At 68.1% G+C, this 42,190-nt stretch carries 45 protein-coding genes; 16 read left to right on the top strand and 29 right to left on the bottom strand.

Annotated elements, in window-relative coordinates; genetic code table 11:
- From AC3WL8_RS35400 to AC3WL8_RS35390, 3 genes are all read right to left on the bottom strand, one after another.
- The coding region (locus AC3WL8_RS35400) for an acyl-CoA dehydrogenase family protein (RefSeq protein ID WP_492379847.1) at positions 1-167 on the bottom strand (167 nt) is incomplete at its 3' end.
- Positions 168-231: 64 nt separating this feature from the next.
- Positions 232-708 carry a PaaI family thioesterase gene (locus AC3WL8_RS35395; protein ID WP_013955251.1) on the bottom strand — a complete coding sequence of 159 codons (477 nt, stop codon included), beginning with the start codon at positions 706-708 and terminating at the stop codon, positions 232-234.
- A 128-nt stretch (positions 709-836) separates the two neighbouring features.
- Positions 837-1,301 (bottom strand): MerR family transcriptional regulator, encoded by a 465-nt coding sequence (locus AC3WL8_RS35390; protein WP_013955250.1) that lies wholly within the window; start codon positions 1,299-1,301, stop codon positions 837-839.
- A gap of 208 nt (positions 1,302-1,509) precedes the next feature.
- On the opposite strand from AC3WL8_RS35390, the gene AC3WL8_RS35385 reads away from it, so the two are divergent.
- Positions 1,510-2,586 carry an MBL fold metallo-hydrolase gene (locus AC3WL8_RS35385; protein WP_153956606.1) on the top strand — a complete coding sequence of 359 codons (1,077 nt, stop codon included), beginning with the start codon at positions 1,510-1,512 and terminating at the stop codon, positions 2,584-2,586.
- 16 nt (positions 2,587-2,602) lie between these two features.
- Here AC3WL8_RS35385 and AC3WL8_RS35380 read toward each other — a convergent pair whose 3' ends face one another.
- The 5 genes from AC3WL8_RS35380 to argS form a co-directional block, all read right to left on the bottom strand.
- Positions 2,603-3,436: a helical backbone metal receptor gene (locus AC3WL8_RS35380; RefSeq protein WP_211980547.1), complete on the bottom strand. Its 834-nt coding sequence runs from the start codon at positions 3,434-3,436 to the stop codon at positions 2,603-2,605.
- 2 nt (positions 3,437-3,438) lie between these two features.
- The gene (locus AC3WL8_RS35375) at positions 3,439-4,245 is read right to left on the bottom strand and encodes an SDR family oxidoreductase (protein WP_211980546.1); all 807 of its coding nucleotides are present in this window, start codon (positions 4,243-4,245) and stop codon (positions 3,439-3,441) included.
- Between the two features lie 107 nt (positions 4,246-4,352).
- Complete coding sequence (locus AC3WL8_RS35370) at positions 4,353-4,988, bottom strand: thiol:disulfide interchange protein DsbA/DsbL (RefSeq protein ID WP_013955246.1); 636 nt, start codon at positions 4,986-4,988, stop codon at positions 4,353-4,355.
- A gap of 166 nt (positions 4,989-5,154) precedes the next feature.
- Positions 5,155-5,880, bottom strand: coding sequence for an SPOR domain-containing protein (locus AC3WL8_RS35365; protein WP_013955245.1), 726 nt, complete (start codon positions 5,878-5,880; stop codon positions 5,155-5,157).
- Positions 5,881-5,997: 117 nt separating this feature from the next.
- The gene (gene argS, locus AC3WL8_RS35360; RefSeq protein ID WP_153956608.1) at positions 5,998-7,794 is read right to left on the bottom strand and encodes an arginine--tRNA ligase; all 1,797 of its coding nucleotides are present in this window, start codon (positions 7,792-7,794) and stop codon (positions 5,998-6,000) included.
- A 254-nt stretch (positions 7,795-8,048) separates the two neighbouring features.
- On the opposite strand from argS, the gene AC3WL8_RS35355 reads away from it, so the two are divergent.
- Complete coding sequence (locus AC3WL8_RS35355; protein WP_013955243.1) at positions 8,049-8,369, top strand: DUF1840 domain-containing protein; 321 nt, start codon at positions 8,049-8,051, stop codon at positions 8,367-8,369.
- A gap of 174 nt (positions 8,370-8,543) precedes the next feature.
- Here the strand turns inward: AC3WL8_RS35355 and AC3WL8_RS35350 are convergent, their stop codons facing one another.
- Positions 8,544-8,972 (bottom strand): DUF883 family protein, encoded by a 429-nt coding sequence (locus tag AC3WL8_RS35350; RefSeq protein ID WP_013955242.1) that lies wholly within the window; start codon positions 8,970-8,972, stop codon positions 8,544-8,546.
- A 52-nt stretch (positions 8,973-9,024) separates the two neighbouring features.
- Positions 9,025-9,192 carry a DUF1328 domain-containing protein gene (locus AC3WL8_RS35345; RefSeq protein ID WP_010812883.1) on the bottom strand — a complete coding sequence of 56 codons (168 nt, stop codon included), beginning with the start codon at positions 9,190-9,192 and terminating at the stop codon, positions 9,025-9,027.
- Positions 9,193-9,476: 284 nt separating this feature from the next.
- On the opposite strand from AC3WL8_RS35345, the gene AC3WL8_RS35340 reads away from it, so the two are divergent.
- A complete protein-coding gene (locus AC3WL8_RS35340) occupies positions 9,477-10,880 on the top strand; it encodes a sensor histidine kinase (RefSeq protein ID WP_211980544.1) in 1,404 nt (467 codons plus the stop codon).
- A gap of 45 nt (positions 10,881-10,925) precedes the next feature.
- Here the strand turns inward: AC3WL8_RS35340 and AC3WL8_RS35335 are convergent, their stop codons facing one another.
- From AC3WL8_RS35335 to AC3WL8_RS35315, 5 genes are all read right to left on the bottom strand, one after another.
- On the bottom strand, positions 10,926-11,333 hold the full coding sequence (locus tag AC3WL8_RS35335) for a response regulator (RefSeq protein ID WP_211980543.1): 408 nt from the start codon (positions 11,331-11,333) through the stop codon (positions 10,926-10,928).
- A 45-nt stretch (positions 11,334-11,378) separates the two neighbouring features.
- On the bottom strand, positions 11,379-12,011 hold the full coding sequence (locus tag AC3WL8_RS35330; protein ID WP_013955238.1) for a response regulator: 633 nt from the start codon (positions 12,009-12,011) through the stop codon (positions 11,379-11,381).
- A gap of 307 nt (positions 12,012-12,318) precedes the next feature.
- Positions 12,319-12,780 carry a hypothetical protein gene (locus tag AC3WL8_RS35325; RefSeq protein WP_211980542.1) on the bottom strand — a complete coding sequence of 154 codons (462 nt, stop codon included), beginning with the start codon at positions 12,778-12,780 and terminating at the stop codon, positions 12,319-12,321.
- Positions 12,781-13,043: 263 nt separating this feature from the next.
- Complete coding sequence (gene metH / locus AC3WL8_RS35320; protein WP_211980541.1) at positions 13,044-15,791, bottom strand: methionine synthase; 2,748 nt, start codon at positions 15,789-15,791, stop codon at positions 13,044-13,046.
- A gap of 17 nt (positions 15,792-15,808) precedes the next feature.
- Positions 15,809-16,870: a homocysteine S-methyltransferase family protein gene (locus tag AC3WL8_RS35315; protein WP_211980540.1), complete on the bottom strand. Its 1,062-nt coding sequence runs from the start codon at positions 16,868-16,870 to the stop codon at positions 15,809-15,811.
- Positions 16,871-17,099: 229 nt separating this feature from the next.
- On the opposite strand from AC3WL8_RS35315, the gene AC3WL8_RS35310 reads away from it, so the two are divergent.
- Positions 17,100-17,492: a rhodanese-like domain-containing protein gene (locus AC3WL8_RS35310; protein ID WP_010812890.1), complete on the top strand. Its 393-nt coding sequence runs from the start codon at positions 17,100-17,102 to the stop codon at positions 17,490-17,492.
- 72 nt (positions 17,493-17,564) lie between these two features.
- On the opposite strand, the gene AC3WL8_RS35305 is transcribed toward AC3WL8_RS35310, so the two are convergent.
- The 4 genes from AC3WL8_RS35305 to AC3WL8_RS35290 all read right to left on the bottom strand — a co-directional run bounded on the left by AC3WL8_RS35305 (position 17,565) and on the right by AC3WL8_RS35290 (position 20,829).
- On the bottom strand, positions 17,565-17,822 hold the full coding sequence (locus AC3WL8_RS35305; protein ID WP_010812891.1) for a BTH_I0359 family protein: 258 nt from the start codon (positions 17,820-17,822) through the stop codon (positions 17,565-17,567).
- Positions 17,823-18,047: 225 nt separating this feature from the next.
- Positions 18,048-18,890, bottom strand: a complete 843-nt coding sequence (locus AC3WL8_RS35300) for an alpha/beta fold hydrolase (protein WP_211980539.1) — start codon at positions 18,888-18,890, stop codon at positions 18,048-18,050.
- Positions 18,891-18,941: 51 nt separating this feature from the next.
- A complete protein-coding gene (locus tag AC3WL8_RS35295) occupies positions 18,942-19,937 on the bottom strand; it encodes a DUF3108 domain-containing protein (RefSeq protein WP_249221231.1) in 996 nt (331 codons plus the stop codon).
- Positions 19,938-19,995: 58 nt separating this feature from the next.
- Complete coding sequence (locus tag AC3WL8_RS35290) at positions 19,996-20,829, bottom strand: IclR family transcriptional regulator (RefSeq protein WP_013955232.1); 834 nt, start codon at positions 20,827-20,829, stop codon at positions 19,996-19,998.
- 180 nt (positions 20,830-21,009) lie between these two features.
- On the opposite strand from AC3WL8_RS35290, the gene AC3WL8_RS35285 reads away from it, so the two are divergent.
- From AC3WL8_RS35285 to rfaE2, 7 genes are all read left to right on the top strand, one after another.
- The gene (locus AC3WL8_RS35285; RefSeq protein ID WP_492379846.1) at positions 21,010-22,008 is read left to right on the top strand and encodes a Bug family tripartite tricarboxylate transporter substrate binding protein; all 999 of its coding nucleotides are present in this window, start codon (positions 21,010-21,012) and stop codon (positions 22,006-22,008) included.
- An 82-nt stretch (positions 22,009-22,090) separates the two neighbouring features.
- Entirely contained in the window at positions 22,091-23,071 is a 981-nt protein-coding gene (locus tag AC3WL8_RS35280) for a fumarylacetoacetate hydrolase family protein (RefSeq protein ID WP_153956615.1), read from the top strand.
- A 122-nt stretch (positions 23,072-23,193) separates the two neighbouring features.
- Positions 23,194-24,027 (top strand): enoyl-CoA hydratase/isomerase family protein, encoded by an 834-nt coding sequence (locus tag AC3WL8_RS35275; protein WP_013955229.1) that lies wholly within the window; start codon positions 23,194-23,196, stop codon positions 24,025-24,027.
- Positions 24,028-24,101: 74 nt separating this feature from the next.
- The gene (gene phaM, locus AC3WL8_RS35270; protein ID WP_211980537.1) at positions 24,102-24,899 is read left to right on the top strand and encodes a polyhydroxybutyrate granule multifunctional regulator PhaM; all 798 of its coding nucleotides are present in this window, start codon (positions 24,102-24,104) and stop codon (positions 24,897-24,899) included.
- A 37-nt stretch (positions 24,900-24,936) separates the two neighbouring features.
- Positions 24,937-26,202 carry a patatin-like phospholipase family protein gene (locus AC3WL8_RS35265; protein WP_211980536.1) on the top strand — a complete coding sequence of 422 codons (1,266 nt, stop codon included), beginning with the start codon at positions 24,937-24,939 and terminating at the stop codon, positions 26,200-26,202.
- 200 nt (positions 26,203-26,402) lie between these two features.
- On the top strand, positions 26,403-27,266 hold the full coding sequence (locus AC3WL8_RS35260; protein ID WP_013955226.1) for a ferritin family protein: 864 nt from the start codon (positions 26,403-26,405) through the stop codon (positions 27,264-27,266).
- Positions 27,267-27,843: 577 nt separating this feature from the next.
- Positions 27,844-28,338: a D-glycero-beta-D-manno-heptose 1-phosphate adenylyltransferase gene (gene rfaE2, locus AC3WL8_RS35255; RefSeq protein ID WP_211980535.1), complete on the top strand. Its 495-nt coding sequence runs from the start codon at positions 27,844-27,846 to the stop codon at positions 28,336-28,338.
- Between the two features lie 15 nt (positions 28,339-28,353).
- Here the strand turns inward: rfaE2 and AC3WL8_RS35250 are convergent, their stop codons facing one another.
- Genes AC3WL8_RS35250 through AC3WL8_RS35240 form a run of 3 tightly spaced genes read right to left on the bottom strand, consistent with a single transcriptional unit; the run spans position 28,354 to position 30,830 of the window.
- The gene (locus tag AC3WL8_RS35250) at positions 28,354-29,067 is read right to left on the bottom strand and encodes an SPOR domain-containing protein (protein ID WP_211980534.1); all 714 of its coding nucleotides are present in this window, start codon (positions 29,065-29,067) and stop codon (positions 28,354-28,356) included.
- 42 nt (positions 29,068-29,109) lie between these two features.
- Positions 29,110-29,952 (bottom strand): type III pantothenate kinase, encoded by an 843-nt coding sequence (locus tag AC3WL8_RS35245; protein WP_211980533.1) that lies wholly within the window; start codon positions 29,950-29,952, stop codon positions 29,110-29,112.
- A complete protein-coding gene (locus tag AC3WL8_RS35240) occupies positions 29,949-30,830 on the bottom strand; it encodes a biotin--[acetyl-CoA-carboxylase] ligase (RefSeq protein ID WP_211980532.1) in 882 nt (293 codons plus the stop codon). The genes AC3WL8_RS35245 and AC3WL8_RS35240 overlap by 4 nt, the downstream gene beginning before the upstream one ends.
- Positions 30,831-31,002: 172 nt before the next feature.
- Here AC3WL8_RS35240 and AC3WL8_RS35235 point away from each other — a divergent pair, with 172 nt between their 5' ends.
- The 5 genes from AC3WL8_RS35235 to AC3WL8_RS35215 are packed head-to-tail and all read left to right on the top strand — an operon-like array spanning position 31,003 to position 35,916.
- Complete coding sequence (locus tag AC3WL8_RS35235; RefSeq protein WP_211980531.1) at positions 31,003-32,139, top strand: MlaE family ABC transporter permease; 1,137 nt, start codon at positions 31,003-31,005, stop codon at positions 32,137-32,139.
- Positions 32,136-33,008, top strand: a complete 873-nt coding sequence (locus AC3WL8_RS35230; protein WP_013955220.1) for an ABC transporter ATP-binding protein — start codon at positions 32,136-32,138, stop codon at positions 33,006-33,008. Before AC3WL8_RS35235 ends, AC3WL8_RS35230 begins: the two co-directional genes overlap by 4 nt.
- Entirely contained in the window at positions 33,005-33,946 is a 942-nt protein-coding gene (locus AC3WL8_RS35225) for an MlaD family protein (RefSeq protein ID WP_013955219.1), read from the top strand. Before AC3WL8_RS35230 ends, AC3WL8_RS35225 begins: the two co-directional genes overlap by 4 nt.
- 52 nt (positions 33,947-33,998) lie before the next feature.
- Entirely contained in the window at positions 33,999-34,646 is a 648-nt protein-coding gene (locus tag AC3WL8_RS35220; protein ID WP_492379845.1) for an ABC-type transport auxiliary lipoprotein family protein, read from the top strand.
- A 19-nt stretch (positions 34,647-34,665) separates the two neighbouring features.
- The gene (locus tag AC3WL8_RS35215; RefSeq protein WP_211980529.1) at positions 34,666-35,916 is read left to right on the top strand and encodes a VanZ family protein; all 1,251 of its coding nucleotides are present in this window, start codon (positions 34,666-34,668) and stop codon (positions 35,914-35,916) included.
- 11 nt (positions 35,917-35,927) lie between these two features.
- Here AC3WL8_RS35215 and pcp read toward each other — a convergent pair whose 3' ends face one another.
- The 7 genes from pcp to ltrA form a co-directional block, all read right to left on the bottom strand.
- Entirely contained in the window at positions 35,928-36,578 is a 651-nt protein-coding gene (gene pcp / locus AC3WL8_RS35210; protein WP_013955216.1) for a pyroglutamyl-peptidase I, read from the bottom strand.
- 15 nt (positions 36,579-36,593) lie between these two features.
- On the bottom strand, positions 36,594-37,544 hold the full coding sequence (locus AC3WL8_RS35205; protein ID WP_013955215.1) for a DUF979 domain-containing protein: 951 nt from the start codon (positions 37,542-37,544) through the stop codon (positions 36,594-36,596).
- Positions 37,545-37,554: 10 nt separating this feature from the next.
- Positions 37,555-38,283: a DUF969 domain-containing protein gene (locus AC3WL8_RS35200; protein WP_013955214.1), complete on the bottom strand. Its 729-nt coding sequence runs from the start codon at positions 38,281-38,283 to the stop codon at positions 37,555-37,557.
- Positions 38,284-38,383: 100 nt separating this feature from the next.
- Positions 38,384-39,124 (bottom strand): 5-oxoprolinase subunit PxpA, encoded by a 741-nt coding sequence (gene pxpA / locus AC3WL8_RS35195; protein WP_013955213.1) that lies wholly within the window; start codon positions 39,122-39,124, stop codon positions 38,384-38,386.
- A gap of 55 nt (positions 39,125-39,179) precedes the next feature.
- Positions 39,180-40,199, bottom strand: a complete 1,020-nt coding sequence (locus tag AC3WL8_RS35190; RefSeq protein ID WP_013955212.1) for a 5-oxoprolinase subunit C family protein — start codon at positions 40,197-40,199, stop codon at positions 39,180-39,182.
- Positions 40,196-40,843 carry a 5-oxoprolinase subunit PxpB gene (pxpB, locus tag AC3WL8_RS35185; RefSeq protein WP_114133774.1) on the bottom strand — a complete coding sequence of 216 codons (648 nt, stop codon included), beginning with the start codon at positions 40,841-40,843 and terminating at the stop codon, positions 40,196-40,198. Before pxpB ends, AC3WL8_RS35190 begins: the two co-directional genes overlap by 4 nt.
- A gap of 250 nt (positions 40,844-41,093) precedes the next feature.
- On the bottom strand, positions 41,094-42,143 hold the full coding sequence (gene ltrA, locus AC3WL8_RS35180) for a group II intron reverse transcriptase/maturase (protein WP_492379844.1): 1,050 nt from the start codon (positions 42,141-42,143) through the stop codon (positions 41,094-41,096).
- Positions 42,144-42,190: the final 47 nt, after the last annotated feature.

Below are 42,190 nucleotides of genomic sequence, written 5' to 3'. Positions count from 1 at the left end.
ACGCCCAGGTCGCCCATCTTCTTCCAGGCGTCCATCGGGAACTGGTCGGTGCGGTCGATCTCGGCGGCGCGCGGGGCTAGTTCGGCCTGGGCCCAGTCGCGCACGGAGTTGCGCAGCATCTCGATGTCTTCGCCCAGATCGAATTTCAGGCCTGGCAGTTCGGTCATGATGGTCTCCTGTTTGGAATCGGTATGTGTGTCGGGTTCCGGATGGATGGCCGGATCCGCCAGTTCAGACGTGGCCCAGTGTCTTGACCACGCACAGCGTCATCAGCATGGTGGCCACCTGCTTGCGGCGGCCGTCCTGCTCGACATAGACATCGCCCTGCGCCACGATCAGCGTGCGCCCGGGCTTGAGGACCCGCCCCACCGCCACCAGGCGTTCGCCCTGGGCGGGAGACAGCAGGTTGATCTTGTATTCGGCGGTCAGGCCCGCCTCATCTTCGCCCACCATCGTCAGCGCGGCATAGCCGCAGGCGCTGTCTGCCAGCGCACCCACCGCGCCGCCGTGGAAGAAGCCGTGCTGCTGGGTCACGCCGTCGGACCACGGCATCGCCAGCTCGACCTCGCCGCGGTCCACCCGCCGCAGGCTCGCGCCAAAGGTGGTCATCAGCCCCTGGCGGGAAAAACTGGTGGCAATGGCGTCGGCGCGCGCGGCGGACAGCGATCCTGGTTCAGCGGGTACGGCACTGGCGTTGGATGACGTCATGGCGGAGTTCCGGTGTGAAAACGTTGGGTCGCCGGGCAGCCACAGGCTGCGCGCGCTGTCCGGGTATTCTATTGACGTTTACGTAAACGTCAATCCCATCCGGCACGGATGCCGGTGGAAGTGGCGCTTCAGGCGGCGGTGGTCCGGGCCGGCGCATCGCCGCCTTCCGTGGCCGGCTGCGGCTTGCCGGTCTGCGCGGCCAGCAAGGCCCTGCACTGCCGCTCATGCTGGTCGATCTCGGCCAATTGAGCCTGCAAGTCTTCCATCTGCTGCTCCAGCGTGCGCCGGTGCGCCGCGAGCGAGTGCAGGAAGCGCTCCAGCTGCGGGGTGGTGTCGCGCGGCGACTCGTAGAGATCAAGGATCTCGCGGATCTCATTGAGAGTAAGCCCCAACCTCTTGCCGCGCAGCGTCAGCTTCAGCCGGGTCCGTTCACGGCCGTTGTAGACCCGCTTGCGCCCGCCCGGCCCTTCGCGCTCCGGCGACAGCAGGCCCTGGTCCTCGTAGAAACGGATGGCCCGGGGCGTGATGTCAAATTCACGCGCAAGGTCGGTGATGGTGAAGGTGGCGGAAGCCGCCGCTGGCGTCGCTGACATAGCCTGCCCAAAGAAAGTGAACGGTCGTTCGTTGTGAAGTCAAGTTTTCGCTTAAGATGGAAACGAGCCGTATGATTGACGTTTACGTTAGCGTCAACCAGGACGGCTGGCAACCGGTGCTTTCACGCCCCAGGTCTTTCGGGCCGGGCGTGGCGGCAGAACGAGAAAGCCCGCGCCCTGGCGCCAGGCTTCGACCACGAGACTCCTCATGAACGCACTCGAACACCAGCTCCAATACCCGTTCGGCGACACCATGCCCGAGCCCGGCTCCAAGCAGGAAGTCGCCCCCGGCGTCTACTGGCTGCGCATGCCGCTGCCGTTCGCGCTCGACCATATCAACCTGTGGCTGCTGCGCGACCGCCTGGACGGCCGCGACGGCTGGACCATCATCGACTGCGGCATCACCAACGACATCATCAAGGGCCACTGGGAAACCATCTTCGCCAATGAGCTGGAAGGCCTGCCGGTGGTGCGCGTGCTGGTGACGCACAGCCACCCCGACCACGTCGGCCTGGCGCACTGGCTGTGCAAGCGCTTCGGCGTACGGCTGTGGATGAGCCTGGGCGACTACATGAGCGCGCGCGTGATGGGCAGCGGCACCGGTGCCGGCTCCAGCGCGGGCGGCGACGCCGCCGCCGCGCACTTCGCGCTGCACGGCCTGACCGATGCCGACAGCCAGGAAAAGCTGCGCGCGCGCAAGACCTACTACCCGTCGCTGGTGCCGGACCTGCCGGCGCAGTACCGCCGCATGATGGAAGGCGACACGGTACGGATCGGCACCGATGCGGCGACCTCGGCCTGGCGCGTGATCACCGGCTTCGGCCATTCGCCCGAGCACGTGGCGCTGTACAACGCCGCCACCAATGTGCTGATCTCCGGCGACATGGTGCTGCCGCGCATCTCGACCAATGTCAGCGTGTTCGACATGGAGCCCGAAGGCAATTCGCTGCAGCTTTACCTGGACTCGCTCGGCAAGTATGAGCCACTGCCGCAGGACGTGCTGATCCTGCCCTCGCACGGCCGCCCCTTCCGCAACCTGCATACCCGCATCATGCAGCTGCGCGAGCACCATGCCGACCGCCTCGCCGAAACGCTCGAAGCCTGCGGCGGGAAGGCCTGCAGCGCGCACGACATCGTCAGCGTGATCTTCAAGCGCCAGTTCGACATCCACCAGATGACCTTCGCCATGGGCGAGTCGCTGGCCCACCTGCACTGCCTGTGGCACCGTGGCGAACTGGTGCGGGAGACCGGCGACGACGGCGTGATCCGCTTCCGCGCGGCCTGACTGGCTTAGCAGGGCCTTAGTTGGCGGCCGCCAGCGCCGCCAGGTAGCGCACCCCGTCGATGGCGCGGCTGCCATACCAGGACAGCATCTCGCCGTCGACCAGCAGCACCGGCTTGCCAAGCTGGCGCTCGAGCGCGTCGGCGTGGTCTTCGGTAAAGCGGTAGGGCTCGGTCGACAGCAGCACGAGGTCGAGCTCGCGCACCAGCGCGTCGCTCCAGCGGAAGGTGGGATAGCGCTCGCCGGGCGCGTTGGGGCGGCTGCAGTCGCCGCCCACGCAGGCTTGCAATGCAGCGCCGCCGTCCGGCCAGGTCTGCCAGTTGGCCAGCGCCAGCAAGCGGCTGATATAGGTGTCGCGCGACACCGTCATCCACGGGTCCTGCCAGATCGTATACAGCACGCGGCGCGCCGGCCACGGGCGCACGCAGATCGCGTCCAGCTGCACCTGCAGCGCCGTGCACAGCGCCTCGGCTTCGGCGTGGCAGCCGAAGATGCCGCCCAGCAGCTGGTACAGGCCCAGATTGTCTTCCGGCGCGCACGGATGGGTGACGATCACATTGGGCACGAACGCGCGGATCTCGTCCACGGTCTCGCGCCGGTTCTCATCGATATTGACCACCACGTGCGTGGGCGCCAGCTCGCGCAGCCGCGCCACGTTCACGTCCTTGGTGCCGCCCACCTTGGGCACCGCGCGCACGGCCGGTTCCGGGTGGATGCAGAAGCCGGTGCGCGCCACCATCTGCCGGGCCAGCCCGAGCGCGAACAGCAACTCCGTCACCGACGGCACCAGCGACGCGATCCGCACCACCCCGCTGGCGGCGGCATGCTGCTGGCCGATGGCGTCGCGCCACATGGTCAGGGCTCCTGCGGCGGGTCGGCGCGCCGCGGCTTGCGCGGCGCGCCCGCGGCCAGCGCATCGTAGAGCCAGCGCGGCATCACGTGCAGCAGCGCCGCCACCACGCCCATCGGCCACGGAATCACGCGGAAACGCCGGCCGGCTGCGATCACGCGGACGGCCTTGCGCGCGAACACGTCGGCATCGGTCAGGAACGGCATGCGGTACGGGTTGTGCGCGGTCATCGGCGTGCGGATATAGCCAGGCGCGATCGTGACCACGCGGATGCCGTGCGCGCGCTGCTCCAGCCGCAGGCTTTCCAGCAGCTTGATCACCGCCGACTTGGACGCGCTGTAGGCGCCCGCGCCCGGTAGCCCGCGCACGCCGGCGACGCTGGCAATGCCCACCAGCGTGCCGCGGCGCCCGAAGTGGCCAGGCTCGCGCGCCTGCATCGCGCGCAGGAAGGGCTGGAATGTGGTCAGCACGCCGAACCAGTTGGTATCCATCACCTGGCGGAAGGCGTCGAGGTCCTCGCGCTCGCTGGCGACGGTGCCGACCGAGACCCCGGCATTGGCGATCACCACGTCCGGGCAGCCGAAATGCCCAAGGAAGTCCTGCGCGGCGCGCGCCATGGCGTCGGCATCGCGCACATCGGCGCCGTAGACGCGCACCGCGCCCGGGTTGGGCAGCGTGGCGACAAACTCGCGCAGCGCGTCCTCGCGGCGCGCCACCAGCCCGAGGATGGCGCCCTGCGACGCGTATTCGCGCGCGAGAGCCTGGCCCAGGCCGCTGGAGGCGCCGGTCAGGAAGACTTTGAGAGGACGCATGAAGGCAGGGTTGCGGTCTGAAATAAAAAACGGCTGGTACAGGATACCAGCCGTTTGGCTTGCTACAGGTGTTGGATAACCCTCGGCTTGCGAAGGCCGCCAGCAGATTACATCTTCTTCGCCTTCACCTGGTCCACCAGGTAATCCATGGTCTGGATCGCGCCCTGCTTGTTGCCGGCAATCGACGGCGAGGTCACGAACTTGCCCTGCACCACCACGGTCGGCACGCCGTCGATCTTGTAGGCGTCGGCGATCTTGTTGGCGCGCTGCGAGTTGGTGGTCACCGTGAACGAGTTGTAGGCGTCCAGGAAGGCCTTGCGGTCCACACCGTTCTTGGCCATGAAGTCGGCGATCTCGTTGGGGTCCGTCATGCGCTTGCGGTCCACGTGGATGGCGTTGAAGACCTTGGTGTGCATGGCGTCGAGCTTGCCGATGGCTTCCAGCGCATAGAAGATCTTGGTGTGCGGCAGCAGGTCGTCACGGAACGCGACCGGCACGCGCTTGAAGACCACGTTGCTGCCCTGCTTCTTGACCCAGGCTTCCAGATCCGGCTCGAAATCGTAGCAGTGCGGGCAGCCGTACCAGAAGAACTCGGTCACCTCGATCTTGCCCGCGGCGACCGGCTGGGCCGCCTTCAGGACCTGGTATTCCTTGCCCTCGGCGGGCGCCGCCCGGGACGGGGCGGACATCAGCAGGCCGCCCACGGCGGCGAACATGGCGAACAGTGCGGCGAGTTTTTTCATCTTGGTGCGGCCTTGCGGTTTGGACGATGAGCGTATGACAGCGGCGGCGGCGTCCGGTTCAGCGGAACGCCGGCCACTTCTAGTGACAACGTGTTGCGGCGGTTACCGGCGATGACAGCCAGTGCCGCCGGCACGACCGGAATAACGCCTGACCCTGCGGTCCGGCTTACTGCTTGGTGAAGCGGATCACCGAGGCCTCGAAGCCGGACGACTGCAGCCGGTCGCGTGCCTTGTTCATGTCTTCGATGCGGTTGAACGGCCCCAGGCGCACCCGGTACATCTTGACGCCGTTGACGTCGCGTTCGGTGATCCTGGCTTCGAAGCCCTGCATCGCCAGGTTGGCCTTCTGGCGGTCGGCGTCGTCCGACGAGCGGAACGCGCCCACCTGCAGCAGGTAGCCCACCTTGTTGGCGTCGGCCTGGGCGATCTCGGCGATCGGGTCGGCCACCGGCTTCTCGGCCGGCTTGCTGGCGACGGGCTTGTCAGCCGGCTTTTCCGCGGGCTTTTCCACCGGCTTCTCGGCCGGACGGGCCACTGCCACCGGGGGTTGCTGGCCGTTCTGGCCAGAACGGCCGTTCGCCTTCGGTTCCGGCTCGGGCGGCTGGCCCACCGGCTTGGCCGGGGTCTTGCTCCACAGCGGCTTGTTGGGGTCGCTCGGGCCCTCGTCGGCGCGCTGGGCCGGCGGCGGCAGCTGGCTGGTGACATTACCCGGCTCGCTCGGGCGCGGGGCACTCTTCTGCTGGAACGGGGTCGGCGACTTGGTGATGTACAGGGCGACCACCACGGCGATGGCCAGCCCGACGATCAGCCCGAGCACCAGGCCCAGGAACGTACCGCCGCGTTGCTGGTTGCGGCGGACATGGCGCGACTCGCGCTTGCGTTGCTGTTGCATGAAGTCCTCTTCGGTGATGCCGGGATTATAGGGCCAGCGCCGCCAACGGCAGCACTGGCATCGTCCCCGGGGCCGGACGGCCCCGTGCGTCCCGCGCGGGGGACGCCGGACGTCTGCTTACATGCGGCGCGGAGCGGACACGCCGATCACCGCCAGGCCGTTGCGCAGCACCTGGCGCGTGGCGGCCAGCAGCGCCAGCCGGGCGCGCTTGACGGCCTCGTCGTCCACCAGCACGCGGTCGGCGTTGTAGAAGGCGTGGAAGTCGCCGGCCAGGTCGCGCAGGTAGAAGGCGACCGCATGCGGCGCCAGCTCGGCGGCGGCGGCCGACAGCATGTCCGGGAACTCGGCCAGGCGCTGTCCCAGCGCCTGCGCCTGGGCGCTGGCTTCGGGGCCGGTCACGGCGGACAGGTCGGCGCCGGCCAGCTCGGCCAGGCGGGCTTCCCAGTCCGCGCCGCCCCACGACTCGAAGATCGAGCAGATGCGGGCATGGGCGTACTGCACGTAGTACACCGGGTTCTCGTCGCTCTGCTTGAGCGCGAGGTCGACGTCGAACACGAACTCGGTATCGGCCTTGCGCGACAGCAGGAAGAAGCGCACCGCGTCGCGGCCACGGGTGAAGTGCGCGGGCCAGTCGGCCACGCCTTGCTCCAGGCAGCCGCGGATGGTCTCGCAGGTGTCGTCCTGGCCGTTGGACCATTCGATCAGGTCGCGCACGGTGACATAGGAGCCGGCGCGCTTGGAGATCTTGACCTCCTCGCCGTTCTTCATCACGGTGACCATCTTGTGCAGCACGTAGTCGGGGTAGCCCTGCGGGATGCCCATGTCCAGGCCCTGCAGGCCGGCGCGCACGCGCGCGATGGTGCCGTGGTGGTCGCTGCCCTGCACGTTGATGACCTTGGTGAAGCCACGCTCCCACTTGGTGGTGTGGTAGGCCACGTCCGGCACGAAGTACGTATAGGTGCCGTCGCTCTTCTTCATCACGCGGTCCTTGTCGTCGCCGTCGTCGGTGGTGCGCAGCCACAGCGCGCCCTCGCTCTCGTAGGTCTTGCCCTTGCCGATCAGCGACTGCACCGCGGCTTCGACGCGGCCGTCGCTATACAGCGACGACTCCAGGTAGTAGCGGTCGAACTTGACGCCGAAGGCCTGCAGGTCGATGTCCTGCTCATTGCGCAGGTAGGTGACGGCAAACTTGCGGATCGAGTCGATGTCCTCGACGTTGCCTGACGCGGTCACGGGCTCGCCGTCCGAGGCGCTGACAGTCTTGCCGGCCAGGAAATCGGCGGCGATGTCGGCGATGTAGTCGCCGTTGTAGGCGGCCTCAGGCCAGCTGGCGTCGCCCGGCTTGAGGCCGCGCGCGCGCGCCTGCACCGACAGCGCCAGGGTCTGGATCTGCACGCCGGCGTCGTTGTAGTAGAACTCGCGGTGCACGTGGAAGCCCTGCCACGACAGCAGGTTGGCCAGCGCATCGCCCAGCGCCGCCTGGCGCCCGTGGCCAACGTGAAGCGGGCCGGTCGGGTTGGCCGAGACGAACTCCACCAGCACCTGGCCGTGCACGCCGCGCTCGCGCGCGCCGTAGCGGTCGCCCTCGGCCAGCACCGCGCGCAGCACGTCGGCCTTGGCGGCCGGGGTCAGGCGCAGGTTGATGAAGCCGGGGCCGGCAATCTCCATGGCCTGGACCAGGCCCTGCGCGCGCGCGTCGGCCTGCACCGCATCGACGATGCGCTGGGCCAGCTCGCGCGGATTGCTCTTGAGCGCGCGCGCGACCTGCATGGCGATGTTGCAGGCAAGGTCTCCGTGGGCGGCCACCTTGGGCCGCTCGAAGGTGACGGCGGGCAGGGTGGCATCGGCCGGGGCGAGCGCGCGCACCGCATCAGTGAACGCGGCGGCAAGATTAGAGGTCTGAACAGGCAGCATGGATGTCGGAAGCCCTGTGGGCAAGGTATTCAGGCGCAGCCCCTGGGGCAGCGCCGGCGCCCGGAATACGGCAAGTGACGGCAAAGCAACGCCGCGCCGCGTGACAGGCATGGGAATCGGGAACGCCGAATTTTATCAGGTGCTATGCTGACATCATGCGCGAGGATGGCCCCGGGCCACAATCCGGGGCCAAAATCAGCGAGACTTCCCGCCCCCGGGAACGCCCCCGCCTCTCCGTGAAAGGAAAACACATCATGCTGATCACCTTCAAATCCCACGCCGCGCAGGACCTGATCATGATGAAGGATCTGGCGATGACGCTGCTTGGCATCATCGGCAAGCGCCTCGGGGAACGAGGGGTGATCACCGTTGAAGAGCTTCCAACCGCGATCCACAAGCTGGAAGCCGCGGTCGCCGATGCCAAGACCCATCCCGCCAGCTCGGCCGTCGAAGCGGACACCGGCAAGGACGAAGACGAGGAAGAACCGCTGCACCTGGGCCAGCGCGCCTACCCGTTCCTGGACATGCTGCGTGCCTCCCAGCGTGAGGGCGCCAACGTGATGTGGGGGGTGTGACGGGAACAGACACCCGGTTGCGTGCGGCACGGATCGCCGCGCGCAAAAAAAAGCCCGGCACCGCAGTGGGCTGCCGGGCTTCCGGACGAGAATTCCGGAAAGGGGGAATCCCTTGCAGGACCCGCACGGCGTGCCAGGCGGATCCCGGTATCGGTGTGGTGGCTGGGGGCGGGCCTAATCCTCCTCTGAATGGCGCCGGCCATTGGCCAGCAGCAGCCCGATCAGCGCCCCCACGGCCGCCGCGATCGCCACCGCCTTCAGCGGCGACTCGGCCACGCGGTGCTGGGCGTGTTCCACCGCACCATCCATGCGCTCGCGGGCGCGCATCATGCCGTCGGTGGTCTGGGCGCGCAGCCGATGCGCCATGTCGGTGGCCCGCTCGCGCAGGCGCTGCCCGGCGCGCATGCTCTCGGCAGAGCCCTCGCGCGCCAGTACTTCGATGGTGTGCTCCAGCTGGGCGATCAGCGCCTTGACTTCTGCGGATACCGGCGCTGCCGCATCGCGCGTGTCGCGCGCGGCATGCCTGATATGGCGGATGGCACTGTCGGCACTGTCGGACAGGTGGTTCAGTTCCTTCCTGACTTTCGGGTTCTGCGTCAGCATACGGTCTCCTCAGGTTCGGTCGGCGGTGGGGAAAAACGGCTCGCGGCCGGTGTCATCGCCCCCTGCGGACCAGGCCCATCACCGCGGCGACCAGCGCCACGACCAGGAAGATGAAGAACAGGATCTTGGCGATTTCCACGGCGCCGGCGGCAATCCCGCCGAAGCCGAAGATCGCGGCGATCAGGGCGATGACGAAAAATACGAGTGCATATTGCAGCATGGCTAGGCTCCCGAAGCGATCGGACCGCGCCAGGCGCACTGGCTGGGCCCATGTGAGGGCTTGCGCCAAGGGGTGCAAGCTCATAGCCTCATCGTAGAAAGCCAGCCCGCGCACCAATACTGACAGCGAGCCGATTCCGTTGTCAGCCGAGTCCTACAAGCTCTCGGACAACGCCCGCGCGGGCCCGGCTTCAAGGTTGACCCATGGCGATCGATGTGATTCCATGGGCGCTCCCTGGCGCTGCGGCGGGCGAGCGGCGCGCCTTCACTAAACAGGAATTGCCCATGTTCAAGCAGTCTTTTCTCCCCCACACGCTGCTGCTGGCGGGCGGCATCCTGCTGACGCTGGCGGTGCTGGTGGCGTCGGAAACCGGCAATATCCGCCTGCGCGAAAGCTATACCGACGTGATCCGCTCCCAGCGCGTGCAGACCGAGCTGGCGGCGCTCAACGGCGAGCTGGTCAATGCCGAGGCCGGCCAGCGCGGCTTCCTGCTGACCGGCAAGGAAAGCTACCTGGAGCCGTACTACAAGGCCCTGCCGCGCATCGCCGAGCTGATGGCGCAGATCCGCGCCGGCTATGCCCACGATCCCGAAGGCCTGAAGCAGTTCGCCGATACCTCCAAGCTGGTCAACAGCAAGCTCAACGAGATGGCGCTGACGCTGGTGTATGGCAAGCGCGACCTGGAAGTGGCACTGGACCTGATCCGCACCGACTACGGCAAAGAGACCATGGACAACGCGCGCCGCGGCCTGGACCAGCTGCAGGCGCGCGAGGCCGGCGCGGTCTCGCACCGGCTGGAAGGTGCCGAGAACGACGTGCAGCTGTCGCGCTACGGCATCGGCCTGCTCACGGCCATCAACATCATCCTGATGATGGCGGTGGGCGTGGGCCACGCCAAGCGGCTGTCGATGGCCGAGGCGGTGCGCATCCAACTGGAAGAGGAAAGCGTGCGGCTGGACCGCAAGGTGCGCGCCCGCACGCGGCAGCTGTCTGCGCTGGCCGCCCACCTGCAGCGCGTGACCGAGGACGAGAAGACACGCCTGGCGCGCGAGCTGCACGATGAGCTGGGCGCCATCCTGACCGCGATCAAGCTGGACCTGCACTGGGTGCGCCGCAAGGTGCAGGAGGACCATCCGGTGGCGGCGGAGCGCCTGACGCGCGTGATGCTGCACGTGGACCAGGGCATCCAGATCAAGCGCCGCCTGATCGAAGACCTGCGCCCCACGGTGCTGCTGAACCTGGGCCTGCGCGCGGCGGTCTGCCAGCTGGTCGAGGAAGTGGGGGGCCGCAATGACTGGGAGACCCATGTCAGCGTGCCGGAAGACCTGCCGCCGCTGCGCGACGAGGCCGCGATCGCGCTGTACCGGATCGTGCAGGAATCGCTGACCAACGCCAGCAAGTACTCTGAAGCCAAACACATCGATGTCAGCCTGGCCTGCCAGGGCAACCTGCTGACGCTGACCGTGCGCGACGACGGCAAGGGACTGCCGGCGGACTTCGACGCCGGCAGCACCGCCGGCCACCACGGGCTGCTGGGCATGGAGCAGCGCGTCACCGCGCTGGGCGGCAGCATGCAGATCGATTCCTCGGCACAGGCGGGCGTGCGCATCCGCATCGAGGTGCCGCTGACGGACGCGGTGCTGGCGCCGGCAGAGGAGCCGGAAAACCAGGAGCCGGCGCGCGCCTGACGCGCACCGGCGGACAGTGATGAGGGAACGAGGTGCTGGCCCGGCTCAGGGCGCCGTTGCCGCGTGCTCCTCGATCACGCGGAACACCTGCTCGAGCTCGAGCGACTTGTCGAAGAAGTAGTCCGCACCGGCCTCGGCGCACTGGCGGCGATACATGCTGACCTGGGCGTGGTTGGTGTAGACGATGCGCACCGCGCCGGTGCCGTTGCGCTGCATCGCGCGCAGCACATTGATGCCGTTGCCCTGGCGCAACTGCAGATCGACGATGACCACATCGTACTTGCCGGCGGCGAGCAGCCGCAGCGCCATGGCTTCGGTATCGGCCCAGTCCACGTTCTCGATGAACGGGAAATCCTTCAGGTATTCGAGCAGCATGCCTCGCAGGACCGCCGAGTCTTCAATCAGCAGTATGCTCAGCGCCCGGTAGGAAGTGTTCGAAGCCTGCTCCGACATGTTATGTATTGCTGGTCCTCGTCCGGTGCCGCCCATCTCGGGCTGTTATTCGACCAGGCCGTTCTTGATGGCGTAATAGGTCAGGTCAGCGTTGGTCTTCATGCCCATTTTCTCGAGAATGCGGGAACGATAGGTACTGACGGTCTTGACGCTGAGAAACAGTTCGTCGGCAATCACCGACACCGACTGCCCCCGCGACAGCTTGCAGAAGATCTGGAACTCGCGCTCCGACAGCATCTGGTGCACCGGCTGTTCGGTCGGCTTGTCGAGCCCGCCGATCAGCAGGTCGGCCACGGTGGCACTCACGTAGCGGCGGCCCTGGGCCACCGTGCGGATGGCCTTGACCAGGTCGTCCGGGGCGCTTTCCTTGGTCAGGTAGCCAGAAGCGCCGGCACGGATCAGGTTGATCGCGTACTGGTCTTCCGGGTACGTAGACAGGATCAGGACCGGCAATTCGGGCTTGCGCTGACGGATCAGCTTGAGCACGTCGATGCCGTTGCGGTCGGGCATCGAGATATCCAGGACCAGCACATCGAACTCGGCATCGCGCAACTGCGCCATGACCTGGTCGCCGCTTCCGGCCTCGCCTGTCACCTGGATGTCGGGCTCTTCGGAAAGGAACTGGCGCAGCCCGGCACGCACAATCTCGTGATCGTCAGCGATCAGGACGCGGATCATGTGGGCTCCACTGGGTTGAACAGACCGGCACATTGCCCGGTGCAGTCGGGTGCAGGCGGAACCGCTTGCGTTGATGTCATTGTAGTGCCGGGCGCGGGCGCGGGCTGTCAGTGTCAGGCTGACATTGGGGCGGGGCCAGCCCCCACAAGGCACACTGATCGCGCACAAAAGCAAAGCGGGACGGATGTGATCCGTCCCGCTTTGCTGCGGCGCGTCAGTACTGAAACTTCCTGGAGGGCCCTGGCACCGCCGGCACCGGCACGAGGCTAGTCGCCAATGGCCAGTGACTGTGGACTAGCGCAGCACGTTACTGCGCCTTGGCACCCGCGTCAGCACCGGCGCTGACGCCCACGCTCGCGTCGGTCTTGGCCTTCTTGGTCGACTTGGTGGCGTGCTTGCCATGCTTGGCCTTGGTGCCGGCGTCTGCCGCGGCGTCGCCGGTGGCGTCGGCAGCGGTGCCGACACTCTTGTCGACCGCCGCGCCGGCGGTCGACAGGCCCTTGTCAGCCGCCGAGCCTGCTGCCGACATGCCCTTGCTGGTCGCCGCGCCCGCGGTCGACAGACCCTTTTCGGCCGCGCCTGCGGCACCCGTGGCGGCGCTGCCGGCAGTGTTCAGGCCGCCCTGCGCTGCAGCGGCGGGAGAGGGTGTGGTCACCGATGCGCCGACGTCGGCCTTCGTGCCAACGGAAACGCCGGTGCCTTGGGCCATGGCCAGCGAGGAAGCGGCGGCGATCGACAGAGCGGACAGGGAGAGCAGCAGTTTCTTCATGGACAGACTCCTTTCAGGATGCCCCGCGGCGAAACATTCGCCGCGGTGATCACGCTGGTGATTGCGTGTATCGAGCCCTCAGTCTAGGGAGCCGGACTGCGCCGGTCTGTGAGGAGTTGAAAGGCTCTGTAAGGAGTTGTGAGGCGCCTGGCACATCGCCCCGGCACGGCTTTGCAGGCCGCCTGCAGCGGTTTTCCCTGTTGCATCAACGGGCTGGCGGCGGGGCCATGCCGCCGCCCCTGCCGCCCTGCCGTCGCACCCGGTTACAGGTTGGGGGCCAGCGCTCGCTCCAGCGTGGCGCGGTCCTCGTGGCGGCGCGCCGCCATGTCGTCGAGCTGGTCCTGTCCAATCTTGCCGATGGTGAAGTAGGTCGACTGCGGATGCGCCAGGTAGAAGCCGCTCACCGATGCGGCCGGCGTCATCGCCAGCGACTCGGTGATGCCCATGCCGATCTCGGGCGCGTCCAGGAACTCGAACATCGGGCCCTTGACGGTGTGCTCCGGGCACGCCGGGTAGCCAGGCGCCGGGCGGATGCCGCGGTACGACTCGGCGATCAGCTGCTCGTTGGTGAGCTGCTCGCCCGCGTCATAGCCCCACAAGTCCTTGCGCACGCGTTCGTGCAGGCACTCGGCAAAGCCTTCGGCGAAGCGGTCGGCCAGGGCCTTGAGCATGATCGCGCTGTAGTCGTCGTGGTCGGCTTCGAACTGCGCTTCCTTCTTCTCCACGCCCAGGCCCCCGGTCACGGCGAACAGGCCGACGTAATCGGCAATGCCGCTGTCCTTCGGTGCCACGAAGTCCGCCAGGCAACGGTTGGGGCGGCGCACGCCATCCACCACCGGACGCTCGCTCTGCTGGCGCAGGTTGTGCCAGGTCAGCGCGACCTTGCTGCGGGTCTCGTCGGTGTAGATCTCGATATCGTCATCGTTGACGGTATTGGCCGGCAGCAGCGCGATCACGCCGTTGGCGGTCAGCCAGCGGCCCTGGATCAGGCGCGACAGCATCGCCTTGCCGTCCGAGAACACCTTGCGCGCCGACTCGCCGACGATCTCGTCGTTGAGGATGTCGGGGAATTTGCCGGCCAGGTCCCAGGTCTGGAAGAACGGGCCCCAGTCGATGTAGTTGGCCAGTTCCGCCAGGTCGTAGTTGCGGAACACGCGCCGGCCGATGAACTTGGGCTTGGGCGGCACGTAGCTGCTCCAGTCGATCGGGGTCTTGTTGGCGCGCGCCTGCGCCAGCGTCACCATGGGCGTAGCCTTCTTGTTGGCGTGCTGGGTGCGGATGCGGTCGTAGTCGGTCTTCAGATCATCCAGGTACTTGGCCGCACCTTCATCCGACAGCAGGCTCGACGCCACGCTGACCGAGCGCGAGGCGTCCGGCACGTACACCACCGGGCCTTCGTAGTTGGGCGCGATCTTGACCGCGGTATGCACGCGCGAGGTGGTGGCGCCGCCGATCAGCAGCGGGATCTTCTTCACGCGGAAGTAGTCGTCGCGCTGCATCTCCGAGGCGACGTAGGCCATCTCTTCAAGCGACGGCGTGATCAGGCCCGACAGCCCGACGATGTCCGCGCCCTCGACCTTGGCCTTGGCCAGGATCTCGTTGCACGGGACCATCACGCCCATGTTGACCACTTCAAAGTTATTGCACTGGAGCACCACCGACACGATGTTCTTGCCGATGTCGTGCACGTCGCCCTTCACGGTGGCGATCACGATCTTGCCGCGCGCCTTGACGTCCCCGCCGGCTTCGGCCAGCAGGCGCTTTTCTTCCTCGATGTAGGGCAGCAGGTGTGCCACCGCCTGCTTCATCACGCGCGCGCTCTTGACCACCTGCGGCAGGAACATCTTGCCCGCGCCGAACAGGTCGCCGACGATGTTCATGCCGTCCATCAGCGGGCCCTCGATCACCTCGATCGGGCGGCCGCCGCGCGCCTCGACCTGCTGGCGGACCTCTTCGGTGTCTTCGACGATGAAGGTGGTAATGCCATGCACCAGGGCGTGCGCCAGGCGCTCGCCCACCGGCACTGGCTGCTCGGGCGTGCCGCGCCAGGCCAGGTTTTCTTCCTTCTTCGCGCCGCCGCCCTTGAAGCGGTCCGCAATTTCCAGCAGGCGGTCGGTGGAATCTTCGCGGCGGTTCAGGACCACGTCTTCCACGCGCTCGCGCAGCTCGGGATCAAGCTGGTCATACACGCCGAGCTGGCCGGCGTTGACGATGCCCATGTCCATGCCCGCGCCGATGGCGTGGTACAGGAACACGGTGTGGATCGCCTCGCGCACCGTGTCGTTGCCGCGGAACGAGAACGAGACGTTGGACACGCCGCCGCTGACCTTGGCATACGGCAGGTTCTGCTTGATCCAGCGCGTGGCCTCGATGAAGTCCACCGCGTAGTTGTTGTGCTCCTCGATGCCGGTCGCGACCGCGAAGATATTCGGGTCGAAGATGATGTCTTCCGGCGGAAAGCCGACTTCATTGACCAGGATGTCGTAGCTGCGCTTGCAGATCTCGGTCTTGCGCTGGAAGGTGTCGGCCTGGCCCTTCTCATCGAAGGCCATCACCACCGAGGCGGCGCCATAGCGGCGGATCAGCGCGGCGTGGTGGCGGAACTGTTCCTCGCCCTCCTTGAGCGAGATCGAGTTGACCACTGGCTTGCCCTGCACGCACTGCAGGCCGGCCTCGATCACTTCCCACTTCGACGAGTCGATCATGATCGGCACGCGCGCAATGTCCGGCTCGGAGGCGATCAGGTTCAGGAAGCGAACCATGGCGGCCTTCGAGTCCAGCATGGCCTCGTCCATGTTGATATCGATGATCTGCGCGCCGTTCTCGACCTGCTGGCGGGCCACCGCCAGCGCCTCGTCGAACTGGCCGTTCAGGATCATGCGCGCGAAGGCCTTGGAGCCGGTCACGTTGGTGCGCTCGCCGACGTTGACGAACAGCGTGTCGTCGTCAATGGTGAAAGGCTCGAGGCCGGACAGGCGCATCGGGCGCGGGGGCAGTTGGTTGTCGCTCATGTTGTCGGGCTCCGGGCTCAGGCGGCGTCGCGGTACTGGCCGGGCCAGGTGCGGGGGGTCTTGTTGGCCACGCGCTGGGCGATCGCGGCAATATGCTCGGGGGTGGTGCCGCAGCAGCCGCCCACCAGGTTCACCAGCCCGGAGGTGGCGAACTCTTCCACCAGCGACGAGGTGACCTCGGGCGTTTCGTCGAAGCCCGTGTCGCTCATCGGGTTCGGCAAACCCGCGTTCGGGTAGCACGACACCGCGGCATCGCAAACCTTGGCCAGCTCGGCGATATAGGGGCGCATCAGCGTTGCGCCCAGCGCGCAGTTCAACCCGAAGGTGATCGGGCGGGCGTGGCGCAGGCTGTTCCAGAACGCTTCCACGGTCTGGCCCGACAGGATCCGGCCCGAGGCATCGGTCACCGTGCCGGAGATCATCACCGGCAGGCGTTCGCCGGTGTCCTCGAACAGCTGGTCGATGGCGAACAGCGCCGCCTTGGCATTGAGCGTGTCGAAGATGGTCTCGACCAGGAACACATCGGCGCCGCCTTCCAGCAGGCCCTTGCCCTGTTCGTAGTAGGAATCGCGCAGCTCTTCGAAGCTCACGTTGCGCGCGCCCGGGTCGTTCACGTCGGGCGAGATGCTGGCGGTCTTGGGCGTCGGGCCGAAGGCGCCGGCGACAAAGCGCGGCTTGTCCGGCGTGCTGTACTTGTCGCAGGCGGCACGCGCCAGGCGCGCGGCCTCGACGTTCATCTCGTACGCCAGGTCCGCCATCTTGTAGTCTTCCTGCGCCACGCGCGTGGCACCGAAGGTGTTGGTCTCGATCAGGTCGGCGCCGGCGGCCAGGTACTGCTCATGGATCTCGCTGATGACCTGCGGGCGCGTCAGCAGCAGCAGTTCGTTGTTGCCCTTGACGTCCACCTTGTGTTCCGCGAAGCGCGCGCCGCGGTAGTCCGCCTCGGTCAGCTTGTAGCGCTGGATCATGGTGCCCATGGCGCCATCCAGGATCAGGATGCGTTCTTGCAGCAGCCGGGGCAACTCGGCAGCCCGGGTGTAGGGGCGCGGCGCGGCCGCGGTGGATTCAGGGGCACTCATGGCGGGGACTCTGGAAAGGCGGGCCTGCGGCGTATCCATGGCTGGATCGGCGCCGGGCCGCTGCTGTGGCCGATGCTGGCCAAAGAGGGACGATTTTATCAGGTGTATCAAGGCCTTGCGGCTGTCCGCGGTGGCCCGCGGTTGCCTGTCCGGCCCGGTGGCGCCTACACTGAGAGACGTAACCGTCACCGCCCCGGGGCGCTTCGCGCTGCCCCCTTCCTTGACCGACATGCAACATCTCTCCCCCGCCGACGCCCAGGACCTGCTGGCGCAATCGCCCGAGACGCTCTTTATCGACTGCCGCAGCGAGATGGAATACCTGTTCGTCGGCCATCCTAAGGGCGCGCACAACGTCCCCTGGAACGACGGCCCGGACTGGGAGGTCAACCCGCATTTCGTGCAGATGGTGAAGAAGCTGGCGGGCCAGGCGTCGGCGCGCCCGGTGCTGCTGATCTGCCGCAGCGGCAACCGCTCGTCGGCGGCGGCGCGGGCACTGGAGGGCGCGGGCTTCTCCAATGTCCAGTTCGTGCTGCACGGCTTCGAGGGCGACCTCGATGCGCAGCGCCACCGCAACACGGTCAACGGCTGGCGCCATGACGGGCTGCCGTGGGAACAGTACTGAGCGCGGCCCGCAGCGCCCGCCACCAACAAAAACGCCCGCCGAAGCGGGCGTGATCGTTCCAGGCAAAGCCGCTCAGTGCATCACCAGCGGGTGCATCATCACATTGTCGAACTTGCCGAGAAAATCGTCGACTTCCTCCACGGATGGCTCGCTTTCAATCAGGCGTTTGACGTCGGCGCGAAAGCTCTCGGCCAGATGGCCGCCGAGGAAGATTTCGCGCTTCAGGTTCTTGTCGACGATTTCATAGCCACCAAACTCAAGCGGCGCCTGATCGACATCCGCACCAAATTCCACGATGCAGTAGTTGTCGCTGTTGTAGATCATTTGCATGGCACACCTCCTGGGCGTCATGGATGGGCGGCATGCCCTTGTGGTTCTTGCCTCAGTTGATGCCTTGAGGGGGCGCCGCGGCTTTACCTCCAAACTTGGGGTGACCGGCGGGAAATCAAGTTATTGGTGTGGGTCACCTCGTTGCCACGATTTTCTGCCTTACATGAATTGGGCATCGGCCAATGCAACAAGTTTCTTGAGCCTTCCACATCAGTGTGTTGCTTGTCACGGAACGTCGCACTGCCCCCCGCATGCGGCATTCCCAAGAAAGGCGTCCAGCGCGGCATGGAAGCGCTCGGGCTGCTCCACGTGCACCAGGTGCGCCGCTTGCGGCACTACCTCGAGCCTGGCACCGGGGATGGCCGCGGCGATGCTCTGTGCCATCGCCACGGTTGCGCCCTGGTCCTGCTCGCCCGCTACTACCAGCGTAGGACAATGAATGCGGGAAAGCGCGCCGGCGAGGTCAAAAGCCATGATCGCCTCGGCCACACCCACATATCCACGTACCGGCGTGCCCACCAGCCTGTCGCGAATGCGCGACACCTGGTCGCGATGCGCCTCTTGGAAGGCCGGCGTCAGCCAGCGCCCGAGGGTGGCATCGGCCATGCCGGCCATGCCATGGGCCTCGGCCTGGCCGATGCGGTTGTGCCACATCGGGTGCGCCTCCATCGGGGTCTGGCTGTTGGTGGCCACCAGCGCCAGCGACAACAGCCGCTCGGGATGGCGCAGCCCCATGGTCTGCCCGATCATGCCGCCCACGGAAATCCCGCAGAAATGCGCCTGGGGGATCTGCAGCGCGTCCATCACCGCGACCACGTCGTCGGCCAGCCGCGTCATGGTGTAGGGCCCGAGCGGGGCGTCGCTGGCGCCGTGGCCGCGCATGTCAGGGCGCACCACGCGATAGCGGCCCGCCAGGTGCTGCGCGGTGGCGTCCCACAGCGTGTGGTCGGCAGCCAGGGCGTGGGCCAGGATCACCCAGGGCCCGTCCGCCCCGTCCACGCGCACGTGCAGGTCGGCGCCTTCGGCGTGGATGCGGTGGGTTTCGACTGGTGGCGTGGCAACGGTCATGGCTGGGCTCCTTTCGGTTAGATGATGCGTCGGGAGGCGCGCGCCGCGGTCCTACTGCCCTTCCTTGCCGCGGTACACCAGGTCGATCTGGGTGCCGTCGGGCTCGGTCTGGCGCAGGCGCACCGGCATCCAGCCCAGCGACTGCGCTAGCCACAGCTCGACGCGGCGCCGGTCATTGGCACGGCGCTGCAGCCGTACAAAGTGCTTTGCGCGTATCACGCCGCGGCCGGTGTCGATCTCGTCTTCTCCAACATACTGCACTTGCATGGGTTCCACATCCCGCGTGTCGGCCACAAGGAACGTTTCCGTCACTCCCGGGGTGACATATCGCTGGGGATTGCCGCGCACCAGCCCCACCAGCTGCAGGAATACGCTGAAGCGGTCCTGCGCGCCGGGCGGGAACTGGGCCTGCGAGCCCGAGGCCAGCACTGCGGTGCCGGCCGCGGCATCGAAACGCGAGGACTCGGTCTTGTTGCGGCGGCGTTCTTCGTAGCGTTCCGGCAACAGTCCCTGCACGGCCATCGCGCCGCCGCTCTGGAAGGCAAAGCGGAACCACAACACGCGGGTTTCGACCGCCAGCCGGTAGCGGCTGCCGTCCTGCTCCCAGCGGATCAGGCCGTCGGGGTTCTGCACGCCGTTGACGAAGCTGGCGTAGTGCATCGTCGCCGACGGCGGCGGGTCGTAGCGCACGCCATCGACGCCGCCCTGCGGGCCGCCGGATGGCGCGGCGGCAGGGGTGGCAGGCTTGGCCGCGCTGCCTTCGCCGCCGCTGCCCGAAGCCATTTCGGTCGCGCCCTGCGGGCTGGTGGCGAGCGCGGGAGCGGGGGCTTCCTGCGGCTCGGCTTCCGGGGCCTGCTCGGCCGGCCTGGGCTGCGGGCGCGGGCGCGGCATCGGCCGCGGCGCGGGCGGGGCTGGCGGCCTGGGCGGCGGCAGCAGCACCGCTTCCAGCGTGGGCGTGCTGCTGACATCCATCGGGATCAGCGGCCCCGGCATGCGCACAAAGCCCACCACGGCCAGCACGTGGACCAGCAGCACCAGGGCGATCACGATGATCCAGCGCCGCCGGCGCCAGACGCGGGGATCCGCGCCGGGCCGGGCGTGGAGACTAGGATTGGCCGGTTTCTCCGGCCGGGGTGGCTGCACCAAGGTAGCCAAGTTCCGATGAGAGCTGTTGGGCGATGTCACGGATGCGACGATCCATCGTACCGCCCCATTCTGCATCGAATATGCTTTGCGCGCCCAGTACGATCAGCCCCATGGCCAGGTGGCCGTTGGCGTCGAACACCGGCATCGAGAACGCATTGATGCCCGGCAGCACGCCGCCGAGCGTGCGCGCGGCGCCATGCGCGCGCACCTCGGCGCAGATCGCGTCGTAGTCGGCCAGTGAGCGCGGCATGTCGGGCACGCCGTCATTGCCGCGCGCGCCCAGCTCGCGCTCGATCAGCGGCAGGGTCTGCTTGCGCGGCAGGTAGGCGCCGTACAGGCGGCCGGTGGCTGAGTTCAGCATCGGCATCACATCGCCCAGGCGCAGGCTGACGGTGACGGGATGGCTGGATTCCTCCCAGTGCACCACGGTGGGACCGTGGTTGCCCCACACGGCAATGCCGGCGGTCAGGTCCAGTTCATCGCGCAGCTGCGACAGGATCGGGCGCGCCTTCTTGACCGGATCGAGACGGTTCAGCCCGGCCAGGCCCAGCTGCAGCGCGAACGGGCCCAGGTCATAGCGCCCGCTGACGGGGTCCTGCGCCACGGCGCCCAGCCGCATGAAGCTGACCAGGTAGCGATGGGCCTTGGCCGGGTTCATGCCGGCGGCGGCGGCCAGGTCGCGCAGCATCATCGCGCGCGGCGACACCGCCAGCGCCTGCAGCAGCCTGAAGCCCACCTCGATGGACTGGATGCCGGAACGCAGCTTGGTGTCTTCTTCTTCGATCTCTGACATGCGGCGGATGGTTGGCTATCCCCGGGGGCTGGGGAAATTCGTAGGTAAATTTACTATAGCGAAATCGATTTACCAATTTTTAAGCCATCGGTAGACTTTCCTCGCAACAGACCTGGCCGGCGGCATGCCCCTCGTGCAAGCCCGCCCGAACCGGGCCCCTTTTTAACACGGAGACAACCGATGCGCCCCCTTGGCTACTTTCGCCCCGCCCTCGCCGCATTGACGGCCGCTACCCTGTTTGCCGCCCTGTTCTCCGCCAGCGCCCCCGCACGCGCCGACGACTGGCCGTCGCAGCCGATCCGCTGGGTCGTGCCCTATCCCGCCGGCGGCGGCACCGACGTGGTGGCGCGCACCGTGGCCCAGGCCATCACCCCGGGGCTGGGCAAGCAAGTCGTGATCGACAACCGCCCCGGTGCGGCCACCATCGTCGGCGCCGATGCCGTGGCGCATGCCAAGCCCGATGGCTACACCGTGCTGACCGCCGACACCGCCACGCTGGCCGCCAATCCGTCGCTGTACAAGAAGCTGCCGTACAACCCGGACAAGGACTTCGTCTACATCGGCCAGCTTGCGCGCTTCCCGCTGGTGCTGGTGGCCAATCCCAACTTCCCGGCGCACACGCTCAAGGAAGTGGTCGAGTACGCGCAGAAGAACCCGGGCAAGGTCAATTTCGCCTCGCCGGGCGCGGGCAGCCCGCACCACCTGGCGATGGAACTGTTCATGGACCAGACCCGGGTCAAGATGACGCACGTGCCCTACAAGGGCGCGGCGCCGGCGGTGCAGGACCTGCTCGCGGGCCAGGTCGACCTGATGTTCCTGGACCTGGCCTCGGGCCAGCAGAATGTGCAGGCCGGCAAGCTGCGCGCGCTCGGCGTGGCCACGCCCAAGCGCCTTGCCGTGCTGCCCAGCGTGCCGACCGTGGCCGAGGGCGGCGTGGCCGGCTTCGAGGCTTACGCCTGGCAAGGCATGGTGGCGCCGGCCGGTACGCCCAAGGCCGTGGTCACGCGCCTGAACGCCGAGCTGGTCAAGGCGCTGAAGACGCCCGAGGTGCAGAAGAAGCTGGAAGGCGTGGGCGTGGAGGCGGTCTACAGCACGCCCGAGGAATTCGCCAGCTACGCGCGCGCCGAGGGCGAGCGCTGGGGCAAGCTGATCAAGGCCAAGGGCATCACCGTCGACTGACTGGCGCGCGGGCGGGCCACGGTAGACTAGTGGCCATTGCGCCTGCCCCGCGGGCGCCCCCGATCCCTACCGCACTGCATCCATGAAACTCGCAACCCTGAAGGACGGTTCGCGCGACGGCCAGCTGGTGGTCGTGTCGCGCGACCTGAAGACCGCCCACTACGCCACCGACATCGCCGGCAAGCTGCAGACCGTGCTGGACGACTGGCCGTTTTACGCGCCGCAGCTGCAGGACCTGTACGACGCGCTCAACGCCGGCCGCGCGCGCCACCCCTTCCCATTCGCCCCCAAGGACTGCATGGCGCCGCTGCCGCGCGCCTACCAGTGGGCCGACGGCTCGGCCTATGTCAACCACGTCGAGCTGGTGCGCAAGGCGCGCGGCGCCGAGATGCCGCCCGAGTTTTGGACCGACCCGCTGATGTACCAGGGCGGCTCTGACGACTTCGTCGGTCCGCAGGACGATATCGTCTGCGCCAGCGAAGCCTTCGGCATCGACTTCGAGGCCGAGGTGGCCGTGATTACCGGCGACGTGAGGATGGGCGCCACGCCCGAGCAGGCCGGCGAAGCCATCCGCCTGGTGATGCTGGCCAACGATGTCTCGCTGCGCAACCTGATCCCGGCCGAGCTGGGCAAGGGCTTCGGCTTCTTCCAGAGCAAGCCGGCCACGGCATTCTCGCCGGTGGCGGTGACGCCCGACGAACTCGGCGAGGCCTGGCGCGAGCGCAAGGTGCACCTGCCGATGACCGTGCACTGGAACAGCAAGAAGGTGGGCCAGCCCGACTGCGGCACCGACATGGTGTTCGACTTCGGCCAGCTGATCGCCCATATCTGCAAGACCCGCAACGTGCGCGCCGGCAGCATCGTGGGCTCGGGCACGATCTCCAATGTCGACCGCACGAAGGGCTACTGCTGCATCGCCGAGAAGCGCATGCTGGAAACCATCGATGAGGGCAAGCCCGTGACCGAGTTCATGAAGTTCGGCGACGCGGTCAAGATCGAGATGTTCGACGCACAGGGCCATTCGGTATTCGGCGCGATCGACCAGCTGGTGGCACCGGCCTGACGCACGTTGGGGCCGCGGGGTGCGGCGGCGAGCCGGATATGCATATAATTAACCGACCGATCGGTTGGCAAATCAACGATGCATGCGGCGCGCCGCTAACCCCCGTACTTCTCAGGCCCCCAATGACTACCCCCACCGCTGACTCCACACCCCTCTCCCCCCGCTACGAGCGCTATCGCGCACTGACGCTGCGCCGCCACGGCCCCATCCTCGAAATCATCATGGGCGCGGCCCAGTCGGCAAACCAGAAGCTGGCCACGGCCGACGCCAACATGCACCGCGAGCTGGCCGAGATCTGGCGCGACGTCTCCGCCGACCCCGAGGTGCGCGTGGCGCTGATCCGCGGCGAGGGCAAGGGCTTCTCGGCCGGCGGCGACCTGGCCCTGGTCGAGGACATGGCCAACGATTTCGAGACCCGTACCCGCGTCTGGCATGAGGCGCGCGACCTGGTCTACAACGTCATCAATTGCGACAAGCCGGTGGTCTCCGCCATGCACGGCCCCGCCGTCGGCGCCGGGCTGGTGGCCGGCCTGCTGGCCGATATTTCGATCGCGGCAAGGACCGCGCGCATCGTCGACGGCCATACCCGGCTGGGCGTGGCCGCGGGCGACCATGCCGCCATCGTGTGGCCGCTGCTGTGCGGAATGGCCAAGGCCAAGTACTATCTGATGCTGTGCGAGTCGGTCAGCGGCGAGGAAGCCGAGCGGATCGGCCTGGTCTCGCTGGCGGTGGAAGAGGACGAACTGGTGGCGCGCGCGTTCGAGGTGGCCAACCGGCTGGCGGCCGGGTCGCAGACCGCGATCCGCTGGACCAAGTATGCCCTCAACAACTGGCTGCGCATGGCCGGCCCCGCCTTCGATACCTCGCTGGCGCTTGAATTTATGGGCTTTGCCGGCCCCGACGTGCACGAAGGCGTGGCGAGCCTGCGCCAGAAGCGGCCGCCACAGTTCAGGTAACGACGACGCAGCCGCCGGCCCGACGGGCCCTCCTGGCCAACCCCGGGGCTGCGCCGCACACGGAGCGCTCGACCATGTTCGGACAGATTCCCGATTTCACCAACGGCTTTGACTTCATGCGCCGGCTGTGGGGCAGCGGCAGCGGCATGCCCGCCGGCCTGATGCCCGGCCTGCAGGCGATGACGCCGCCGATGGACCTCGACGACCTCGACAAGCGCATTGCCGACCTGAAGGCCGTGGAGAGCTGGCTGCAGTTGAACACCAACCTGCTGCGCACCACCATCCAGGGCCTGGAAGTGCAGCGCGCCACGCTGGTGGCGCTGCAGACCTTCGGCAACGCGCTGTCGCCCGACGCCATGCAGTCCGCGATGGAAAACGTCGCACGCGCGGCCAACACGCCCAGTGCCGCGGCGCCGGAGCGCGCCGCCGGCGCGGATGGCGGCAGCGGTGCGCAACCTGAGCCGCCTGCCGCCGAGCAGCCGCAGGCTGCGGCAAGCGACACCGATTCCGCCTTGCCCCCCAACGCCGCGCTGTGGTGGGACCTGCTGCAACAGCAGTTCAACCAGATCGCCAGCAGCGCCGCCGCGGCCAGCATCGCCCCGTTCGGCATGGGCGGCTTCGGCGCCGCGGCCGGCCCCGAAGCCGCAGCGCAAGCGGCTGCGGCAAAGCCGAAGACGGCCGCGCCTGGCAAGGCCGCCTCCGCCGGCACGGGCAAGCCTGCCGCCAGGAAGGCGCCTGTAAAGAAGGCGCCGGCCAAGAAGGCAGCCAAGGCAAAGCCGGCCAAGGACGCGGGCAACGGCGATGACAATGGCAAGAACGGCGGCAACAACGGCGGCGGCGGCCACGGCCCCAACGGCAGCAGCGCAGCCTGACAGCCAAAAACTCCCAACAATTCGCCACGCCAACGCAATGCACCGCGAGTCCTTCCCGGCCCCCCACCCCGCGCTGCAATCCGGACCCAACCCCGCCGCCACCGCGCTGATCATGATGGGCGGCGGCGCGCGCGCCGCCTACCAGGCGGGCGTGCTGAGCGGGCTGGCACGCATTGCCGCGCGGCACGGCAAGGGCCATGGCGCGATGCCCTTCGGCATCATCGCCGGGACCTCGGCAGGCGCGATCAACGGCGCCGGGCTGGCGATCCAGGCGGGGGACTTCCAGGCCGCCACACAGAGCCTGGCGGCGCTGTGGCACAGCATCCATGCCGACGACGTCTACCGCACCGACGTGCTGCGCGTGGGAATTTCGGGCGCGCGCTGGCTGTCGACGCTGGCGCTGGGCTGGGCCACGCAGCGGCGCGCGCCCCGTGCCCTGTTCGACAACACCCCGCTGGGCAGCATGCTGGGCGAGCTGTTCGAGCCCGAGCGCGTGCAGGCCAGCCTGGACAGCGGTGCGCTGCATGCCTTCGCGGTCACCGCGCTGTCCTACAGCACCGGGCGCCACGTGACCTTCTACCAGTCGCACCACCGCATCCATCCGTGGCACCGCAGCCAGCGCATTGCGATCCCGGCGCAGATCACGGTGGACCACCTGCTGGCATCGGCGTCGATTCCGTTCCTGTTCCCGGCGATGCCGCTGGAGCTGGACGGCCACCATGAGTGGTTCGGCGACGGCACCATGCGGCAGATGTCGCCGCTGTCGCCGGCGATCCACCTGGGCGCGTCGCGCGTGCTGGCGATCGGCGCGGCCTCGCGCCAGCGCTCGGGCTGGTACGACACCATGCCGGCCGGCGGCTACCCGTCGCTGGCGCAGGTGGGCGGGCAGGCGCTGGCCAGCATCTTCCTGGACGGACTCAACGCCGACCTGGAGCGGCTGCTGCATATCAACCGCTTGCTGGCGCGCATGCCGGAGCTGGCCGGCGACCGCGAGGGCTGGCGCCCGGTGCAGGTGATGACGATCGCCCCCAGCGAGCCGATCGAAGCCATTGCCGCCGAGCACCAGAAGCAGCTGCCGCGCACGGTGCGCGCCCTGCTGGCGCCACTGGGCGGCACCGAGGCGCGCGGCGCCGCCTTTGCCAGCTACCTGCTGTTCGAACCCGCCTTCACCCAGGCCCTGATGGCGCTGGGCGAGCGCGACGCCGAGGCCCAGGCGGACGAGCTGGCGGCGTTCCTGTTCGGCATCGTCCCGGGCACGCCACCGGCCGCGCTGCCGGCGGGCGAGCGCGCGCTTTCGCCCTGAGCACCCGCCAGCACATGGCGTGCGGCCAGGCGCCGCGGCTGGCACATTGACGTGTCATCGTTGCGCTGATCGCCCGCAATATGCTGCCGGCTGCGCCAAATCGCGTCAAAAAGCGTTGCATTTGCCCCGATCCGAACTAAAAAAGGAGAAGAGAATAATTCGCATCTGGTAGAATCTGCCCGTAATTTCAAAGGCTTACCATGCTCTACCCCGAACTGTTCAAATCGTTGGAAGCCGTCCGCTGGCACATGGACAAGGACATCCCCTGGGATACCTTTGACGCCAGCATGCTGACGGACGACCAGGCCAAGACCATTCGCATGAACGCGATCACGGAATGGTCCGCCCTGCCCGCGACCGAGATGTTCCTGCGCGACAATCGCCACGATTCTGATTTTTCGGCGTTCATGAGCATCTGGTTCTTTGAGGAACAGAAGCACTCGCTGGTGCTGATGGAGTACCTGCGCCGCTTCCGCCCGGACCTGGTGCCGACCGAGGAAGAACTGCACGCGGTGCGCTTCGAGTTCGACCCGGCCCCGCCGCTGGAAACCCTGATGCTGCATTTCTGCGGCGAGATCCGCCTGAACCACTGGTACCGCCGCGCCGCCGAATGGCACACGGAACCGGTGATCAAGCATATCTACCGCACCCTGTCGCAGGATGAAGCCCGCCATGGCGGCGCCTACCTGCGCTACATGAAGAAGTACCTGGCACAGTTCGGCGACAGCGCGCGCGCCGCCTTTGCCAAGATCGGCGTGCTGATGGCCTCGGCCCGCCGCACCGAGAAGCCGCTGCACCCGACCAACCTGCACGTCAACAAGGCGCTGTTCCCCAACGACACGGTGCAGTCGCGCCTGCCGGACCCGGACTGGCTCGAGCACTGGCTGGACGAGCAGATCCGCTTTGACGAAGGCTGGGAGAAGAAGGTCATCGAACGGATCCTGCACAATATGTCGCTGCTGTTCGAACGCACCTTCGAAACGGTGCAGGACCTGAACCGTTACCGCAAGGAACTGAACGCCAGCCTGCAAGGCACGGGCGGGGCCCAGCCGGCGCAAGCCTGAGCGGCCAGTCCGACAGCACGAAAAAAAGCCCCGCCGAAGCGGGGCTTTTTTTTGCCCTTCTATTGCCTGGACGCATTCCCGACAAATGCGACCCGCCGCGGCGCACCGGGCCTGATCCGGTTGTGGCGGGTATTCTGCATGACTGTTTTCCTAATCCTGGAAAATCAAGCGCCTGGCATGATAAACGAGCCGACTACGATGCAGGTAGTAGCCGGTTACTACATCATTCATTCCCGTCCCATGTACTGCCATGCTGTCACGCAGCGGCGGCAAACCCATGGCTGGCGCCCGTTCGTCGAATAAACTTATATCCGAAAATAAAATATTTAAAGCACGCGACGATTATCCTGACACTCAATGCGCTGTAAATCCAGCATTACGAATTCATTTAATTCGTGGTGTCATGCCTCGCAGTTCCCGGTGTGGCAGCAGGCCAGGCCGGTTGTCGATCCGGCAGGCTGTGCGTGACGGGGTAACCAGGGCCCACCGCCGGCAGAGATCACAAGAAGGGGTACCATCTCGGGCAAGCACGCCGGCTCCGACCAGGGGCTGGCCTCCACTTTCCGATGCCGACCCCATGTCCGTACCCGCTTTCGAATCCAAGCTGACCCTGCCTGACACCCCCGCCGCGCTGGCCGCGCGCATCGCCACCTTGCCGCGCCCGCTGGTGTTCACCAATGGTGTCTTCGACATCCTGCACCGCGGCCATGCCACCTACCTGGCACAGGCGCGCGCACTGGGCGCGAGCCTGGTGGTCGGCGTCAACAGCGATGCTTCCGTGAAGATGCTGGGCAAGGGCGACGACCGCCCGCTGAACCATGAATCGGACCGCATGGCGCTGCTGGCCGCGCTGGAGTCGGTCGACCTGGTCACGATGTTCCGCGAACAGACCCCGGTGGAACTGATCCGCCTGGTGCGCCCCGACATCTACGTCAAGGGCGGCGACTACGACATCGACACGCTGGAAGAAACCCGGCTGGTGCGCAGCTGGGGCGGCCAGGCCTACGCCATCCCCTTCCTGCACGACCGCTCGACCACCAAGCTGCTGACCAGGGTACGCCAGGGCAGCTAAGGCTGATCAGGTTGCTCAGGAGCAGGCCAGCACGTCCTCGGCGCCGTAGCGCTGGCGCATGGCCTCGAGCCGGGCGCGCGCCGCATCGTCGGCATCGCGCACGCGCAGCCACTGCCGCGTGAGCGGCCGCGCGGCGTCGGTCAACATGGCGGTGCGCACGCCGTGGCCGCGCAGGGAATCGAGATATTGCTCGGCATGCTCGCGCTCGCGGAAGAGGCCCAGCGACACCGTATAGGTCGTGGCCTCGGGCGTGCCGGCGGTCACCAGCGAGTACTCCGTCACATTGCGCCGGCGCAGTTCGGCCAGCTTGCGCTCGGCATGCTCGCGCGTGGGCTGCGCGGGCAGATGGACCCACCAGCGCACCTGTTCCTGCCGCGCGAACGCTTCCACGCGCAGCGCGGCGGCGGCCAGGTCTTCAGTGGCGCGGCGCGCCGCCTGGGCGCTGAAGCCACCGATCTCGATGCAGGCAGCCAGCGTGGCCGACGGCAGCGCGCTGCGCGGTGCGGCATCCGCCGCTGGTGCCGACGCTGGTGCCTGCACCCGCATCCGTTCCCCACGTACCTGCTGCTGCAGCCGCTGCGGCTCACGCGGCGTTTCAAACCAGCCGGCCAGCGGATTCGCGCCGAACACCCCGAGCACCGCCCCCAGCAGCATGGCATTGGCGAGCAGCAGCAACAGCGGGACGATGCGCGGCGAGCGTGGCCGGGCGGGCTGGCCTGGGGCGGTCATGGGTCGGGGTGGATTGAGGCGTGTGAGAAGTTGCGCTGCGCGCTAGGCGCCGGCCGATGCCATCGCGTGCAGGCCAAGCAGCACCAGATTATCGTGCATCTCGAACGGCACCGCGAGCGCGCCAGCCAGCGCGCCGCGGGCACCGCCGGACAGCAGGCAGCGCACGGGGCGACGCGCCGGCCCGCGCTCGCCCAGCGCGCGCCAGGTGCGTTCGATGGCGCCGGCCTGCGCGGCCAGGCAGCCTGCGGCAATGGCGTCGTGCGTGTTGTCGGCCCAACGCAGGTGCGCGCCCGCCACGGTGCCGGCATCGTCCACGTCCAGTGCCGGCAGCTGCGCGGTGTTGCGCGCCAGCGTGCCCAGCATCAGTGCCAGGCCGGGCAGGATCAGGCCGCCTTCGAAGCGCGCGCTGCCGTCCGCCGCGGCCGTGACGATATCCAGCGTGGTGGCGGTGCCCGCGGTCACCACCAGCAGCGTGTCGTGCGGCAGCCAGCGGTGCGCGCCGATGGCGCCGACCCAGCGGTCCACGCCCAGTTGCGTGGGCTCGCGGTAGCCGTTGGCCAGGTTGCCTTGCGCGGCGGCGCTGCGCACCCATTGCACCGGCGCACAGCCCCCGAAGGCCTCGGCCAGCGCTGCATCCACGGCGGCCGCAATCACCGGTCCGGCGACATTGCTGATCCACACCGACGGCATCGGCCCGCTGCCGCGCAGCGCGCGCAGGTCAGCGGCCAGCGCCTGCAGCGCGCCGGCGTCGGCATGGGCGACCGCGCCGCCGTGCTGCCACGGCGTGGGCAGCGCGTCAGTGGCGGGCAGCGCCGCACCGGCTTCGCACCAGGCCCACTTGAGGCGGGTATTGCCGATATCGATCAGCAGGTGCGGCGCGCTCATGCGGTGCCTCCCTGCCCCGGCGCGGGCCGCAGCGACAGCTCGCCGCTGGCGATGCGCTCAAGCCCCGCCGGCGTTTCCAGCAGCAGGTGGCCGGCCTCGTCGACGCCGCGCGCCATGCCTTCGGCGATCACCTTGCCCTCGTGCAGCAGCCGCACCGGCTGGTCGCGGTAGGCATCGGCCGCGGACCAGCGCCGCGCCATCGGCCCGAAACCGTGCGCCAGGAACGCGGTGCGCATGGCCGCCAGCCGCTCCAGCAGCGCGGCCAGCAGGCGCGGGGCATCGCGCTGCGCGTCGAAGCCGGGCATGGCCTCGGCCACGCCCGCCAGCTCGCGGCCCAGTGCCGCTTCCATCTGCGCGTCGCGCACCAGGTTCAGGCCGATGCCGATCACGGCCCAGACCCGCTGCGGCCCGGCGGGCACCGCCTCGATCAGGATGCCGGCCAGCTTGCGCTCATCGATCTGGAGGTCATTGGGCCATTTCAGCCCGATCCGTGCGCCGAGGCCCGCCTCGACATCGCCCAGGGCCTCGGCCAGCGCCAGGCCCACGGCCAGGCTCAGGCCGCTCAGCTGCGCCGGCGCCAGCGCCAGCGGCAGTGCCACCGAGAAGGTCATGCCTGCCTGCCCCTGCCACGGCCGGCCCTGGCGCCCGCGCCCGGCGGTCTGGCGGTAGGCCAGGCGCAGCCTGCCGGCGTCGGACCACGGCGCCTGGCGGCAGGCCGCGGTCAGGTCGGCATTGGTGGAGCCGGTTTCTTCCACCAGCTCCAGCGTCCAGTCGCTCAACGCGGGCGACAGCATGCCGCGCAGCGCGCCGGCATCGATGCGCCAGTTGGCGCCGGATGGGGAGGAAGGGTCGGATGGAGTCGGAGGAACGGCGGACATGCGCGGCAAAGGGCTGGGATCGATGGCGATCGTGGAAAACACAGGCGGGGGCAGGGCTGAGCCCCAAGTGCCTGCTGCAGATGCCGCATTGTAGCCGCGCCGCCGCCTCGGCACGGCGCGGTCGCGCCAGCGGGGCGGGTGGCTTAGAATCGAGACTCGGCCATCACATCGCATGCCCTTGGAACGCCAGACGACGCCAGACTTCCATATCACGCGCGGGGACGGAACCGTCAGCGTAGCGCTGCGTGGCGACTGGACCGCGCTCGCCCTGGCCGGCTGCCACCAGGCGCGGCAGCTGCGCGCGAAACTGCATGAGCTGGCGCAGGCACCAGACAGCGCGCAGTGGTCGCTGGCCGGCGTCGAGCGGCTGGACCATATCGGCGGGCAACTGCTGTGGCAGGCCTGGAACGGCGCGCTGCCGCAGCGGCTCGATGCCAGCGAAGGCCAGCGCCGCGTGTTCGAGCGCATCGCCGCAGTGCACGACGAGGGCTGGAAGAAGCACATGGTGGACCGCTTCAACCCGGTTACGCTGTTCGGCGCGAGCGTGCTGTCGTTCGGCGCGCAGCTGGGCCGCGGCGTCAGCATGCTGGGCCAGCTGACCTTCGACCTGCTGCGCTTTGCACGCATGCCCCAGCGCGGCCCCTGGCGCGAGATCTCGGCCAATATCTACAACGTGGGCTACAAGGCGCTTGGCATCACCGCGCTGGTCGGCTTCCTGATCGGCATCGTGCTGTCGTACCTGTCGGCCAACCAGTTGCGCACGTTTGGCGCCAGCACCTTTATCGTCAACATCCTGGGCATGGCGGTGATCCGCGAGCTGGGGCCGGTGCTGGCGGCGATCCTGATCGCGGGCCGCTCGGGTTCGGCCATCACCGCGCAGATCGGCGTGATGCGCGTGACCGAAGAGCTCGATGCGATGCTTGTGATGGGCATCTCGCACGGCTTCCGGCTGATCATGCCGCGCGTGATCGCCCTGGCCATCGCCATGCCGCTGCTGGTGGCCTGGACCGACGTGATGGCGCTGGCGGGCGGCATCCTGGCCGCGCGCTGGCAGCTGGGCATCAGCGCCACCTTCTTCCTGCGCGAGCTGCCCGATGCGGTGCCGGTGGCCAACCTGTGGCTCGGACTGGGCAAGGGGGTGGTGTTCGGCATCCTGATCGCGCTGACCGCATGCCACTTCGGGCTGCGCATCAAGCCCAATACGCAAAGCCTGGGCGAAGGCACCACCGCCTCGGTGGTGACCGCGATCACCATGGTGATCCTGGCCGACGCGGTCTTCGCCATCCTGTTCAAGGACGTGGGCCTGTGAGCGCGGCGCAAGCGAACGCCACGCCGGACGGCAAACCCGGACGCAAGCCGGACCGCAAGGCGGACCGCACCCCGGTCATCGAGGTGCGCGACCTGGTCAAGCGCTTCGGCAAGGCGGTGGTGCATGACCATGTGAACCTGGACGTTTACCGCGACGAGGTGCTGTCCATCGTTGGCGGCTCGGGCAGCGGCAAGACCGTACTGCTGCGCCAGATCGTGGGGCTGGAGCGTCCCACGTCGGGCTCCATCAAGGTGTTCGGCGAAGACCCGACCCGGCTGCGCCCGGCGCAGCTGCAGGCGCTGCGCAACCGCTGGGGGCTGCAGTTCCAGCGCGGCGCGCTGTTCTCGGCGCTGTCGGTGATCGACAATATCGCGCTGCCGCTGCGCGAGCTACGCGCGCTGCCCGACAACCTGATCTGCCAGGCGGCGCTGCTCAAGCTGCAGCTGGTGGGGCTGTCGGCGCGCGATGCCGACAAGATGCCGGCGGACCTGTCCGGGGGCATGATCAAGCGCGTGGCGTTGGCGCGCGCGCTGGCGCTGGAGCCGGAACTGCTGTTCCTGGACGAGCCCACCGCCGGGCTGGACCCGATGGCTTCGGACGACTACGTGCGGCTAATCCGCGAACTGCGCCGCGAACTGGGCCTGACCGTGGTGATGATCACGCACGACCTGGACACGCTGGTGGCATTGTCCGACCGCGTCGCGGTGCTGGCGGACCACAAGGTGATCGCCGCGGCGCCGATCCCTGAAGTGGTGAAGGTGGACCACCCCTTCATCCGCGAGTATTTCCTGGGCGAGCGCGCCCAGCGCGCCATGCAGGCGCTGCCACCGCACGGGCAGCCGGATGCGGCGCCCCCTGGAGAAGCATGATGGAAAACAAGTCACACGCGTTCCTTGCCGGCGTGTTCACCATCGGCCTGGCCGTGCTGGTGTTGTTCGCAATCTTCTGGTTCAGCAGCGACCACGCCGTGCGCGTGCCATACGACCTGATCACGCGCGCCACCGTCAACGGCCTGCAGCCGCAGGGCGACGTGAAATACCGCGGGCTGGCGGTGGGCAAGGTCGAGTCGATCAAGTTCGACCCGCAGGTGCCGGGCCAGATCATTGTGCGCGTCAACGTCAACAAGGACACGCCGATCACGCGCACCACCTATGGCACGCTGGGCTTCCAGGGCGTGACCGGAATCGCCTACGTGCAACTGGACGACAGCGCCACGCACGACGGCGCCACGGCTTCGCCGCCGCTGCCGACCTCGCCCAAGGCGGTGGCACGCATCGCCATGCGCCCCGGCTTCTTCGAAGAGCTGGAAAAGCGCGGCGATTCGCTGCTGACGCAGGTCGAGACCATGATGACCTCGCTCAACGACATGTTCCAGAGCGCCAACCGCACTGAGCTGATGGCCGCGATCCATGCGGTGCGCAAGACCGCGGAAGACTACTCGCGGCTGTCCGATTCCCTGGGCCCGGCCGCCAACCGGCTGCCGAAGGTGACCGAGAACCTGAACGCCACGCTGGAATCGACCCGGCGCCTGACGCAGGAGCTGGCCAACCCCAACGGCACGGTGATGCGCACCGTCGACAGCGTCGGGCGCGACATGCAGGGCGCGGCCTCGTCGGTGCAGTCCGCGGCAGGCACCTTCAGCGAAGAGACCCTGCCGCAGCTCAATGGTCTGGCGCGCGACGCGCGCCAGACCGCGCGCACCTTCGAGCGCGCCGCCGGCCAGTTCAACGAGAGCCCGAGCAGCGTGCTGTTCGGCGCGCCCGCGCCTGCCCCGGGCCCGGGCGAGCCGGGCTTCAGCGCACCATAGCGCGGCCCGCATGCCACCCCTCACCCGATACCGCCAACCGCGAGATACCGCCGTGAACCCTGCGACCGAGATGCCACGCTTTCTCCGATCCGCGCGCTCCCGCCTCCAGGCCGCCCTGCTGCTGGCCGCCGCGGGGCTGGCGCTGTCGGGCTGCGCGCTGACGCGCGGCAACAACCCCACCGTCACCTACGATCTCGGCCCGCCGGCCGCCGCCACCCCCGGCAACGGGAACCCCGCGCCGGCGCGGCTGCCCAAACTGCGCGTGGCACAGACCGACGGGCCCAACTGGCTGGACGGCAACGCCCTCTTCTATCGGCTGCAGTATGCGCAGGCGCAGCGCCTGCAGGCCTACGCCACGCAACGCTGGGTGATGTCGCCCACGCGCCTGTTCGACGAGCGGCTGCGCGAGGCCGTGGCCGCGCGCGGCACGCTGAGCTGGTTCGGCGACAGTAGCGTGCCGGCGTTGAAGGTGGACCTGATCGAGTTCGACCAGGTGTTCGACAGCGCCACCACCAGCGAAGGCGTGGTGCGGCTGCGCGCCACGGTGTTCCAGCAAGGCATGCTCGGCCAGCAGACCTTCGAGGCGCGCCGGCCCGGGGCCAGCGCCGACGGGGCCGGCGGCGTCAAGGCGCTGGCCGAGGCCAGCGACGCGGTGATCGCGGCGCTGCTCGACTGGGTCGGCACGCTGCGGCTAAAGTAAACACGCAAGGAGACACGCCATGGAGCCGGCTCCCCCGCCGCCCTCCGCGCCGCCCCCGGCGGCTCAGCCAACGCCGGAAGCCAGCGGCCCGCAGCACTCGCCGCTCGCCCGCGTGGGGCTGATTTGCTTCACGCTGCTGGTCGTGTACGCCAGCCTGTACCCGTTCTCGGGCTGGGTCGACAACGGCGTTTCGCCGTTTGCCTTCCTGAGCGCGCCCAAGCCGCGCTACATCACCGACTTCGACCTGCTGACCAATGTGCTGGGATACTTCCCGTTCGGCGCGCTGGTGGTGCTGTCGCTGCATCCGCGCATGTCGGGCGGGCGCGCCACGCTGGTGGCACTGGTGGCCGGGGCGCTGCTGTCGGCCTGCATGGAGGCCTTCCAGACCTGGCTGCCAAGCCGCATCTCCTCCAATATCGACCTGATCACCAATGCGCTGGGTGCGCTGCTGGGCGGCGCGGTGGTGGCGCCGTTCACCCGGGCACTGATCGACGACGGGCGCCTGACGCGCCTGCGCCATGCGTGGTTCGAGCCCCACGCCAGCTTTGCCATCATCCTGCTGCTGCTGTGGCCGTTTGCGCAGGTGTTTCCGCAAGAGCACCTGTTCGGCATGGGCGGCATCGTGCGCGAATGGCTGACCGACCCGGAATCCTGGCCGATGCAGGTGCTGCAGATGGTGTTCCCGCAGCTGGAGGCCTGGCAGGACCATATCGGCTTGCGGCCCGAGGACATGCAGAGCCAGCAGTTGCTGGAATCGCTGGTGACCGCCAGCAGCTGGGTCGGCACGGGCCTGTTTGCCTCGATCGCGATGCGCCGCAGCGCGCCGATGCTGCGCATCCTGGCCGGCCTGCTGGCGGCGGCGCTGCTGCTCAAGGCCACTGCTGCCGAACTGCAGTTTCCGTCCGAGAGCGCCTTTGTCTGGCTGTCCGAAGGCGGGCGCTTTGCCTTGCTGACCAGCTCGCTGGTGCTGGCGCTGCTGCTGTACCTGCCACGCTGGCTGCGCGCGGTGCTGGCGATGGTGGCGCTGATCGTGCTGGTGGTGCTGACCAATGTGCTGCCATCCAACCCCTATGCGTGGATCTCGGAGCAAGGCTGGCGCATGGGCCGCTTTATCCACTTCAACAGCCTGGCGCAATGGCTGGGCTGGCTGTGGCCGTTCCTGGCGTTCTGCTATGTGATCTGGCGCTTCGAACAGGTCAGCCTGCGCCGCCACGCCAGGAAAAAGGCCGCGGCGCGCCGTGAGGCGGCCGCGGCCGGTACCCAGGAATAGCGCTGGCGGGCCTAGTGCAGTTGGCCGCCTTGCTCGCGCACATCGGCGCGGGTCGACAGCGCCGTCGCCACCGCCGCGCGCAATCCCTTCACCAGCGTTTCCTGCGCCAGGCTGGGCTGGCCCGGATGGCGCGCCGCCTGCTCGGGCAGGTAGGGGATGTGGATGAAGCCACCGCGCACGTCGCCATCCGGCTGCTGCGCCAGCCGGTGCATCAGCCCGTAGAAGACATGGTTGCAGACGAAGGTGCCGGCGGTCTGCGAAACCGAGGCCGGCACCCCCGCCGCGCGCATGTCGCGCACCATCGCCTTGATCGGCAGCGTGGCAAAGTAGGCGGCCGGGCCGCCTGCGACGATGGCGGTATCGATCGGCTGGGCGCCGGCGTTGTCGGCAATGCGCGCATCGTCGACATTGATCGCCACGCGCTCCACCGACATCTCGGCGCGCCCGCCGGCCTGGCCCACGGCGATCACCAGCGCGGGCCGCAGCACGTCGACCAGCTCGCCGATGGTGTCGATCGCCGCGCCGAACACGCACGGCAGCTGCCGCGCCACGATCACGGCGTCGCCCACGCGCTCGCCGTCGAGCGCGCGCACGGCCTCCCATGAGGGATTGATCGGTTCATTCTCAAACGGCTCGAAGCCGGTCAGCAGCACAGTACGCATGGCGGGGCTCCGCGGTTACATCAGGAAGTACAGCAGCGCGATATTGGCCACCAGGATCGCCAGCGCGGTCGGCACCTGCGCGCGGATCACGGCGTTCTTGTCGTCGAGTTCCAGCAGCGCCGCCGGCACGATATTGAAGTTGGCCGCCATCGGCGTCATCAGCGTGCCGCAATAGCCCGAGAACATGCCGATCGCCGCCATCACCGCCGGGTTGCCGCCGAACATGCCGACCAGGATCGGCACGCCCACGCCGCCGGTCATCACCGGGAAGGCCGCGAAGCCATTGCCCATGATCACCGTGAACAGCGCCATGCCCACGCAGTAGACCGCCACCGCCACCAGCTTGTAGTCCATGTTGATATAGGCGGTGGACAGGTGCGCCACGGCCTTGCCCACGCCCGCGTCGGCGAACACCAGGCCCAGCATCGCCAGCATCTGCGGCAACACCAGTGCCCAGCCCAGCGACTCGGTCAGCCGGCGCGACTCGCGCAGGCCCTGCGCCACGGTGTCGCGCGTGAGCCAGCACACCACCGCCAGCGAGATCAGGCAGCCGATCCCCAGCGAGACAAAGGTCACGTTCTTGGGATCGAGCAGCGGCAGGCCGGCGATCTTGACGTTCTTGAACAGCATGGTGCCGATCACGGTCACCAGCGGGATCAGCAACGCCGGGATGAACAGCTTGTTGCCCAGGCGGCGCGCGCTGGCGCGGCGCTCTTCCTCGGGCAGGCTGTGGTGCTTGCCGTGGCCGACGCCGCCAAAGCCCGCAATCAGCGCCATCACCACCGCGCCGATGCCGACCGCGGCCGGCGGCAGCCGGTCGCCAATCAGGAATACGATCGCGTACAGCAGCCAGAACAGGCCGGTGCTGAGGCGGCGCGGATGCTCGCGGTCGGCGAAGGTCATCAGCGCGGTGATCGCCAGCACCAGGCCGGCGAGCCAGTAGAGATATTCGATGGAAATGATCATGGCGCGCTCCTTACTCGGCGCTCTTGGCAGGCACGGCGGCCGCGGCGGCCTTGCCGCCCAGCTCGCGCTCGAGCCAGCGGTCCAGGCGCTTCAGGCGCACGGCGTGGATCAGGAAAGCGCAGATCGCGGTGGGGATGCCCCACACGGCAATACGCAGCGGCTCCACGTCGATGTTCGACGACAGCAGGAAGGTGTGCATCAGCGCGATCGCGCCGAAGGCCACGAAGATGTCCTCGCCAAAGAACAGGCCGACATTGTCGGTGGCGGCGCAGAACGCCAGGATGCGCTGGCGCACCGGCTCGGGCAGGTGGCCGAAGCGGTTCTCGGCCGCGCCCTCGGCCATCGGCGCCAGCAGCGGGCGCACCATCTGCGGGTGCCCGCCCAGGCTGGTCAGGCCGATCGCGGCGGTCAGCTCGCGCACGCCCAGGTAGACGATCAGCAGGCGGCCAACCGTGGCCGACGCGATGCGCGCAATCCATGCCTGCGCATGCTCGCGCAGCCCGTGCCGCTCCAGCAGGCCGATCACGGCCAGTGGCAACAGGATGATCAGCGGCAGGTTGCGCGCCTTGACGAAGGCGGTACCGATCGCCGAGAAGATCTGCATCAGCGGCATCGGCGCGGCCAGCCCCGTGGCCAGCGCGGCGAGCACCACCACCAGCATGGGATTGAAGCGCAGCACGAAGCCGATGATGATGACGCCGACCCCGACAAGGGGCCAGAGATTGACTGCCTGTTCCATAAGAGACACCAAACGAGTGTGATGGAGGCGAGCGGACGGCAGCCGTCTTACCGCACGACGGGGCCGGCCGCAGTGGATGCTGGCGGTTGAGACGGAGTGCTCAGTCGCCGGCGCGGACCGCGATGCCTTCCGCGCCCAGCCGTTCCCGGATGCGGCGCGCAAAGGCCAGCGCGTGGGCGCCGTCGCCGTGCAGACACACGGTTTCGGCTTGAATCGGTACCCAGGAGCCGTCGATGGCGCGCACGCGTTTCTCGCGCACCATGGTCAGGGTCTGGTTCAGGGCGACTTCCTCGTCCTCATGCAGCGCGCCCGGCGTGCCGCGCTTGACCAGCGTGCCGTCGGGGTTGTAGCCGCGGTCGGCAAAGACCTCCTGCTTGACGCGCAGGCCGGCCTCCTTGGCGATATCGATCATCTGGCTGCCGGCCAGGCCGAAGAACACCAGGTCAGCATCGACGTCGCGCACCGCGCGCACGATCGCGCGGGCCAGCGCCGGATCGCGCACGGCCTGGTTGTACAGCGCGCCATGCGGCTTGACGTGATGCAGCTCGCCGCCCTGCGCGCGCACGATCGCGTCGAGCGCGCCGATCTGGTACAGCACGTCGGCGTAGACGTGTTCCGGGTCGCGCTGCATCTCGGTGCGGCCGAAGTTCTCGCGGTCGGGGTAGCTCGGGTGCGCCCCGATCGCCACGCCGCGCTCCAGCGCCCACTTCACCGTCCGCACCATGGTAGCCGCGTCCCCCGCGTGCCAGCCGCATGCGATATTGGCCGAACTGATCAGCGCCAGCAGCGCCTCGTCGTTGTCACAGCCTTCGCCAAGGTCGGCGTTCAAATCGATATGCATTGCCATTCTCCTGTGCGGCGCATTGCGTCGCCCGATTGCTATCGCGCGTGCGCGCCTATGCGGCCACGCGCGTGTGTGCGCGCCGCCGCGCGCCGATGGGCATGCCATCGCCCTGCCACCGCAGCGCCTGGTCGATCTGGCGCAGGTAGCGCTCCAGCTCGGCCTGCGCCGCCTCTGCCTGCGCCAGCGTCACCTGCACGAAACGCACCGGCGCACCCAGCGGCACCTGCGCCAGCCGCCACAGGTCCGCGCCGATCACCACGCCGATCTTGGGGTAGCCGCCAGTGGTTTGCGCATCGGCCATCAGCGCGATCGGCTGGCCGCCCGGCGGCACCTGCATCACGCCCGGCACCACGCCATGCGACAGCAGGTCGGCGCTGCGCTCGGCGCGCCGCGCCAGCGCGGGCCCATTCAGGCGCAGCCCCATGCGGTTGCTGTTGGGCGTGACGGTCCAGTCGGCCTGCCACAGCGCGGCCTGCGATGCCGCGTCGAAGTCCTCATATTCAGGCCCCGGCAGCATCCGGACCGGCGTGGCCTTGCCCTCGATGCTGGCGGGCAGCGCCCACGCCGGCGCCTGCACGCCGATCCAGTCGGTCTCGGCCACCAGCCCCGGGCGTCCCGCCGGCAGGCGGTCGCCTTCCTGCAGCGCGCGCCCGCCCAGCCCGCCGAAGCCTGACTTCAGGTCGGTGCTGCGCGAGCCCATCACCGGCTCGACGTCGATGCCGCCCGCCACGCACAGGTACACGCGCGTGCCGCCGCGCGTCGACGGCAGCGTCAGCGTCTCGCCCTTGTGCACGTCAAAGGCATGCCACGACCACACCGGCACGCCGTCCAGGTTGGCGCCGCATTCGGCACCGGCCAGCGCCACGCGCATATCGGCATGGAAGCGCAGCGCGGCGCGGCCCAACGTGAATTCAATGGCGGCGCAGCCCGGCGCATTGCCGAGCAGGCGGTTGCCGACTTCCACCGCCAGCATGTCCATCGCCCCGCAACGGCCGACGCCAAAACGGCGAAAGCCGGTACGGCCCAGGTCCTGCACCGAGGCGAGCGCGCCGGGACGAATGATTTCGATCACGCGATGACTTCCTCGGCAACAAAGCGCACGGTATCGCCGGGCGCAAACAGGGACGGCGGATCCCGGTCCGCCACGAAGAGCTCGGCGTCGGTGCGCCCGATCAGCTGCCAGCCGCCCGGCAGCACCGCCGGATAGATCCCGGTCTGCTCGCCGCCAATGCCGACCGATCCGGCCGGCACCGCCACCCGCGGCTCACGCCGGCGCGGCGTGGCCAGCTCCGGCGCCAGGCCGCCCATATAAGCAAATCCCGGCTGGAAGCCCAGGAAGTAGACGACGTACTCGCCGGCAGCGTGGCGGCGCACCACTTCCTGCGGCGTCAGCCCGGTATGGGCCGCCACATCGCCCAGGTCCGGGCCATGCTCGCCGCCGTAGCGCACCGGGATCTCCACCAGCTTGCCGGTGGCATTGCGCGCCTCGCCGGAGGCCCACGCGAGCTTCAGGTTGCGTTCCAGCGCGTCCACGTCGGCGCTGCCGTCGAAGATCACGGTCAGGTTGTTCATGCCCGGCACCACGTCAACCACCCCGCGCCAGTCCGCGGCCCGGGCAGCCATCGCCCAGATGCGGCGCTGGACCTCCAGCGAGGCGGGGGGAGCCACGCTGTACAGCAGTGCCTGCTCGGCGAGTCGGTGGACGGTGCAGTTCATGGGATTCCCGGTAGCTCATTTGCTACCAGTTTAGGCAGGCAAGCCGGAATGTGACGTGTTTGTATTTCATCGATAATTTATCGATGAATTCATCATATCGAAATGAGACGAGGAGAAACAGTCAGGATTGACCCTAGGGGCGCAAGGGCCACTGCGACCGGCTGCACCATGGCTGGGCAATCGAGTAGGGTGAGGGGTCACCCCCTCAGCCCTCTCACACCACCGTACGTGCGGTTCCGCATACGGCGGTTCATGAACGAGACTGCAAGCGCCGCTGGGCATCCAGCAGCGAGATCAGCCCCATGGCGTCGAAGTAGCGCTTCGGGAAGGCTGCGCCCATGTGGCTAGCCCCGGCATTCCACCATGGGCCATGCCCATTGCGGGCCGAGTGCCACGCGCGATCCTCCGCTAAGCCCTGCCGACGCAGCATCACAGTGCGGGTAGCGCGGCTCTTGGCCTGCCGCCATATCAGGCGGCGCAGCCGCCGCCTCAGCCACCCGTCCAGCGTCTCCAACACGCCTTTCGCTTCCGTGTACTGGAAGTACCCGATCCACCCGCGCAGCACCGGATTCAGCGCCGCTATTGTGTGAGTCAGGCTCCTCCCGCGTCCCTTGCGCATCAGCTCCTTGATTCGCCCAGTCAGCCTTTGCAGACTTTCCGGTGCAATACGCAGCTTTGCCTGACGATGTGCTGTCACGCTGTAGCCCAGGAACTTGCGCGCCCACGGGCGCCCGCACGTGCTCTTGCCCTCGTTGACTTGCAGTTTCAGCCGTTCCGCGAGGAACGCTGTCATGCGCGCCAATAGCTGTTGCCCTGCCACCTTGCTTCGGACGTAGATGTTGCAGTCGTCCGCGTAACGACAGAACGCCAGACCCCGCTTCTCCAGTTCACGGTCCCAATCCGTCAGCAGAATGTTCGACAGCAACGGCGACAGCGGCCCGCCCTGCGGCGTGCCTTGCCTCCTTGCCTCGACCACCCCGCCACGCATCAGCCCCGCTTCCAGATACCGCCGGATCAGCTTGAGCACTCGGGGGTCCTTCACTTGTCGCGCCACCTTCGACATCAGGATGTCGTGGTTGACCCGGTCGAAGAACTTCTCCAAGTCGATGTCCACCACCCAGCGCCGGCCTTCCTGCACGTACCGCTGTGCCTGCAAGACCGCCTGCTGAGCGCTGCGCCCAGGCCTGAAGCCGTAGCTCGACTCGGAGAACCCCGGTTCGTAGATCGGTTGAAGAACTTGCAGCAGCGCCTGCTGGATCAGCCTGTCCACCACCGTCGGGACGGTCAGCGCGAACTGCACAAGCGCTCAACGAGCATTTGGGTTGGGCTGAGATCCGCCATCCGTTT

The organism is Cupriavidus sp. FW305-F7, from assembly GCF_058782875.1.
This window is presented reverse-complemented; position numbering and strand designations above follow the sequence as displayed.

What these genes read in the sequence shown, in the direction of transcription:
- AC3WL8_RS35395 (WP_013955251.1), bottom strand. Translation starts at nt 708, where the DNA reads ATGACGTCATCCAACGCCAGTGCCGTACCCGCTGAACCAGGATCGCTG.
- AC3WL8_RS35390 (WP_013955250.1), bottom strand. Translation starts at nt 1,301, where the DNA reads ATGTCAGCGACGCCAGCGGCGGCTTCCGCCACCTTCACCATCACCGAC.
- AC3WL8_RS35385 (WP_153956606.1), top strand. Translation starts at nt 1,510, where the DNA reads ATGAACGCACTCGAACACCAGCTCCAATACCCGTTCGGCGACACCATG.
- AC3WL8_RS35380 (WP_211980547.1), bottom strand. Translation starts at nt 3,436, where the DNA reads ATGTGGCGCGACGCCATCGGCCAGCAGCATGCCGCCGCCAGCGGGGTG.
- AC3WL8_RS35375 (WP_211980546.1), bottom strand. Translation starts at nt 4,245, where the DNA reads ATGCGTCCTCTCAAAGTCTTCCTGACCGGCGCCTCCAGCGGCCTGGGC.
- AC3WL8_RS35370 (WP_013955246.1), bottom strand. Translation starts at nt 4,988, where the DNA reads ATGAAAAAACTCGCCGCACTGTTCGCCATGTTCGCCGCCGTGGGCGGC.
- AC3WL8_RS35365 (WP_013955245.1), bottom strand. Translation starts at nt 5,880, where the DNA reads ATGCAACAGCAACGCAAGCGCGAGTCGCGCCATGTCCGCCGCAACCAG.
- argS (WP_153956608.1), bottom strand. Translation starts at nt 7,794, where the DNA reads ATGCTGCCTGTTCAGACCTCTAATCTTGCCGCCGCGTTCACTGATGCG.
- AC3WL8_RS35355 (WP_013955243.1), top strand. Translation starts at nt 8,049, where the DNA reads ATGCTGATCACCTTCAAATCCCACGCCGCGCAGGACCTGATCATGATG.
- AC3WL8_RS35350 (WP_013955242.1), bottom strand. Translation starts at nt 8,972, where the DNA reads ATGCTGACGCAGAACCCGAAAGTCAGGAAGGAACTGAACCACCTGTCC.
- AC3WL8_RS35345 (WP_010812883.1), bottom strand. Translation starts at nt 9,192, where the DNA reads ATGCTGCAATATGCACTCGTATTTTTCGTCATCGCCCTGATCGCCGCG.
- AC3WL8_RS35340 (WP_211980544.1), top strand. Translation starts at nt 9,477, where the DNA reads ATGTTCAAGCAGTCTTTTCTCCCCCACACGCTGCTGCTGGCGGGCGGC.
- AC3WL8_RS35335 (WP_211980543.1), bottom strand. Translation starts at nt 11,333, where the DNA reads ATGTCGGAGCAGGCTTCGAACACTTCCTACCGGGCGCTGAGCATACTG.
- AC3WL8_RS35330 (WP_013955238.1), bottom strand. Translation starts at nt 12,011, where the DNA reads ATGATCCGCGTCCTGATCGCTGACGATCACGAGATTGTGCGTGCCGGG.
- AC3WL8_RS35325 (WP_211980542.1), bottom strand. Translation starts at nt 12,780, where the DNA reads ATGAAGAAACTGCTGCTCTCCCTGTCCGCTCTGTCGATCGCCGCCGCT.
- metH (WP_211980541.1), bottom strand. Translation starts at nt 15,791, where the DNA reads ATGAGCGACAACCAACTGCCCCCGCGCCCGATGCGCCTGTCCGGCCTC.
- AC3WL8_RS35315 (WP_211980540.1), bottom strand. Translation starts at nt 16,870, where the DNA reads ATGAGTGCCCCTGAATCCACCGCGGCCGCGCCGCGCCCCTACACCCGG.
- AC3WL8_RS35310 (WP_010812890.1), top strand. Translation starts at nt 17,100, where the DNA reads ATGCAACATCTCTCCCCCGCCGACGCCCAGGACCTGCTGGCGCAATCG.
- AC3WL8_RS35305 (WP_010812891.1), bottom strand. Translation starts at nt 17,822, where the DNA reads ATGCAAATGATCTACAACAGCGACAACTACTGCATCGTGGAATTTGGT.
- AC3WL8_RS35300 (WP_211980539.1), bottom strand. Translation starts at nt 18,890, where the DNA reads ATGACCGTTGCCACGCCACCAGTCGAAACCCACCGCATCCACGCCGAA.
- AC3WL8_RS35290 (WP_013955232.1), bottom strand. Translation starts at nt 20,829, where the DNA reads ATGTCAGAGATCGAAGAAGAAGACACCAAGCTGCGTTCCGGCATCCAG.
- AC3WL8_RS35285 (WP_492379846.1), top strand. Translation starts at nt 21,010, where the DNA reads ATGCGCCCCCTTGGCTACTTTCGCCCCGCCCTCGCCGCATTGACGGCC.
- AC3WL8_RS35280 (WP_153956615.1), top strand. Translation starts at nt 22,091, where the DNA reads ATGAAACTCGCAACCCTGAAGGACGGTTCGCGCGACGGCCAGCTGGTG.
- AC3WL8_RS35275 (WP_013955229.1), top strand. Translation starts at nt 23,194, where the DNA reads ATGACTACCCCCACCGCTGACTCCACACCCCTCTCCCCCCGCTACGAG.
- phaM (WP_211980537.1), top strand. Translation starts at nt 24,102, where the DNA reads ATGTTCGGACAGATTCCCGATTTCACCAACGGCTTTGACTTCATGCGC.
- AC3WL8_RS35265 (WP_211980536.1), top strand. Translation starts at nt 24,937, where the DNA reads ATGCACCGCGAGTCCTTCCCGGCCCCCCACCCCGCGCTGCAATCCGGA.
- AC3WL8_RS35260 (WP_013955226.1), top strand. Translation starts at nt 26,403, where the DNA reads ATGCTCTACCCCGAACTGTTCAAATCGTTGGAAGCCGTCCGCTGGCAC.
- rfaE2 (WP_211980535.1), top strand. Translation starts at nt 27,844, where the DNA reads ATGTCCGTACCCGCTTTCGAATCCAAGCTGACCCTGCCTGACACCCCC.
- AC3WL8_RS35250 (WP_211980534.1), bottom strand. Translation starts at nt 29,067, where the DNA reads ATGACCGCCCCAGGCCAGCCCGCCCGGCCACGCTCGCCGCGCATCGTC.
- AC3WL8_RS35245 (WP_211980533.1), bottom strand. Translation starts at nt 29,952, where the DNA reads ATGAGCGCGCCGCACCTGCTGATCGATATCGGCAATACCCGCCTCAAG.
- AC3WL8_RS35240 (WP_211980532.1), bottom strand. Translation starts at nt 30,830, where the DNA reads ATGTCCGCCGTTCCTCCGACTCCATCCGACCCTTCCTCCCCATCCGGC.
- AC3WL8_RS35235 (WP_211980531.1), top strand. Translation starts at nt 31,003, where the DNA reads ATGCCCTTGGAACGCCAGACGACGCCAGACTTCCATATCACGCGCGGG.
- AC3WL8_RS35225 (WP_013955219.1), top strand. Translation starts at nt 33,005, where the DNA reads ATGATGGAAAACAAGTCACACGCGTTCCTTGCCGGCGTGTTCACCATC.
- AC3WL8_RS35215 (WP_211980529.1), top strand. Translation starts at nt 34,666, where the DNA reads ATGGAGCCGGCTCCCCCGCCGCCCTCCGCGCCGCCCCCGGCGGCTCAG.
- pcp (WP_013955216.1), bottom strand. Translation starts at nt 36,578, where the DNA reads ATGCGTACTGTGCTGCTGACCGGCTTCGAGCCGTTTGAGAATGAACCG.
- AC3WL8_RS35205 (WP_013955215.1), bottom strand. Translation starts at nt 37,544, where the DNA reads ATGATCATTTCCATCGAATATCTCTACTGGCTCGCCGGCCTGGTGCTG.
- AC3WL8_RS35200 (WP_013955214.1), bottom strand. Translation starts at nt 38,283, where the DNA reads ATGGAACAGGCAGTCAATCTCTGGCCCCTTGTCGGGGTCGGCGTCATC.
- pxpA (WP_013955213.1), bottom strand. Translation starts at nt 39,124, where the DNA reads ATGCATATCGATTTGAACGCCGACCTTGGCGAAGGCTGTGACAACGAC.
- pxpB (WP_114133774.1), bottom strand. Translation starts at nt 40,843, where the DNA reads ATGAACTGCACCGTCCACCGACTCGCCGAGCAGGCACTGCTGTACAGC.